This window comes from Nocardia sp. NPDC057663, assembly GCF_042799895.1.
Lineage (GTDB): Bacteria > Actinomycetota > Actinomycetes > Mycobacteriales > Mycobacteriaceae > Nocardia.
Map to the genome: position 1 here is coordinate 56,435 of NZ_JBHVHX010000017.1, position 54,465 is coordinate 110,899.

The following is a 54,465-nucleotide window of genomic DNA, read 5'->3' on the forward strand; positions in this document are numbered from 1 at the left end:
CCGCCGCACCCGTCCAGCCGCTGTGCCCGTTCACGCCGGTGACGGTGCGCGCGAATTCCTGGTTGAACTTGTAGAACGTGCCCATCAGGTTCATGCCGATATTCGCCCACGCCGTCACCGCGTCGTCGACCAGCTGCGGTTTCATCGCGGCCACCGCGGCCTGCATCTGCGCGAGCGACATGCTGTCGTAGCTGTCGGGCGTGGTGATGTGCGGCGGTTGGGTGTCGCCGCTGAAGATCGTGGAGTAGTTGCCCTGCTGCTGACGGCTGTAGATGCCGGCCCGCTCGGTGTTCCACTGCTCCTGCGCGGCGATCACCTTGCTCTTGTACTCGTCGTAGGTCATCCGGGTTCTCCCGCCGCGGTGATCTGGGCGCCGGTCGATTGGTCTTGGGCGACGAAGTTGGCAATCGCCTTGGCGACAACCTCTTTCGCGGTCTGGACTGCCTCGATGTGCTGCCGGAGGACCGTGTCCAGCGCGCGATCGCCGCCGGATGCGGTCAGTGAGAACTTCTTGGCCAGCACCTGGCTCGAGTTGAACGAGCCGAACCCGTCGATGCGCTGGACGCGGTCTACGAGCTCATAGACTTCTTCAAGGCGATCCAGATGATCGTCGCAGACCCGGTCCAAATCTCTGCCGACCTCGGGATCGAGTGCCAGCTCGCCGGCATTCGCTTGGACAAGTAGCTGATTCCATTGAGTTGGATTGATTCCGAGAACCATCTGCTGCCCCCCGTCAGCTTGCAGGAAGATACTGGACCAACGCAGTGCTCAGTCGGCGCGCTTCGCCGCACGGCTCAGCGGCTCCTACCGCGCTGACGCGATTCTGCACCTTGAAATCCACTGAGCCGGTGGGAACTTCAACGCTGACATAGCATGCCACGTCATTGGCGGAGCCGATCGGCCGGAACTCGAGTGCGTTGTGGGACCCGACCGTCAGGTCGGACCACCCGGTGTATTCGCTGGTCCGCTGCCGCGACTCAGCCAAGGTGTGCTCCGATGCCATGACGGCGAACGTGTACTTCTTCTCCGAATCCATCCAGCTGCAGACCTTCCACCCCGTGAAGTCCACGCCCGCAACATCCTTCTTCTTGCTGCCAGCATTCAACCCCACCCCACTGACCGCCGAATCCGGCAGCGAACACGGATCCCACACCGTCGCCTCGGCATCCACCGAGGTCGGGCTCGCCGCCACGCTCACACTGCTCGTCGGCGGGGAGGTCGCGCCACTGCCGGTATCCCCGCAGCCGACCACCACCATCCCCACGGCCACGACCCCGACGACCTTCACCACATTGCCTCGCACTGTCAACTCGACCATCCCCTCCTGGTGTAGACAGCCTCGCCCTCGAGCGATCACGGCTGTGCAGAGTCTAGTCCGCACCGAATCCCTCCGGCGCTGTCGTCCTATCCATGCCGCCGACCGGTGACCGTGCGATTCCGATATGCCGAGGCAGAGCCTGGGGACGCCCGTGATGCGCCAGGTCACGAGGCCATAGGACAGTGGTATGGCACCTTATGTCATGTGTATGGTTGAAAGTATGGCGAACACGAGGAAAGTGACGGTGACGATCCCCGCGGACCTGATCGATGAGATCCGGTCGGAGACGGGGGAGCGGGGTCTGTCCTCCTACGTGGCGGAAGCGTTGCGCGCCAAGCGAGATCGTGATCGTTTGGTGGAGTTGGTCGAATGGCTGCAGGCCGAGCACGGCCCAGTGACGGCCGCCGAGCAGGCCGAAGCGCTGCGGGAGTTGGAGGCGCTGGATGCAGAGCACACGCGACGCCGTGCGCAGGGCGACGTTGCATGAAGGGCAAGCCGAGTGGGTCGCGGACGAGCCCCTTGCGGACCTTCGTCTTCGACAGTGAGGCGTTGTCGCTCGCGGTGCGCGGTGACCGAAAAATGATTGCCCGGCTCGACCTTGCCGCACGTGGCGCGGCCGATGTCATCACTTCACCGATGACTCTTGTCGAGGCGTTCGACGGCAGCACGACCGAGCAACGCTGGGACTGGGTCCTCTCTCGTATGGTCGTGGCCGACATCGGCAGGGATGAGGCCCGTCGAGCGAGGCGAATGCTTGCAGCTGCCGGTCTGCATGGACACAAGTACGCCATCGATGCGGTGCTCGCCGTAGTCGCGCAAGCGCAGCGTGGCCAGGTCACGGTGTTCACCTCGGATGTCGACGACATGGAGCGGTTGCTGCCGGACACGATCGCCGTCGTCGAGGTGTGAACATCGGTCGGGTTCGTGCCGCCGAGCGATCCCGGCCGCTTACTGATCGCGCTCGGTCACTCGGCTGCGCAGGGTGAGGTAGAAGCGATCGAGAACCGCACCTCCTGCTTGTTCTGGCCGACCCGGATCCGCGACGACGAAACCGAGAAGCCGCGGGAGTCCCGGTAGTACCTGCTCACCGGGTCCTCGCCCGGATTCTGGCTCGGCACCAGGGTGAAACCACGGGCGGTCATCGCTTCGAGATTGACCATGGCGCGGTCGATGAATTCCTGGGAGGGGTTGATCACCTCGCGTTCGTATCGTGGGTGCCAGGGTGGGCCTTCGCTGCTGATGGCGGACATCTTCGTCCGGCAGCCTTTGCCCCGCAGGACGGCCTCGGGGTCTACGGACTGCTGCTCGGGCCAGACGAGTTCGAAGTTGTCGGCGACGATCGGTTTGGCGGCGGCGACGGTCAGCCCCGTGCCGCGCAGGATGTCGTCGTTCGTCGGTCCCTTTTCGGCGTCGATGCCCGCGCAGCCCGACAGGATGAGCGCCGACAGTGCGCCGGCGGCGGCGATTCTCATCGGATCTCGACCTGCGCCCCGAGGTCTGGATTGTCTGTGACCTGCGGCCCGGCATAGGGATCGATATCGAGGCCCAGGGCCCCGGCGGCCTGTTGTGCCGCGGCGGCTTTGGCAGCGTCGAAAGATTCCTTGGCGCCATTTCCATTGTCGCCCAACCCGATATCGACGTAGGAGGTTTCGATTCCGCGTTCCACATAGGCGGCAGCCGACGAGCCCTCGATGACTCCGACGATGTTGCGGAAGGCGGTCGAACCCGGATCGTCCCAGTAGCTTCCGTGGCCATCCGGTCCGAATATGATCTCCTTGGCATGCTCGGCTGCGGAATCGCTGTAGTAGCCGGTATCCAGCCGGATAACCCCGGGTACCTCGTCCGGGTCGCCACCGAGCACCTCTGACGCGTGCGGATTGCCCGGCAGCTGGATGCCGCCTGGAATGGTCAGTCCCCCTTCGGGATACGACTGCACCACGCCGATCAGGTCGCCCGGCGCCGTCATCGAATAGCGCTGCACGTTCGGGTTCGGGTTGTTCCAGCCGGTATCGAAGACGCCGGTGCCCGCCGAGGAGGCGTGCACGATGCGATCGGCGCGCAGGCCGAGCTGTTCGGCGGAGCCGACGATCGAGCCACCGTAGGAATGGCCGACGTAGGTGACCGGGGTGCCAGGGGTGGTCGCCGCGACTTCGCGATCGATCTCGCGGCCGAAATCGACGAGCTTGGGTGCCATCTCCGCAGCGAACGAAGGGCTCGGCGCGCCATCGGACAGGCTGGTCAGGCTTTGCGGGAAATCACCTTCCATGTACAGGAAGATCGGTCCGCCGGTCTGGTCGGCGAGATTCCACGCGGCGACGTGATTGGATCCGGAACCGTTCAGATTGGTCGACGTGCCCGGCACATAGACCCCGACGCCGGGCGCTCCGGTCTTCATGGTGCCGACCATTTCGATCATCCGCCCATTGCCCTCCTGGCTGAACATGACGAACTTGCGGTCCACCATGTCCAGGCGCGGAGTCGCGTTGTCGCCGGTCGCGGTCGCGACGGTGTCGCGATCACCCGCACCCTCCGGATTCGGAATCGGCGACAGCATCGCCTCGAGCTGCGCGACTCGGGACGTATCCGGATTCGGCTTTGCCTTCTCCGCGGTCAGCGCGTTACGGATATTGATCTCGTTGGCCTCGATCCGCATCACGAACGGCACACCGTTGAGATTGCCCAGCTTCTCCGGCGCGGCGATCACGAGCTGCCGCTGTGCTTCCGGGCTCAGACCGGCCAGGAAACTGGCCCGCTCGTCGGCGGACATCGACGCCAGCTGGATCGCCACGGCGTCGGGGTCCCGGAGGGTCCCGTCGGGGAGGGTGATGTCGGGCTGACCGTCGCGAATGGCGGTGAGGTCGGCGAGTGATTCCTTCAGGCGGGTGCCGAACTGGTTGTCCAGGCGTTCGATCTCGTCCAGCCCGCCGAACAGGTTGAGCTGGAAAACGCCTGCCGCGCCCTCCTTCTCGGGGTCGGGATGGGCCACCCGGCCGTCGGGTTCGACCGAGAAACCCTGTCCGACAGCCAGATTCCGCTGGTCCAGCACGTACGTCCTGGCGTGCTTCAGTCCCAGGTAGGCGTCCTCGGCGTCGTCGGCGATGCGCAGCAGCACGGTGCGCACTTCGTAGCCGTGGTCGACTTCCTCGTCGATCCGCCGGCTCGCCGCGTCCCTGGTCTGCCCGTACCAGCTGCCTGTCGCCGAGACGGCACGGGAGCAGTCGTCGACCGAGGTCGACAGCACATCGGCATCGGCGCGCGCGGTGTCGGCGGCGCGATGCAGGCCGTCGAGGTTCCAGCCGTCGAGCTGGGTGATCGTCGGGCGCATCAGCGGGTGCTCAGCTTCCCGATCTCGCCGGCGATCTCGGCATCCTTGGCCTGGATGTCTGCCGAGAATTTGTCCACCAGATCGGCCAGGGTGGTGAACCTGGTCGCGATCGAGGACATCGCCTGCTGTGCGGGATCGGCCATGGCGCGGACGGCGGCGAGGACATCGCTGCCGTCGCCGGTCGCCTCGCCCATCGCCGACCACGGGAGTGCGCCGACCTCGTCGGCCTCCTGCCGCCACGTCGTCGCCAGAGATTTCAGTTGATCGGGTTCGACACCCAGCGTGCTCACGATTCCCCCTCCTTCGGCGCCGAGCGGCCACAGGCCGTCGGTACCACCGTGCGGATCGGTCTCTTCGTGAAGGTTGGACGGGGCAGTCGGACCGGAGGTTCCGTTATGTGACGTGAGTCACATCAATTAGACCGACGCGGTCTCGTCCTTGTCCGCGTCGGCGCGATCGCGCACGCAGTCGCGGCAGGTGCCGAAGATCTCCAGGGTGTGGCTGACCTCGGTGAAACCGTGCTCGCCCGCGATCGTCTCGGCCCACGCCTCGACCGTCGGGCCCTCGACCTCGACGGTGCGGCCGCAGTGGCGGCACACCAGGTGATGGTGGTGTCCGCTCGAGCACTGGCGGTAGACGGATTCGCCGGAGTCGGTGCGCAGGACGTCGACCATGCCCGCGTCGGCGAGCGACTGCAGCGTCCGGTAGACGGTGGTCAGGCCGATGCCCTCGCCCCGTTTGCGGAGCTCGTCGTGGAGTTCCTGCGCGGAGCGGAACTCGTCGATATCGCCGAGCAGGGCCGAGATGGCGCTGCGCTGCCGGGTGCTGCGGACTCCGACCTGCTTTCCGGAGGGATTGTCTGCCAACGGATTACCCTTCCTCGGCGTGGGCGACGGCATCGACGACGATGTGCGCCAGATGGTCGTCGACGAGTTCGTAGAGCACCTCGCGGCCCGAGCGTTCCCCGTGCACGACGCCCGCCGACTTGAGAATGCGCAGGTGCTGACTGACCAGCGGCTGAGTGACCCCGAGTGCATCGACCAGCTCGTGCACACAGCGCGGCGACTCGCGCAGCTGCAGCACGATCGCGATCCGCACCGGCGCGGCGAGCGCCCGCAACAGCTCACCCGCGTCCTCGAGCACCTGGCGCGCGGGCACCGCTGCGGGGGCGGGGGAGTGATACGGATTGTGCGCGTGTGCGGCCGCGGCATCGGTGGTCATCAACCAACTCCTTAATGGAAACCGATTCCATTTTGATATGCACGGGTGCGCATGTCAAATGACGCGCCAGGCGGCACCGGTCGGCTGCTGCAATCTCACTGGACACCTCCCGATACCCTTGACCCAATACGTACGGTACGTCGATCCATTGTCGGGTACGACGTACCGAACAATTCCGACTCGCAGTGGATGGAGATATCTCGCGTGGCACCCAAGTCGAAGGTGGACACCGTTGCCAACCTCGCCAAGCGCCGGGGCCTGGTTTACCCGTGCGGTGAGATCTACGGAGGCACCAAGTCGGCGTGGGACTACGGTCCGCTGGGCGTCGAGCTGAAGGAGAACATCAAGCGGCAGTGGTGGCGCACGATGGTCACCAGCCGCGACGATGTCGTCGGCCTGGACTCCTCGGTGATTCTGCCGCGCCAGGTCTGGGAGGCCTCCGGCCACGTCGAGACCTTCTCCGACCCGCTGGTCGAGTCGCTGTACACGCACAAGCGCTACCGCGCCGACCACCTGCTCGAGGCGTACGAGGAGAAGCACGGCCGCCCGCCGGCCAACGGCCTGGCCGACATCAACGACCCCGAGACCGGTCAACCCGGCAAGTGGACCGAGCCGAAGAACTTCTCCGGCCTGCTCAAGACCTTCCTCGGCCCGGTCGACGACGAAGAGGGCCTGCACTACCTGCGCCCCGAGACCGCGCAGGGCATCTTCGTCAACTACAAGAACGTCGAGACCACCGCGCGCAAGAAGCCGCCGTTCGGCATCGCCCAGATCGGCAAGAGCTTCCGCAACGAGATCACCCCCGGCAACTTCATCTTCCGGACCCGCGAGTTCGAGCAGATGGAGATGGAGTTCTTCGTCAAGCCCGGCGAAGACGCCGAGTGGCACAAGTACTGGATCGACACCCGCCTGGCCTGGTACACCGACCTCGGCATCGATCCCGACAACCTGCGCCTCTACGACCACCCCAAGGAAAAGCTGTCGCACTACTCGGCGGGCACCACCGACATCGAGTACCGCTTCCGCTTCCAGGGCAGCGAGTGGGGCGAGCTCGAGGGCATCGCCAACCGCACCGACTACGACCTCAAGACGCACTCGGAGCACTCCGGCACCGACCTGAGCTTCTTCGATCAGGCCTCCGGCGAGCGCTACATCCCGTACTGCATCGAGCCCGCGGCCGGTCTGACCCGTTCGCTGATGGCGTTCCTGGTCGACGCCTACGCCGAGGACGAGGCCCCCAACGCCAAGGGTGGCGTCGACGTGCGCACGGTGCTGCGCCTGGACCGTCGCCTGGCGCCGGTCAAGGCCGCGGTGCTGCCGCTCTCGCGCAACGCCGACCTGACCCCCAAGGCCAAGGACCTCGCCGCCCAGCTGCGCCGCAACTGGAACGTCGACTTCGACGACGCGGGCGCCATCGGCCGCCGCTACCGTCGCCAGGACGAGATCGGCACCCCGTTCTGCATCACGGTCGACTTCGACACCCTCGACGATCAGGCCGTGACGATCCGCGAGCGCGACTCGATGGCGCAGGAACGCATCGCGCTGGACAAGGTGGAGTCCTACCTCGCCACCCACCTCATCGGCGCCTGACACGTATCACGACGAAGCCCGCGCCCCCGGTCGGCGCGGGCTTCGTCGCGTTCCGGCGTGCAGGTGATCACAGTGCGTACCTGACGGTTTGCATTGGCTGGGCTCGTGCCTCACTCTGTGCGTTGTGCTGTGGGAACCGGAAGATGTGGTGCGGGGGCTCGACCCGTCGGAACAACGATTCGTCCGGCATGCCACCTTTACCGGGCGCTCGGTGACCGTGCGCGGTGAGCTCGACGCGGCTGCCCTCGGCGCGGCGTTCGCGGCGCTGCAGCGCGCCTTCCCGATCCTGGTCTGCCGGATCGTCGAGGACGTCGAGGAGAACGGAATCCTGCTGCGCCCCGGGCACATCGAGCCCGTCGGCGCGTGGGTGAGTTTCGGTGATCCCGACGAGGTCAGGATCCCGACCGAGTCGATGGACCCCGCCGCGCAGCTGGGATATCTGGATGTGGTTCTCGCCGAAGAGGATCGGGCGCGGGTAACGCTGTTCGTGCATCACAGCGTCGCCGACGCCGGGCACTGCGTCGAACTGTTCGCGCGGCTGTGGGATTACTACACCGATCATGTCGAGACCGGCTCGATCGCGGTCGGCTCGCGGGAGTATCCGGTGTCGCTGGAATCGCTACTGGCGCAGCGGGGGACCGAGCGTGGACCGCGGTCAGGTCTGGAGACCGTGACCCGTCCGCTCGTCGTCGCCGACGCGGTGGGCGTGGTCGAGCCGTCGCCGCAGGCCACTGCCGCGCTGGCCAGGCCGGCCCGAATCCAGCTGGACCCCGCCGAGACCGCACGGGTGCTCGACCTGGCGCGGGTCCATGCGGTGAGTGTGAACGGGCTGGTCACCGCAGCGGTGCTGCGGGCGTTCACGTCGGTCTATGACGTGGCGGAGGTCGGCTGTGTCTACCCGGTCGACATGCGCAGACGACTCGACCCGCCGATCGCGGCAGCGGCGGGGACGAACATCTCCGGCCTCGCCGCCTTCGCCACCGACACCGCCGGGACCGACGACATCGTCGCCCTGGCCCGCCGGATCGGCACCAGCCTGCACGACGACCTGGCCACCGGCGTGATCGAACAGTCGGTACTGCACTTCCCCGACTTCTTCGGCCCCGCCCGCATCCACTCGACGGCCGGGCACATCGCCCTCACCAACACCGGTACGGTGCCGGCCTTCCGCGCGCCCACGGGCCTGCTCCTCGACGACTACGAGATCGTCTACCTGTCCGCGCATCCGCGTCCGTCGACGGGTGCCTCGGCGGCGGTCACCTTCCTGGTCTACACCTACCTGGGCAGGCTGACCATCGGCAGGCTCGGCGGCGGCGTGCGCGCGGCCGAACTACTGCCCGCCGTGGCCGCCGAGTTGACCTGGCAGGCCGACCACGAGGCCGCGACCGCCTGATACAGCGGGCGCTACGCCCAGCGCCTCGGCGAGGATGGCCTGTGACGTCGGCCCGCGCTCGGCGACGTGATCGGCGAACGAGTGCGCCGATCACGCCGAGTCGGGAGCAGGGGGTGCTGGGTCAGCGCGGCGCGAGCGGCTCTTGCAGTTCGGTGACCCAGCCATCGGGATCGGGCGTCCACGCCAGCGTCACCTCACGTACGGGCGCTGCGGTGCGGTAGCCGTTGTCCTCCACCCAGCGGCCCAACGCCTGCCACGCCTCGCCGATCCCGGCGACATTGCCGTGGTAGACGGTCGTCGCCACGCTCTGCTGTGCGGGCAGATCGACGATCGAGAACCCCGGCGCCGCATCGGGTTCCACATTCACCGGCACACATGCGTGCACGCCGACGGTCCCGTCGTCGCGCGCGTCGTAGTAGGCGATCGCAGGTCCGGCGACGGCGATACCGGCCTGCGCCAGCCGATCGCTGAGATCGCCGAACAGCGGCTGGATCACCGGGCCGATCGCCTGCGGCTCGAAACCCGCTGCCACCCCGGTCGATTCGGCCACCCGCACCGCGGGCACCGACTTGATCACCACATCTTGATCGGGCATGACGCCCTCCTTCTCGATGATGCGGAGTCTCGCTTCGACATCGGTCAACCGGGCGTGGTCGGCCGCGATCTGCTGTTCCAGCTCGGCCCGGCGCAGTGTCAGCATGCCGCGCAGTTCCTCCGGGGCGGGACCCGGATCGAGCATCCGGCCCACCTGCTCCAGCGTGAACCCGAGCTCCTCGAGCGCGACCACCCGGTTCAGCCTGGCCAGCTGCGCGGCCGTATAGAACCGGTAACCGGTGGCCGGGTCGACCCGTGCGGGCCGCAACAATCCCACGGCGTCGTAGTGGCGCAGCATGCGCACCGACACCTGACCGTGTCTGGCGAAATCTCCGATACTGAACATGACGCCCTCCGGTGTACGACCTCACACGGTGTGAGGGTCAAGCCGACTCAGAATCGGCCACCCCGGCTGACCCGGCGCGACCCCGACGACCCGCCGTAGGAACCCGGCCGGTACCCGCCGCCACCGCCGTATCCGCCGCCCCGCGATCCACCGCTCATCGCCCCGCGCAGAAGTCCGTCCAGCAGGATCCCGCCCAGGATCGCACCGGTCTGGGCCCCACCTGACGACACGGGCTGCCGGGTCTCCCAGGCGCGCACGCTCGCCTGTGCCTGCTGCAATGCCCGCCCGCCGAGGTCGGCCGCGGTTTGCGCGCTGGTCAATGCGCGATCGGGTGCGGTGGTGGCCAGGCTGCGCGCCTCGTCGAGAAGGCGCTGCGCCTCGGAGAGCCGGGTGCGTGCCTCGGCGTCGACACCACCACGCCGGGTGGTGATGAACGAGGACGCCGCATCGATCCGCGCCGCCGCGTCGGTGAGGGTGCGATCGAGCCTGCGCCGCAGATCCTCCACGGCGAGTTTGCGATCCGAGGCCGCCGCGATCGCCCGGTCCAGCTCGGCGTCGGCGGTCACCGCCTCGTGGAAGGTGCCGAGCGGATCGGATTCGGCGGCGGCCGCTGCGGTGTTCACCGTAGTGCCTGCCCTGGCGACCGCCGCGGCCAGTTCGGGACCGCCGAAGTCGGCCAGTCCCGAGGCTGCGATGAGATCGGCGCGTAGTTCGTCGAGAGCGGCGGGCAATCCGTCGCGTGCCTGCTGGATATTCGTCGCCGCCTGGTCGACGGCGTCGAACAAGGCGCGCGCCTGACCGATCGCGCCCTCGGCCGCGCGGATCGCCGCGACCGCCCCGCCCTGCTGTCCGACCGGCCGGGTCAGCGCCGCGCGGGCGGTGTCGATGTTCTGCTCGGCGAAGGTGATTCGCTCCGTCGCCATCCGCACGTTGTCGTGGATCGGAGTGAGGACCGAGGCCGGGTAGGCCGAATTCAGCCGGGCCAGTTCGGCTTCGGAGGCGGGCTTACGCGCGGTCAGATCGACGATGTCGCGGGTCAGCCCGTCCAGCCGGGCCGGTGCGTCGATGAGCAGATCGCGCATGGCGTCGAAATCGGCGACCTGGGCGTCGAGTTCGCGGTCGGCCTTGCCCGCGGTGGAGATGAGCTCGATCAGCATGCTGCGCTGTTGGTCGGGGGTTTCCGGGACGGCGTCGTCGAGCTGCTGTCGGATCGTGAACGCCGTGGCGGTGGCGGCACGGGCCGCGTCGAGCGCGGTGCGGAACGGGGTCACCGCGGTCTCGCCGAATTCGCCGGTGGCCAAGGCCAATTCCTCGGAACTGGTGCGCACCGCGTCGTCGATCTCGACGAGTCGTTCGCGCGAGAGCGCCTGCAAGGTCGGCAGCGACAGTTTCGCCAGCGCGGCCGAATCGGTCGGGTCGACGGCACGGGCGGTGGTGAGTTCGGCGCGATCACGGTCGCGACCGCGCTTGCGGGAGAACAGGAGCAGGCCGCCGGCCAGCAGGACGACCACCAGTCCGATACCGACGAGCCACCCCCACGGCACCGCGCCGCCGCGCATCGCCGACCCGATGCCGTCGGCGGTGTCGACGCCGGCCTGCGCCCATTTGCCGTCCCGCAGATCGGGTTCCACCGTGCCTGCCAGCAGCGAATCCAGTTCGCTGTCGCTGACATCGGCGGGCAGGATGCCGTCGAGCCAGTAGCCGCGATCGTCCACGGCCACCGCGAACAGCAGATCGTGATCGCTGAAACCGGAGAGCTCGGACGTGCGGGCCGCCCAGTCGCGCGGGGCCATCGAAGCGAAATCGCGCACGTAGATCACCCAGAGCTTGACCTGGTGATCGCGGTAGAGCCGGTCGACCGCCTCGAGCACCCTGGTCTCGTCGGCGCCGCTGAGCACGTCCGCGCTGTCGACCACCTGCGGACCCATCCGCGACGGCGGCTCGGCGGTCGCGCTCGGCGCGCAGAGCAGGCTCGAGGCGGCGAACACCGCGCAGAGCAGGCCGGCCATCGCGCGCACCGGAACCGATCGTGGGGCCGAACTCTTCCTCGACAGCGGCATGTGTCGAATCTAACGGGCGCGTGGCGACCGCGGGTGCGACGGCGCGGGGCGTGGCTTCTACGATCGGCGCATGGTCACAGTCGATCGCCTCTACACCGGACATGTCACCGCAGGCGCGGCCGCCCAGCAGCGGGACGTGCCCGGCGCTCGGATCGTGAAGATGTCCGTCGGCCCGATGGACAACAACACCTACCTCGTGCAGAGCACGGCCACCGGCGCCGCGGTTCTCCTCGATGCCGCCAACGACGCCACCCGCATCATCGATCTGATCGGCCAGGAAACCCCCGGCCAGATCGTGCTGATCGTCACCACCCACCAGCACCCCGACCACTGGCAGGCCCTCGCCGAGGTCACCACGTCACTCGACGTCCCGACCGCCGCTCACCCCCTCGACGCGGGCATCCTGCCGGTGCACCCCGAGCATCTGCTCGCCGACGGTGACACCATCCAGGTCGGCGACCTCGTTCTCGAAGTGATCCACCTGCGCGGCCACACCCCCGGCTCGGTCGCGCTGGCCCTCATCGACGGTGCGGGCCGCACCCATCTCTTCACCGGCGACTCCCTTTTCCCCGGTGGAGTGGGCAAAACGCACAGCCCGGCGGACTTCGACACCCTGCTCACCGACGTCACCACCAAGCTGTTCGACCGCTACCCCGACGACACCGCCGTCTACCCGGGCCACGGCGACGACACCACCCTCGGCGACGAGCGCCCCCACCTCGCCGAGTGGCGCGACCGGGGTTGGTGAACCGGTCGCAGCGCAATAAAGAACGGCACCAGACGCGGGCCGAGGTGCCGTTCTCCGACGGTCCGAACGCCGTCGACTCCGACGGTTGTCACACCGTCAACCCGAGGCCGGAATCAACGAGACCGATTCGGGTCACGCGACCTCCGGATGGGGAATGGAGGGCGCGAGGAGATGTAGCTGTTCGGTTGGGCACCCCCTTCGAGGAGCCGCGATAAACAACATTCGGTTTCAGATGCCGCCTGCCCCGCTGTGCAAGCGACCGTGGGTGGGGCACCCGGTTGCCCGGACCACCCAGCGTGGTGTCCTGTCGCCGCAGGTCACCACCTTCCAGTACACGCCTCGGACCAGGCGATGTCGAGTGATTCGGCTACTCGAATCGAGGTCGGTTCGGGTATGCGAGAGCGACATCATCGCGGGCGGTCAGGTTGTGGTGGATCAGCACGTGGACCCAGTCCGACGAGCGACGGGATCAGTGCAGCGCGAAGACCGGTCCGGGCCGGGGGCAACGTCCAAGACGATCCGGTCAACCCGATACCGAGCGAGTATCGTCGCAGCTCATGGACCTCCGCGTGCTCCGATACTTCACGGCGGTGGCCGAGGAACTCCACTTCGGTCGCGCCGCCGCCCGGCTGCATATGACCCAGCCGCCGCTGAGCCGGGCGATCAAACAGCTCGAGGCTGATCTCGGCTGTGCCTTGCTGCATCGCTCGCCGACCGGTGTGACGCTCACGCCCGCCGGGTCGGCACTCTACGACGAGGCGCGCGAGCTACTGGCCCGGACCGATCAGCTGCGGACCAGGGTCGCGGCGGCCGCCGGCGTGTCCACTGTCACCATCGGCACCATCGCCGAACAGGCGGGCACGCGACTCGCCGCGGCCTACCGCGCCCGGCACCCCGGCGTGCAGGTCCACATCAGAGAGGGTGACTTCGCCGACCCCACCGCGGGGTTGCGCGCCGGGCGGGTGGATATCGCCCTCACTCGCACCCCGTTCGACGAAACCGGCATCACCACCCGGGTTTTGCGAACCGACCCGGTCGGCGTCGTGCTCCGTGCCGACGATCCCCTGGCCCACCGCACGAGCCTGCACCTGCGCGAACTCACCGCCCGGCAGTGGTTCCAGCTGCCCGGTGACGCCGACCCGGTCTGGCGCGGCTACTGGTCGCACCCCACCGACCCGGACACCGGTCCCGTGGTGCGCACCGTCCATGAATGCCAGCAGACCGTCCTGTGGAACGGCACCGTCGGACTCACCCCGCTCGGCCATCCGGTGCCCGACGGCCTTGTCGTGGTCCCGCTCGTCGACAAGCCGCCGAGCAGCCTCGTGCTGGCGTGGAACAGTGCCGAGCACAGCCCGCTGGTCCGCTCGATCACCGACATCGCGGCGACGCTTTCCTGGGACAGCGTCGCCGCGGCCGACCGTTCACCGGACCGGAATCGGGTGGTGACCGCTGGCATGATCGGTCGTCGGACCGACCTGGCAGACTGATCAGGATGAAATCCGGTTTCCCGCGAACGGCCGCTCCTGCCCCGGATGCACACCGCCCGCATGGGTTCGGGTCGTCGGTCTCGCTGTGGGTCGGCCGGTTGATCGCGGGGGCAGTGCTGATGGCGTTGGTACTGGTCGCCGGGACCGCCTTCCGGGTGTGGCAGGTCGCGCGGATCGACGACTACACCAAGGCCGACGCGATCGTGGTGCTCGGCGCCGCGCAGTACTCGGGCACGCCGTCGTCGGTGTTCGAGGCGCGGCTGTACCAGGCGTGGCGGCTCTACGAGGTGGGCGTGGCGCCGCGGGTGATCACCGTCGGTGGCAAACAGGAGGGCGACCTCTATACCGAGGCCGCGTCGGGCAAGTGGTACCTCGAGGACAAGGGCGTTCCGAGCGAGGACATTCTCGCGGTGGAAACCGGATCGGACACCCTGCGCAGCGTCGAAGCGGTGGCGACCGAGATGCAGGCGCGCGGGATGTCATCGGCCGTACTCGTCAGCGATCCGTGGCATTCACTGCGGACCAGGACGATGGCTCGCGACGCCGGACTGGCCGCGTGGACCGCGCCGACCCGCACCGGCCCGGCGGTCTACACCAGGGAGTCGCAGTTCCACGGCATCGCCCGCGAGACCGGCGCGCTGCTCTGGTACCAGCTCACCCATTTCTCGGCAGATTTCTCCTACACGGCGGGACAGTGAGATTCGATGACCGACAGCTACATCCCGCACGACCGGGAACGGATGGTCCACGAGCCGGGCAAGACCGCCTGGCCGGGCGCCGCGGGCAAGGGACACCGCAGTGAGTTCTCCCGCGACCGGGCGCGCGTCCTGCATTCGGCCGCCCTGCGCCGCCTGGCCGACAAGACCCAGGTCATGGGCCCGCGCGAGGGCGACACCCCGCGCACCCGCCTCACCCATTCGCTCGAGGTCGCCCAGATCGGCCGCAGCATCGCCGACGGTCTCGGCGCCGACCCGGATCTCGTCGACCTGGCCGGCCTCGCCCACGACATCGGCCACCCGCCCTACGGCCACAACGGCGAACGCGCCCTCGACGAATTCGCCGACGAATACGGCGGTTTCGAGGGCAACGCGCAGAACCTGCGCATCCTGACCCGCCTCGAACCGAAGGTGCTCGACCCGGCCGGGGAGAGTGCCGGGCTCAACCTGACCCGCGCCGCACTGGACGCCACCCTCAAATATCCGTGGGGCAGAAGCGGTTCCGGCACCAAGTTCGGTGCCTACGAGGACGACCTCGAACGCCTGGCCTGGGTCCGCAAGGACGCGCCCGACCGCAAGCAAAGCCTGGAATGCCAGATCATGGACTGGTCCGACGACGTCGCCTACTCGGTGCACGACGTCGAGGACGGCGTGATCGTCGGCCGGATCGACCTGCGCGCCCTGGCCGACCCGAGCGAACAGGCCGCCCTCGCCGAGCAGGGCCACGGCCAGCACCCCGACCAGTCGATCGCCGCGCTCGCCGCCGCCGCCCAGCGCCTGTCCGAACTCGACGTGGTCGCCGACGCGGTGAACTACGACGGCACCTTCGCCGCCTCGGTGGCACTGAAGCGGCTCACCAGCGAGCTCGTCGGCCGGTTCGCGACGGCCGCGATCGCCGCCACCCAGGATCACCACGGGCCCGGCCCGCTGACCCGCTACGAGTCCGATCTGATCGTGCCGCCGATCGTGGCCGCCGAGGTCGCCGTCCTCAAGACGGTCGCCCTGCGCTACGTGCGTTCCGACCGCGGCCACCTGGCCCGCCAGCAGACCCAGCGCGAGCGGGTGCAGGCCGTCGCCGACCGCCTGCTCACCACCGCGCCCGCCCACCTGGACGATCAGATGCTGCCCTGGTGGAATGCCGCCACCGACGACACCGCCCGGGTGCGCGTGGTGATCGATCAGATCGCCTCCTATACCGAGAGCCGCTTCGAGCGCGTCGCCGCCTCGCTGGACTGCCGCTGAGCCGACCCGACTAGACTCACTCACCGTGGCCGGACGAATCCCAGATCGCGATATCGCGGCGATCCGTGAACGTGTCCGGATCGAAGACGTAGTGGGCGAGTACGTCGCGCTCAAGCGCGCGGGCGCCGACTCGATCAAAGGCCTGTGCCCGTTCCACGACGAGAAGTCACCGTCGTTCCACGTGCGGCCCAACCACGGCCTTTTCCACTGCTTCGGCTGTGGTGAGGGCGGTGACGTCTACAAGTTCCTGCAGCAGATCGAGCACATCGGTTTCGTTGAGGCCGTCGAGCAGATGGCCGACCGGATCGGCTACCAGATCAACTACGAGGGCGGCGGCACCTCGGTCCAGCGCGACCGCGGTACCCGCTCCCGGCTGGTCGCGGCCAATGCCGCCGCGCACGAGTTCTACATGGCGCAGCTGCGCGAACCCGAGGCCGAGACGGCCCGCAAGTACCTGACCGACCGCAACTTCGACGGCGCCGCCGCCCAGCAGTTCGGCTGCGGCTACGCACCCGGCGGCTGGGATGCGCTCACCAAACACCTGCAGCGCAAGGGTTTCGAGTTCAAGGAGCTGGAAGCGGCCGGGCTGTCCAAGCAGGGCAAGCGCGGGCCGATCGACCGGTTCCATCGCCGGCTGCTGTGGCCGATCCGCAACCTCGGTGGCGAGGTGATCGGGTTCGGCGCGCGCAAGCTCTTCGACGACGACACCATGCCCGGCAAGTACGTGAACACGCCGGAGACCTTGCTGTACAAGAAGTCTCAGGTGCTGTTCGGGCTCGACCACGCCAAGCGCGAGATCTCCAAGGGTCACCAGGCCGTCGTCGTCGAGGGCTACACCGACGTGATGGCGATGCACCTGGCCGGGGTGAAGACCGCCGTCGCCTCCTGCGGCACCGCCTTCGGTGAGGAGCACCTGCAGGTGCTGCGCAGGCTGCTGATGGACGACAACTTCTGGCGCGGCGAGATCATCTACACCTTCGACGGTGACGCCGCCGGTCAGGCCGCCGCCTTGAAAGCCTTCAGCGGTGATCAGAGACTCGCGGGCCAGACCTACATCGCCGTCGCTCCCGACGGTCAGGACCCGTGCGAGCTCCGTCAGCATTCCGGCGACGCCGCCGTCCGTGATCTGGTCGCTCGCCGAACCCCGCTCTACGAGTTCGTGATTCGCGGTCTGCTGGCCGAACACAACCTCGACGACGTCGAGGGCCGTGTCGAGGCTTTGCGCCGCACGGTGCCCGTGGTGGCCCAGATCAAGGACAACGCGACCCGCAAGGGGTACGCGACCAAACTGGCCGGCTGGGTCGGCTGGGACGACATCCAGCTCGTCGTGCGCCGGGTGGGCGAGGAAGCCAAGAAGAACCGGATGGGCAGCAACGGCGCGCCCGTTTCCGGAAAGTCCGGCGCCGCAGCGATTCCCGCGCCCCGCGTCGAGGAGGGCTCCTCGGTCCGGCCCGCCCCGAACGACCCGGTGCTGTTCGCCCAGCGTCAATCCCTCAGTGCCGCACTGCAATACCCCGGCATCGCGGGCGCGTCCTTCGACGCCATCGACACCGCCGCGTTCACCCACCCCGCCTACATCACGGTGCGGATCATGATCGCGAAGGCGGGCGGCACCGCGGCCGGGCTCAGCGGCGCCGAATGGGTGGCCGCCGTCTCCGACCACACCGACGACCTGATGATCCGCGCCCTGGTCTCCGAACTGGCCAACGAACAGCTGCCGGTGCGCTCCCAGAACGACATCCCGCGCTTCATCACCGGCATCCTCGCGCGCACCCAGGAAGCCTGGGTGGGCCGCCAGATCGCCGAGCTGAAATCGAAGCTGCAGCGCTTGTCGGCCAGCGAGGAACCCGACACCTACATGGCGCTGTTCGGTGATCTGGTGGCGCTCGAGCAGTACCGCAAGAGCCTCGCCGCCCAGGCGATGGGCAACGAGGGCTACGCGGCGGGCGCCTGAGTCAGCGGCGCAGCTGCTTGTGGCGCAGCTGGTCGTGCGGGATCAGCACCGTGGTGCGCTCGTCGATCGGCTCCATCGGCTCCAGCTTCGGCTGCGTGCTCAACTTGTCCGACAGCTTCTGCCGGCCCACCGACACCAGCTTCTTCGTCACCGGACTCCCCGTGACCGCCCGCGTCGCCGCACTGATCTGCTCGTAGCGCGCGCGCCCGGCCTTGGTGCCCAGCACATATCCGGCCGCTACGCCGATGATCAACCGCAGCATCTCCTGGAGCTCCTCCCACGTCTGTGTGCGAGTCCATCCTGCCCCAGCCGCCCCACCCCTGTCGATCCGGCCACCCATTGTCGGCACATCGTTATACGCCGCATGTCCGCAGGTAGCGGCCCGATTTGGGAACCTGCGACGCCATGCGCTAAAGTTTCATCTCGGTCAGCCCGCCAAGGCAGACCGCCTGAGTCTAACGGCTCGGGGCAATCCCCTATAGCTCAATTGGCAGAGCAGCCGACTGTTAATCGGCAGGTTTCTGGTTCGAGTCCAGATGGGGGAGCAGAAAAGGCCCCTGACCAGCACATGTGTGCGACGGTCGGGGGCCTTTCTCGTACCATCAGGCGCCAAAGTTCCGGAAAGTCTCCGAAAAGTCGCCCCGCGTCGGAATCTGGCCATCGGCCGGAACCAGGCCACCCATCACGGCATCATGGATCACAGCTGCGGCGTCATGATGCACCTTTCCACGCCGCATGTACTTGCGCTGAGTCATCGCCGGATCGGCATGCTGGAGCACATCCGCAGTCACGCGCGCCGACAACTTCGCATCGTCGAGAACCATCGCCACCAGCTTGCGGAACGCGTACGGGCTCAGGTCGTCGGGAAGGTCGAGGGCTTCGCGCACTCGCTGCCACTGGTGGGAGACGTTGACCGGATCGCGCAAGGTCCACTCCGTCGACGGAAAGATCAGATCCACGTCGTAGTCGGTCGGCGGGGGAGACTTGCGCTTGCGCTGCTCCATCTGCTCGCGGCGACGATCGAGCATGTCGACCGCATAGCCGGGAAGTGCGATCGTGCCCTGCGGATTCTTGGGGTCCTTGTCACGAACCACACGAACCAAGCCCTTGCCCTTGACCCGCACGACCTTGCCCACGGTCCGGATCTCCTTCTTCTTGCTGTCGTAGAACGGCCACGCCAGCCCGAGGACCTGGCTGGGACGTTGCCCGATCGCGCTCATCATGACGATGACGTCGGCCAGGTCGGCATCGTCGCAGTACTCGGCGACCGTGGGCGGGGTGTAGGTGCGGATGCCACGAGCCTGCTCGGCCTTGGTCAACTTGCGAGGACACGGAACCGTCGACCAGTACACCGAGGCGAGGATGAATCGCAGGTCATCGATCTCGATATAGCCCGCGCCGCCGGTCCTGCCCTTAGCCTCCACGTTCTCCGGAATCTCCGCTTCCCGAACAGGATTGACCTCCAGAGCGTTCTTGCGAACGGCGAAGCGGAACATCCCCGACATCATCGATCGGGCATTGAGCATCGAGCCCCGACCGTGCCCGGTCGCAACTATGTCCAGGAACGTCTCCGCGGTGCTCGTCTTGAACTCCTCCGGGCCGATACGGCGGTATCCGTACTCGGCGACCAACATGCCCGCCCACCGGTCGTAGAGCGCGAGTGTGCCGTCCGCACGCCCCTTCTTGACCAGATAGGCCCGATACGCCGTCCACAGCTGGGCCACCGTCGTCGCCCTGGTGATCTCGCTTTCAGAATCGGGGGCAAGCGTGGATACCGCCTCACGCACAGCCGCCTCGGCGCGACTTCCGTCCTTGTCCGGAATCCGCCGGCCACGGCTGTCCTGTCGATCCGGTGACACCCGGCTCACTCGGCGCGGTCGCCCACTTCGATCCCGGACCCACGTCTCAGCTTCCCAATGGCCCGGACGGAGCTCGGTTCGCCGGACATTGCCAGGAACGCCGACAGGTCGCGGCGGTCGACCAGTCCTAGCCATCGGTCCCGGTGTACCTCTCGTCAGTCTCCAACGCCTCCATTGCCGCATGCAGCGCATCAGCATCCCAAAAGTACTGCCGCCCACGACGTTTCGGACGTGGAAGCGCGAACGGTGCGGAGCCCTCCCGGTGCCAGCGCCGAAGCACCTCCGGATGGCAACGGACGATCCGCGCGGCCTCTCTGGTGTCAGCCCAGCGCGTCGCGGTGACGTCGGTCTGAATGCGCTCCATGGTGATCCCCTCTCAGGCTGCTTCTGATTGCTGAACGAAAGTCGGTGTGTCTGGTGGCTCGTTGGCCAGGGCCAGGCGGGCGGTGTTGTACTCGACGCGCCACCTCTGCCGGGCATTCACCAGCGCCATCACGAGGTTTTCGCGGGGCGGTGCGTCCGGGTCGCCCGGCGGGACCGGATACACGCGCAGGTGCGAGGTGTCAGGCTTTTCGATGCCCACGGCGGCGAGCTGTTGCCGAACGAATTCCTGTCGTTCGGCCTTGTGATCCGGGAGGGTCTTGCCGGTCCACAGTTTCGACACCAGCACCCGCCGACCCGGAACGCCGAGGAATTCGCGGCGGTGAGCTTTGGCCTTGCAGTAGCCGGGCTGGGTCTTCTCGCTGGCGCCCTTGGGCACGATCCCGTACCGCAACCACACACCGCACTTCGGCGAGCACGGGGTCACGCACATCTCGGCGTGTAGCCGGTCGTAGTGTTCAGCCACCCGACGCGACTCCGGTTCGAGCAGGTCACCGACGCTCTTGGTCAGGTACTTGGTCAGGTAGCGCACCCGGCGTTCCATCTTGTCGGTACCGCCGAGGATCTGAATCGGCTTGTCCTGCACCCCGAAGCGGATCACGTGGGCGGGGTCGAGGTCGTCTACCTCATCCATCACGGATAGGGCCTCATCCCAGGTGGTCAGCGGGGCACCGGTTTTCGGGTCGGTGAAAGTGCCGGCGGCGTAGTCCCAGACCGGCATGTTCTCTCCGGTGTAGACCTCACGGTCGAAGTGTGGCCACCAGATCTGGCGGTAGGTCGCCGCGGTGACCGCTTTCAGCATCTTGTTCGACACCGAGCCCCGGACAGCGATATGCAGGTGCGGAGCAGCACGGCGCTGCGGTTCGACGCTGGCGAACACCTGAACGTTCCAGCCCACCGCACGCCGCAGGTTCTGCACCCACCGGTCATAGAGGGCAGCGAAGTGGATCGCATCGCGGGCAGCGCGGGAGTAGTCGTAGGTGTCCGGGTCGACCGGCGAGCCGTCCGAGGCCATCGCGCCCTTGCCGTCTTTGCCTCCCCTGGGGTCCCACACCTTGTTGATCGCGCCATACGAGGGCAATGTGAGGGTCAGGAATGTGGAGGGCTGGTAGCCGTTGTAGACCTCGCCCACTGTGCGTTTTTCGACCTTGCGGCGGGGCAGGTCCGGCACGTCCTGACGACGGCGAGTGGACTTGGCTCTGCGTGCAGGCTTGCCGTCCAGCGACGGGAACCGGCCCTTCACTCCGAGTTCGCGCAGTTCGGCGTCGATCTCGGCGACCAGGGCGCGGATCGAGTCGGCGGTGTCGGTGTCCTCGTCGTCGCGGGCCTGGCGGAACTGGTCGAACAAGTGCGCACGAGCACTGAGGAGGTCTGTTTGTTCCTGGGTGGGCTCGACGGTCTCATCGACCGGTTCCCGATCCAGGCACCAGCCTTCACGCAGCTGGTTGGCCCGCAGGGTGCGGTAAGCCTTGGCGCACGCCGGGCAGGTCGCTTCGAAGCGGCATTTGCACGGGGCACCGATGTAGGAGATCTTGCCGGTCCGGTCGTCAACGGCGCGCATCGGAACGACACGAGCGCACACGCCTTCCTTCTCGGCGGCAGCTTCGGCGATGTCCTTGAGCGAGGGCATCGCGCGGCGCTGGGCAGCGGTCATATGGCCAAGGGAGACCGCAGCCATGGAATCGTCAGTGGTGGTGCTCGTGTCCATGGTGTGGCCTCCCTCAGCTCGATGGATGTCGGTTGTTGTGGTGGTCATGCGGCCTTGCGGGTGTGCACGGTCTTGAATCCGGCTACCGATTCGAAGTCGACGACGATCGGTTCCGCGAGTGAGTCGGCGCGGCGGAGGGTAATTTCGACCAGGGCGGGGCCGATGATCGCGGCGTGGGCGTGGCGGGTGCCGAACGCGTGGGCCAGGTGCTCGGCGCGGTTCTCCCAATCCGCCGGGGAGTGACCGGGCAGCATCTTTGTCCGCACGGTGTCCATCGATTCCCCGATCCGGACATCGACCAGGCGCGGGATGATCACGCGGTCGTTGCTGTCGGTCTTGGTGAGCTGGCAGGCGGTCATGACGGTGGCCCAGCGGCGGCGGTACCGGAACCAGGTCAGCCAGCGGGACCGGATACGACCGGTGAGCCAGCGCTCGAACATCTCTGGGCACTTCCAGCGCCAGAGCATGATCCCCGCGACTGCCACACCAGCCACCCCGACCCCGACCGGCCAGCCGAACCACCATCCAACAGCGACGGAAAGGCCGGCGGGCAGCGAGACCATCGGGAACAGCACCGCCCACCACACCAGCTGGAACCCGGTGACGACGACGCCGACCATTGCGCGGCCGATCGCGTCCATCACCACATCGGCGAAGTCGACCGGAGAATCGATCGTGACTTTCACTTTGCGAGTCATGCTGTGCCCCAATCGAATTCGAGCTGTGTCGGTACTTCTTTGCCGGATAGGAATCTGCGCCACGGCTCGCAGGGGTTGTGGCGGTAGACCACGATGGGCTTTCGTCGGCGGGCCTTCGTACCGACGATGTAGGCATCTCCGGCGCTGCGAACCTTCGGCAACGGCTCGACGTTTTCGCCGACCAACAGCCCCCAGTGCTGGGCGGTGTTCGGGTCGGTGCTCATGCCGCGTCACCCCAGTCGTCCCAGTCGCTGACGTCGCTGTAGTCGTTCCACATCGGGGCCGACCCGGTTTCGGCGAGCAGGTGCACCGCCACCGCCAGCGGGTCCAGGCCAGCGCGTTCGAGGCGGCCACGGCGATGCGCTTGCAAGTCGATCACGTTGGAGTCGCGACGAATATTGTTGATAGAAGCCATGATTCAGTCCTTCAGGTTGGTGGAGTCGAGACGGGATGTGTCGGGTTCGCAGTTGCCGCATTCCGCGCAGCGCACCAGAGGGGTGTGATACGGGTCGTCGACGCGCGAACCCGCGAAGACCATCCGTCGGCCACAGCAGAAAGCGAGGTGGCTCAGGTCCGGCATCGCAACCGGGATCAGCGGATCGACCGGGCCGTCACCGGCTTCGGCCTCGGAGATCCCGCAGCGTCGGCAGTGCTGCATTCCCGGCTTCGGGCGGGGCAGTAGCCAGATCAACCGCTGGGAAGTGAAGGCGTGGCGGCCCTCGGCGGCGCATTCGGCCAGGGTCAGGCAAGTGCCGCAGAACACGCGGTCACCGTCGTAGTGCCAGGGCGAATCGGCCAGCTGGGCGATCGCTTCGTTCATGCTGTGCGCACAGGTCGGGTCGTCGACGTATTCGCCGGTGAACCGATCCCCGCAGGTGTCGCAGTAGATGACGATGTGTGCTTCGGTGGTGATTCCGCGTTTCATGCCGCACGTCCCATGTCCTCGGTGTCGTCGTCCTCGCCCGGGATGAAGTCCGGGTCGAAATCGGAGTAATCGCCTTGCGGGCTGTAGTCCGGCGCAGCAGGGGCGTAGGCGGCCACCAGAGCGTCGATGTCGTCGTCGGTGACCATGAACGCCCGCACCCGCACGAACCCGTCCTTGCCGTCCTCGGCGACGTAGCCGACACCAGGTGTGTCAGCGGGGATTTCGTCGCAGCGAGCGCCCTTGTCCTTGGCCGAATCGCCGTGGACCATCCGGATCTGGGTGACCTCCTCCAGCCGAAGGCCGATGCGGACGTTGAACAGCTGCCTGTTCGGCATCGTCTCCTTCGACGGGTCCTGCACAGCCGCAGTCACCGAGTAGCCGACCGCACGGCCCTGGGATTGCAGCAGACCGGTGTACTGGCGGAACTGCTCCTGCTCCTCGCGGGAAGCGAACGACGACAACGCAGCGCCTTCGTCGATGACGATCCACACCAGCGGCATGTCCGGCGACGGCGTGAACTTGCGGATACGAGCAGCCTTGAGCGCCGCGGTGCGTTCCTGCATCTGGGCCACGGCGTCGGCGAGCATCGCCAGAATCCCGGCAGCAGTCCACTCGAAGCGGGTCCACAGGTCCTCACCGCGCGAGAACTCCATGCCGCCCTTGGGGTCTGCCACCCACACGTCGACGTATCCGGCCTTGATCGCGGGACCGACCCCGGCGACCAGCGACCACAGCACCGAGCCCTTACCCGACCCGGTGGCGCCAGCGAGCAAGATGTGCGTACCTAGCAACCGGACCAGCCAATCTCGGCCGTCCTCGCGCACACCCGCCGGGACCGCTCCCAGATCCACGCCGGTTGCCATGAACGCGTCGGGGTGAACGGTGACGGGGCTGGCGAGGGTGTCCCAGCACCTCAGGTCGAGTTCGACGAATCCCGAATCAGTCTCGCGGGCAAGGACTTTCGGAACACCGAGGTAAGCGGCGAGGCGGGCGCGGGTGTCCTCGTTGGTCCAGTCCGAGACCGTCTGACCGCCGAGCAACTGCACCTCGGCGACAGCACCGGAAGGAACCCGAGTCAGGGTCAAGACGTTGGGCCAGCCGCTATCCGGGCTCCCGAGTCCGAGGGCTTTCCACATGTAGGCCAGCTGGCGTGAGTCGGTCATCACCATGACCGCGACCCGCAGTTCGGCCGGAACATGCGCCAACGGGTCCTCTTCCTCGGAAGCCGCGGGCGTGACTCCGTCGAGGTGACGCCACCACAGCAGCACCCCGGCGGCCATCACCGTCGACAGCGAGACAATCGTGGTACCCATCACCGCACCGCCTTCGACGAGCAGCACGCCCAGGTGCAAGGTTCGCCAGTGCGGTCGATGAAGGGCTGTTCGATCCCGTGGGCGTCACCGATCGCGGCGGCCAACAGCTCGATCAGTTCCATCGCGTCGGCAGGGGCGAGTTCCAGCCACCGAACACACCCGGCCACGTGACCCAGGGCGATCTGGATGCCGCCGTTTCCGTGGTTGATGTCGGCGTTGTAGCGGACTCCCGGAACGCCTTGCTGTACGAATTCATGGTTGTTGATCAGCAGCAGGAACTGCGCCAAGGTCGGCTCTCTGCGCGCTTCCCAGTAGCCCTCACGCTGGTGCAGCATCACCACACCACCTGCAAGTTCGAGGTGTAGGTGTCCAGCGCGGCGGTGATCGCGTCAGCCAATGAAGCGGCATCGACCACCGACAGCGTCACCTTGTGCGCGCCGAAGGTGACATCGACCGTGTTCAAGGTCGAGTGGTAGTTCACCGTGGTGTATCCCGCGTCTGATCTGCCAGACATCCGGACGGAGATGTGATCGAACATGTCAGTTGCCTCCTGAAGGAACCGCGACCGGGCGCGGGGGCTGGAAAGGTTGAACCACCCGCACAGGCGGCGGCGGAGTGGTCGGCCGGACAACTGCCGGCGGAATCGGCGAACTCGTCGGCAGCGGTGCCGGAACAGGTTCGGGAACAACAGGTTCGGGAGAATCGGGCTCGACCGCTTCGGCCACCGGAGCCGGTTCGGCGTCTGTGGTGGGATCGGTCGAGGTGTTGCGGGAGCGCAACAGCACGGCCAGGCCGTGAGTGTCGAGCAGCAGGGCAGCCGGGGCGATCACCGCCAGAGTTGCGGCCATGATGCCGTGACCTGAGGCCAGTGCATGGGCGATGTTGCCGCCGATCGAGACCGTCGCTCCCGCGATCAATACGCGGGTGAAGAAGGTCCGCTCTGGACTGTCCGCGAGGGCCAGGACCGCGATGGTGGCTTGAATGATGGTGCCGTCCACGATCACCGGGAACAGCCACGCAAGATGGGTGGGAGTGTGGGCCATGACCGCGAGGTCACGCAGAGCCGCGAACGAGAGAACGAACGCGGCGGCCCCGATGGCCAAGACGATGAGGACGGCGGACCAGCGTGCCCACCGAATGCTCTTGGGCTGCTGATCCGCCGTACTCACGGTCACGCCGCCTGAGACTCAGCCACAGCCGCAGCGTGTTCCTTGGCTGCGTGCTCGATGGCATCGTGGGACATGAGCAGCCGCGTCAACTCCTCGGCCACCGTCCGCGCGTCCTCGATCGACAGGATCAACCCCGCCCGCGAATCCGCGTCCGGCAACACAAGATCGATCGAGAAGAAGGCCGGGACCATCGAGTCCGTCACCGAACTGGGGTGCTGTGCGAAGTACTCGACAGAGATGTCGGTGGAGTAGCCGCTACCGAATCGCATGAAGGACATCGCGATCACGCGGCCTTGCGATCGGCGGTGACGTTGCGGGCACCGGAGTTATCGCCCTTGATGCCACCGGCATAGAACTGGTAGCCCTGGTACTTGAACTCGCCCTGACCCATCACCTTCGGCTCGGCCATCAGGCCCTCCACCTCGATCATGCGCAGGCCCGTACCGGGAGCCAGCTCGTCACCCGTGACCATCGGAACGTCCTCGGCCAGGAAGATCAGCTCGAAGCTCTTGCGCTTGGCCTTGGGCTCGTGCGGATCGGTGACGTTGGCCTTCCACATCAGCAACTGAGTGCCCTCGTTGGTCTTCGGGTTGTAGTCCCGCAGCTGCTCCGGCATCGCGTTGCGGTCCGGGTTGTATTTGATCGCAGCCTCGATCTGACCGTTGAGCAGCAAGCCCATCGGGAACGCCTCGGACTGCGAGACCGGGAAGCGGAAACCGCGCTGAAGTGCCATGACATCTCCTCTGATTAGGGGACTTCCGTGAGTTCGAGTTGATCTGTCTGTGTGCCCCGTGCCACAACGGTAGCAACTGCGCCCCTTAGGGCGCAACTACTTTCTCCGAAAACATGCAGCAACCTTGAGTCCCGGCCTTTTCCCAGGTCAGGTCGTCGGTCGCAGCTGATACCATCGCTTCAGCAACTGCTACCGAAGGAGTTCCGTGCCCGCCATCGACCCCACGCCGACCGCGTCCGCTCGGATCGCTCAGGCGATCAGGAACGACATCGAGGCCGGGAGGCTTCGGGATGGCCAGCGCCTGCCCTCCACGCGTGACCTTGCAAAGGACTGGCGTGCCAGTCAGCGCACCATCACCGAGGCGATGGAACTCCTTTCCAAAGAGGGCTACATCACGTCGCTCAACAGATCCGGGCGCGTCGTCACCACCCCCACCGCGATCACTCTTGCGCTGTCTTCGCCGGTCCGACCGATTCGCCCGCGTGTGGTTTTCGTGGGGGGCTACCCAGGTTCTGGCAAGTCCGAGTTCGCCCGAACGTTGGCTCGGGCCACGAACTGGCCGATACTCGATAAGGACACCATCGCTCGTCCGCTGATCGAACCGGCACTTGAGGACCTCGGCGAGACTGTCAATGATCGCGAGTCGAACACGTACCTGACGAAGATTCGGCCACGCGAGTACGAGGCGCTTGAGGGCGTCGTGCACGACAACATCGAGGTCGGAAACTCCGCGATCGCCACCGCCCCGTACCTCCGCGAGTTCACAGACCGCGCTTGGCTTGACCGCGTGATCGCCCGAGCCGATACCTACGACGCGGACTGCACATTCGTGTGGGTTCGGTGTTCACTCGACACGATGCTGATGTACCTCCGCCGACGTGGCGCGGGTCGCGACAATGCGAAGCTCGCCAATTGGGACGAGTACAGCGCAGGGCTAGACACCGAATTTCGCCCCTTGGCGCCCCATGTCGTAGTCGACAACGACCCAGACAGCCCACCGCTCAGGACCCAGGCTCAGCAGCTCATCGAGTCATTTCGCAGGGACGCCGACCAGTGAAATCGGGTGTGATCTTGTACGGCGGGCCAGCTACCGGCAAGGATACGATCACGACCGCTCTCGCTCTGCGCGACCAGCGATTTCAGCTGTTTCACAGGCTCAAGTGCGGGCCAGGTCGTACCACTGGATACCGAATGACCGACGAAGCGGAGATCAGTCGGCTTACCGAGACCGGCCAAATGATCTGGATCAACGAGCGGTACGGCGCGCGATATGCGATCGATCGCCCTGGCCTGTCTCAACTGCTTGCTGATGGATTCATCCCGGTTGTCCACGCTGGTCAGCCAGAGGTGATCGCTGCAGTAGAGACTGCGATGCCTGAGGTGCGATGGACGGTCGTGCAGCTTGTCACTGACCTGGCGACCGCCAAAGCTCGGATCGTGGCTCGCGACACTGGCGACATTGCCGAGCGACTCGCGGCCCGAGACGCAACACCCCAAATCGTTGCCAACGCCACGTTCGACACTGCCCAACTTACGCCAGACCAGGCGGCCGAGTACATCGAAGCAGCGGTGCGTTTGCGCGCTGGCCCCGCAACGATCTGACACAGATTGAAGACGTCAGGAGCGGCGGAACCTCACACCACGTTGGGTGTGAAGTTGGGGAACTCGGGGTACCATCGAGCCATCACGCGAGTGATGTCGAGCGGGTGGACCGCCGTTGCTGCGACGGCCCACCCTGATGGGATTAGCTAGCCCGCCAAACTCGGCTGACCAGGAACAGAGCCCCGGCGATCACGGACGCTGCTACCAACAGCACACCGTAATCGACCGGGGCTTTCCGCTTGCTCCGGCGATGTTTCGCCATCTCCCACCACCTCCCTTCTCGGCACGGCACGGTGACCAGGTCCCGTACCGCCCCTGAGGTGGAGGTGTCCCCAGCGTACTCAAGCGGGTACAGACCGGAACCGTTTGCACCCCAACGCATCCACAGCCAGGCATCTGTCCACAGTCGCGAACCAGCCCTTGCGCTACCGCGACTCGCGTGCCTGCCTCACCTCCGCAGCTCCCGCACAATCACCACCCAGCCCCAGCACGTCCGAACCGGCCAGATCCCGTCAAACCTGTCTGTTCGTCGGCTTGGAACCAAGCGCAGTCGGTAAACGTCCCCGAGTTGTTGAGCGCCAACCACTTCACGAAGTGGTTGCTGAATTCGGCTATATAGAGTCAAGGGCGCCTGCGGCGGCGCAGAGCGCCGCCGCCGCGCTGCGACGCGCAGCGCGCGACAAAGGGCGAGTCGCGCGGCCCGTCGGCACGTCGGCGACGCTCAGCGCCATACCGTGGCGGCCCCACCTCTTCTGGCCGCTTTCTGCTTTCACCCGAGCAGTGCTGGGCACGACGTGAGCCGTACCCGACTGTCTCTCCCGCAGCTTCAGAACGGATCGGCCGGCATCGTGCCAGTCGACCGGTTGTGGTTGCGCCATCCCCACGCGGATAGCAGCGATGGTCACCAGGGTTCCTCTCCGCCTGGTGCGGCCTGACTCTGCGTCGACGGAATCTGCCGATGGCGTACCAGACCACACCCACCCCGGCAAAGACCAAGACGTGTCACCACCCGAGGTGGTCACCCGCGGCGACGTCCTTTCGGGCACTTCGTCTCACCTTGAGCTCTCAGCCGGGTGACCACCTCGGGTGGTGAGCCTTTGCCGGGGCGGGTGCGGCCTGGTCCGGGCGAGCCCAGATTCCACCGACACAGAGCCAGACCACCCCAACCGGAGAGGAACCCCGATCATGTCCAACACCACCGTCATCACCTGCTGGGCCTGCACCACCGCACCCTCCACCACCGTCTTCCCCGAGTACGACTTCGGCCCCTGGAAGCCGCTCTTCGCCTGCCAGCCCTGCCTGGACGACTACCGCGTCGGCGAGGAGCTCATGCGCGAGTACCACTGACCGGCCGGGGGCTTCGGCCCCCCTTCACTTCCTGGCCGCCGACAACGAGGTCGGTAGCGGGTCGCCAACGACGTCGACCCCAGGCCAGGACACCCTGCCCCCTGCGTGGCGACCTCTCCACCCACGCAGGACGGCAGGGCACCAAACCCGACTACGCAGCGGGCGGCTTCTCCTCACCGTCGAAGTGCGCCAACCACCCGGTGTCACCATCGACCGTGCGGGGGGACTGTTCCAGCGCCGGTTCGTACTGCGGCACTGGCCGAACTACTACGTGCTGTTCCTGTGTCATACCTGGTTGGACGTTGCTGAACAGAATTCGGTTCCATCGAACTTGGAGCGACCTGCGGCCGCTTGGCCCTGTGTTGGGTTGGCCTGCATTGTGATCCCGCGCCCCTCACACCTCAAGGGCGCATCCGCGTCAGCTGCGCTGATGGACATTCGTCCACCCTTGACCTGTGAGCCTCTGCGCGTGAAAGGCAGGCCTTATCGGGCAGGCGGTGAGCCAGCCCCTGTATGCGCAACCCAACCCAGCACAGGGCCAACAACCCGCCGTCTCAGTGCTCGCAGTCGTTGTGCGCGGGCGGGCTGTAGGTGGTCGCACCACAGGCCCAGCACGTGTGGACGCGGTGATGTCCGCCGATCCGACGACACGGCATCGCGGTGACGAGCGAACGTCCAGCCCCGAGCCGATGCCCGTTCGGACAGAACCGGGGCGACGGCTCGGTCCACTGCCCGGTGCGCACGTAGGGTCGCATAGAGTCGCACATACGTTCGATTATGGCGCGGCCTAGTTGACCCCGCTCGTCGGGGTGCCAGTGTCGCCGCGTTGTCACAACTAGGGCTGGGCGGGCCGGGATCGGCCGGGCTGATCCGCCTAAAAGTCTCCAGAAAGTCGCTGGTCGTCAGCGTAATGCCGGGTTGTGTCCGGTTGTAAACTGTAGCCCGGCAGTCATTATTTGCGCTGGTCAGAACGGGTTTTCGAGTCGCGATTGACTGCCTCGGGTTGTCTGTAGTAGCGTGCCCGTCTGCAACTCGGCAGGTTTCTGGTTCGAGTCCAGATGGGGGAGCAGTAGAAGAGGTTCTCACCTGCGGACGTTCACGTAGGTGGGGGCCTCTTTTGTTGTGTCCGTGCCTGTTTCAGCGTATCAAGTTGTACGGAAAAGCGGTACAGTACAAGTATCTCGTACAAGGATGGGAGTCCGATGACAGATACCGTGTCTGCCAGCGAAGCGCGGAACAAGCTGTTCCCGCTCATCGAAGAGGTCAACAACGACCGCACCGCGATCCGCATCACCAGCAAGAAGGGCAACGCCGTCTTGCTGAGTGAGGAGGAATTCAACTCGATGCAGGAAACGCTGTACCTGCTGCGTTCACCTGCCAACGCGGCCAGATTGGCGCAGGGTATCGCGCAGGCGGAGTCGGGGGATGTTGTGGAGTTCCGGCCAGAAGGGGACCGATGAGAGTCGTCTTCGTCAAGGTCGCTTGGGAAGATTACACACATTGGGTCAGTACCGACCGGAAGGTCGCAATCCGCATCAACCGCCTGATCGACGACATCGCCCGCGATCCCTTCAACGGTCTCGGCAAGCCTGAGCCGCTGCGAGGCGACAAGTCGGGTTATTGGTCACGTCGCATAGATAGTGAGCACAGGCTGGTCTATTCAGTCTCGGGGGAGACTGCCACGGTCGTGCAGGCTGGGTACCACTACTGAACTCCCGATCACCGTGCTGGCACAGGGTGCGGTCAGGGCAGCCGGTCGATCACCGTGGCGCTTGTTCGATTCGAGCCAGGGGCCGTCTGAGGTGGAGGTGTCCCGAGCCTGCTCGAGCCGTCAAAGGCCGGAACCGTTTGCGCCCTAACACTTACCCAGCCCGGCACCTGCCAGCCGAACGCTCTGATCTGCCGAGTTCGTGAGTCGCCTCGGACCTTGCTGGCTTCCTAAAACGGCGCTCTGTCAGCATGTTCGTTCGGCGGCGTGCCTTCGGCGTCGGTAAGAGCGATAGCTTTGGTTGTGCTTACAGTGATGATGAACGACCGAGCGGCGAGGGTGCTCGGTGTGCGGGGCGGATTCGACGGCCTGGATCCAGAAGGGAGCTTGGCGGCCGGCTTGCGGACGTGGGTGGATGGCGGGATCGAATGCCGCGGCGAGGTGGTGTGCTGGGGCCCGGTTCCCGCGCACGCTGACGACGCGCTGGGGCGGGCCTTCGATCTAACCGGCTGGGAATGTTCTCATACCAGCTTCCACCTCGAAGATTTTGTGCCCGTTGAGACTACGTGTGCCGAGGGACCGATCATCAGTGTCGACGCGCAGCGAACCCTGCTTCGGCAAGGGATCGCACTTGCGCGGGAGGTCGGGCGCCTGGCTGAAGACCTGGACACGCCGATTCCGCTGCGATGCATCATCGCGACCAACGAAACCAATGGCACGTTCAGGTTTCATCGGATCCGGCCCGATGAAAGCTGGCTGGTCGACGACCTCGACAGCTATGTCGGAGACCACGTAGTTGTCATCGACTTTTTCCCTCGGCCCGATCCCTCCCTTCCGCAGAACGATCACTAGCGCTACCGCGACTGATGTGCCTGCCGCTGATCCGCAGCTCCCGCACAATCACCACCCAGACTCAGCCGAACCTGTCCGTTCACGGGCTTGGAACCAAGCACAGTCGGTGAACGTCCCCGAGTTGTAGAGAGCCACTCGCCACACAAAGTGGTTGCCGAATTCGGCTATATAGAGTCAAGGGTGCTTGCGGCGGGGCATGCGCGCCCGCCGCCGCGCTGCAACGCGCAGCGCGTGACAAAGGGCGAGTCGCGCCCGTCGGCGCGTCGGTGGCACAACTGTGCCAGACCGTGGCGGCTTTCTCCTATCTGGCTGCTTTCTGCCTTCACCCGAGCAGTGCTGGGTGCGACGCGAGCCGTACCCGACTGTCTCTCCCGCGGCTTCTGACGGATCGGCCGGCATCGTGCCAGTCGACCGGCTGTGGCCGTGCCAGCCCCCTGCACCACCGCACCCTCCACAACCGTCTTCCCTGAGTACGACTTCGGCCCGCTTCACTTCCTGGCCGCCGTCAGCGAAGCTAGTAGCGGGTCGCCAACGACGTCGACCCCCCCGGCCGGGACACCCTGCCCGGCGAATTGCTGAACAGAATCCGCCGGAGCGCGCGCGTTGGGTGCCTGGGCCTAGGCTTTCTTGGTGCCCAAGATCATGTTGTCCAACCCTCACTCAGACAAGGCGCTCGTGGTCTGGGTCGAACCATGGGGGAGGGACTACTGGATGAATCCAGGAGATGAGCTCACCTTCGATTTCGACGAGGCCGACTACGCCGAGAACATGATCGGCAAGGACAACGGACACTTCCTGGTGTCGTGGCTGGACGACGGAATCGTGGTCTGGCCAGCCTCCCGCTACGGCAGCACTGTTCGCGACCAATCAGGCACCGAGCTCGATTGCGGTCACCAACGCCCAGCACACGTAGACCTTGCCTGGCGAGAAGCCGGGAACTTCGGCAAGCGCGACCAGCGCCAGTAGCGAGATGCGCCACGTGGTGAATTGCTGAACGGAATCCGCGGTGAGGTCGGTGGTATCGCGACCGGTGGCCGCGTGGCCTGGTCTGGGTTGGCCTGCATTGTGATCCCGCGCCCCTCACGCCTCAAAGGCGCTAGCGCGTCAGCTGCGCTGATGAACCTTCGTCCACCCTTGGCCTGCGAGCCTCTGCGCGAGACAGGCAGGCCTTATCGGGCAGGCGGTGAGTCGGCCCCTGCATGCGCACCCCAGCCCAGAACAGGGCCAGTCGTGGTCCGGATCGCCCTGTGCGTAAGGAGATTCAACCCACAGGCCCGTAAAGTCAGCTGTTGTGATCACTGCCTTGATAGCCATCGCTGGCACACTCCTCGGTGCGGCTGCCACCCACTATTTCCAGCGAGTCAACGCAGACAGAACCGTGCGTCAGAACTTCGCGGAGCGCCTGCGACAGGACCGGCTTACCGCATACCATGCGTTCGCGACCTCAGTCATCGAGTATCGCCATGAGCAGATCGAACGGTGGCACCGGCTCAATCGGGACCCCGACGCAGAAGCGAACATGCGGTCCGAGGCGTACGACAAGAAGGCGGCCGTCAGGTCTCAGATCCTCAGGATCAAGCTCCTAACGAGCGATGAGGCACTGATCCGACTTGCTGAGGAAGCCATAGATGCGTCAAGGGACATCCAGCGAAGTGGGACCGGCCCAGGGGCACCTGGGGAGCACGAAGGGCGCTACTTGCGGGCAACCGCCGCTATCGACGCGTTTGTTCGGCACGCCGGGAGCGGCATACAGAATCACTCAGCGGGGAATCTAACGGAATTGAGATGAGCCAGGGTCTTGGCGGAGCTCCGAGAAATCGGCTGCGGTACGTAGGGGCCTGGCATGCACCAGATGTGCGCACCCCAACTCAGAGCAGGGCTAACTGGTGCACGTAACGACCCACCCGCTACTTTCCCACGACAAAGCCAGGCGATTCAGGCATACAACGCCGTAGCCGCCATCATAAGTCTCCGAAGCGTCCTCGCGGTCTCCGAAGGAACTGTGCGGTGGGGCGGGGAGTCCGGCGACTTCGACTGGGACGCAACGGCGTCGTTGCCATCGGGTAGCTGGTGGGGCTACCTCCGGTGCCGTGCCACTTGAGGACGCGGACCGGAAGCGGTCGTTTGTCCAGGTAGGGGCACGTACCGGGATCGGCGGCGCCTGATCGGTGAGGTAAGGTAAGCCTACGCAAATTCGAGAGGCTAGTTCATGCGCATCGTGTCGTTCGGCTTTCAGACTTGGGGTCGCAAGACCCTGCAGGCACTCATCGATTCCGATCACGAGGTGGTCCTCGCGGTCACCCATCCGGCCACGGAATCCTCTTACAAGGCGATCTGGAACGATTCGGTCGAGGAACTGGCCGCCGAGCACGGTATTCCGGTGCATCTGACCGAGCGCGCGGATACCGAGACCATCGAACTGGTCAAGCATGCCGAACCCGATGTGATCGTGGTGAACAGCTGGTACACCTGGATGCCTGCCGAGCTGTACGACCTGCCGCCGCTCGGCACGTTGAATCTGCACGACTCGCTGCTGCCCAAGTTCACCGGCTTCTCCCCGGTGCTGTGGGCGCTGATCAGCGGGGCCGAGGAATTCGGCCTCACCGTTCATCGGATGGACGAACAGCTCGACACCGGCGACATCCTGATCCAGAAGCGCCTGCCGATCCCCGCCGGCGCCACCGGCACGGAACTCGTCCTCGCCGGCATGGAATTGATTCCGGGTGCGGTGCACGAGGCCCTTGCCGCACTGACCGGCGGTACCGCGGTATGGACGCCGCAGGACAAGACCGAGCGCACCTACTTCCACAAGCGCTCCGATCGTGACAGCCGGATCGACTGGTCCTGGGACGCGGTCGACCTGGAACGCTTCGTGCGGGCGCTGTCGGCGCCGTACCCGCGCGCCTATTCGCACTATCGCGGGCAGCGCATCGAGGTGCTGGAGGCGATGATCTCCGAAGCTCGCTACGGCGGCACCGCGGGGCGGGTCATCGTTCAGGAAGGCGGCGGCGCGGTCGTCTGCGGCGCGCAGCCGCACCGCGGCGGCAACCCCGCGTTGGTCATCACGCGGGTCCGGACCGCTGACGGCGCCGAACACGACGGCACCGAATTCTTCGCCCGCGGCGGCTATCTCACCGACGACCCCGCCTGAGGTCGCATCCCCCGAGGTGGCCCGCGCACGCGTGGCCGCCGGTTCGTTCGTTTCCCCAGTACCAGAGGCACCATGACGCACCCTGATCCGACCCCTGCTGTCCGACCGCTCACCGCGGCACAACGCGAGGTGTGGTTCGCTCAGCAGCTACTCGGGCCGGTGCCGTTGACCGTGGCGCAGTACGTGGATCTGAACGGGCCACTCGACCTCGAGATCTATCAGCGCGCGGCCCGCAGCGCCGCGCGCGATCTCGGCGCCTACCTGCGGTTCACCACCGTCGACGGCGAGCCTGGGCAGTTGCTCGATCCCGGTGTCGACGATCGCATCGCCGTCCGGGACTGCGCGGCCGAACCCGATCCGTGGGCCGCGGCGATGGCGTGGATGCGCGCCGATCAGTGTGCACCATTCGATCTCGCCGTCGATCCTCCCATCGTGACCACCGTGCTGCGGCTGGGCGCGCAGCGCCACCTGGTGTACACGCGGGCGCACCACGTGGCGCTCGACGGATACGGTGCAATTCGGTTGCAGCATGTGCTGGCTCGTCACTACGAGGCAGCGCTGGCCGGGGCGCCGGCGCCCTCGGTGCCGGTGGATTCGACGGCGGTACTGGCCGAGGCCGAGGCGACCTATCGGGCGTCCCGGCGGTACGCGATCGACCGGGAGTACTGGCGCGGGCGGATCGACGAGCTGCCCGCATCGGTCAGCCTGGCGGCACGGTCCGGTGATCCCGACCCGTTGCCGATCCATGCCCGCGTCGAACTCCCGGAATCGTTGGTCGCCCAGCTGCGCGACCGGGGAGGTTTCCCCGGCAACACGGTGGTGCTGGTGGCGGCGTTCGCCGCGTTCCTCGGTCGGCTCACCGATGCCGATCCGGTGACGCTGAGCCTGCCGGTCACCGGGCGTACGGTCGCCAAGCTGCGTGAATGTGGCGGCATGACCTCCAATATCGTGCCGTTGAGCTGCTCGGGTGACACCGTCGGCAGCGTCATCGCCAGTGCCGGTGCCGGGTTGAGCGGAGCGCTGCGTCATCAGCGCTACCGCGGCGCCGACATGGTGCGTGACAGCGGACGGCAGGCGCGATCGCTGAGCTTCGGACCGGCGGTCAACATCATGAACTTCCACACCGAGCAGGTGCTGGGGGAGGCGCGCGGCACGATCCACCTGCTGTCGACCGGACCGGTCGACGATCTCGCGCTCAACGTGTATCCGGTCGACGATTCCCGGTTGCGGGTCGAGTTCGAAGCCAATCGCCATCGTTACACCAGTACGGAGGTCACCGCGCACCTGGACCGCTTCGTCGGCTTCCTCACCGCGTTCGCGTCGGCGGCCGACGATGTCCCGATCGCCGAGTTGCCGGTGCTCACCGGCTCCGAATGGGAACAGCTGGTTCCGTGGCGCGGTCCGGAGGCGAGGACACCGGCGACACTGAGCGAGCTGATCGCGGCCGCCGTCGCCGAGAACCCGGACGGCACCGCTGTCGTCTACGACGAAAAGCGCTGGACCTACCGCGAATTCGACGCGTGGACCGACCGCATCGCCGATACCCTCCAAGCGGCGGGCGCCGGCCCGGAGACGTTGGTCGCGATGGTCATGGAACGGTCCGCCGCGTCGGTGGGCGCCGTGTGGGCCATCGCCAAGACCGGCGCCGGGTTCGTCCCGATCGATGCCGGATACCCCGCCGAGCGCATCGCGCACATACTGGGCGACTGCGGCGCCACGCTGGGCGTGACCACCGCCGGGCAGCGCTCGAATCTGCCGGACTCGGTGGGCTGGACGATCGTGGACGTCGCAGGGCCTGCCGACGAAGAGACCGCTGCGACCGCGCCGCGCACGCGGCCGGCGATCCGCCCCGAACATCCGGCCTACCTCATCTACACCTCCGGCTCGACCGGCGTACCCAAGGGTGTGCTGGTGACCCACGGCGGGCTGGCGAACCTCGCGGCCGAACGCCGCGATCGGTACGCGCTGCGGCCGGGCGCGCGCACGCTGCACCATGCCTCCCCCGGCTTCGACATGGCGGTCGGGGAGATCCTGTGCGGGCTGGCGGGCGCGGCGACGCTGGTCGTGGCGCCCCGCTATGTGATGGCCGGACCGGATCTGGCCCAGCTCATCCGGCGCGAACGACTGACCAACGCCATCATCACTCCGGCGGTGCTGGCCACCTTGGATCCTGAGACGCTGCCCGACCTGCGGGTACTCGGGGTCGGCGGCGAGGCGATTCGCCCCGACCTGGTCGCGGCGTGGTCGCGAACCCGGCTGATGCGCAACGGTTACGGCCCCACCGAAGCCACCGACATCGCCACCATCGCCGAGCTCGAGCCGGACCGCGCGGTCACCATCGGCGCGCCCCTGCGCGGGTTTCACGCGCTGGTGCTGGACGCCCGGTTGCGACCGGTTCCGCCCGGGGTGATCGGCGAGCTCTACATCGGCGGCCCGGCGCTCGCCCGCGGCTATCACGGCAAGCACGCGCTCACCGCGGCCCGGTTCGTCGCCGACCCGTTCGGCCTGCCCGGCGGCCGGGTTTACCGCACCGGCGACCTCGTCACCGTCACCCCGGGACCCGACCCGGAACTGATCTACCACGGCCGCAGTGATTTCCAGATCAAGGTCCGTGGGCATCGCATCGAGCCGGGTGAGATCGAGACCACGCTCACCGGACTCCCCGGCGTCGGCCGCGCGGCCGTCACCGCGCACGAGGATGGCCGCGGAACCCATCTGGTGGCCTATCTGGTGCCGGACGGGCCACTCGAGGTGGAGGTGGTGCGAGCACGGATCGCCGACAGCCTGCCCCCGTATCTGCGGCCGAGCGCCTACCTCGTCCTCGACACCTTGCCGTTGACACCCAACGGCAAGCTCGACAGCCGCCGGTTGCCCGCACCGGTGTTCGCCCACAACGGTGCCCGGGCCGCCACCACGCCCGCGGAGCAGGCCGTCGCGGCCGCCATGGCCGAGGTACTTTCGGTCGATTCGCCCGGTGCCGACGACGACTTCTTCGGGATCGGCGGCACCTCGCTCACCGCCACCGCACTCGCGGCCCAGCTCGGCGTCGATGTCCGCGCTGTCTTCGACGCGCCGACCGTCGCGGCGCTGGCCGTGCGGCTGGGCGACCCCGACCGTGCCGCCGTGCCCGCACCGGTGGCGGGCCCGCGGCCCGAACACCTCGCCCCCGCGCCCGCGCAGCTGCGGATGTGGCTGCTGAATCAGCTGTACCGGGACTCGTCGGCGTATCACCTGCCGATCGTGCTGCGCCTGTCCGGCCCGTTGGACGAGGCGGCGCTGGCTGCCGCGGCACGGGATGTGGTGCAGCGGCACGAGGTACTGCGCACGGTGTACCCCGACAGCAGTACCGGGCCGCGGCTGCGCATCCTGTCCGCCGACGACGCCCTGGCGAACACGCCGCTCGTTGCCCGTCCCCTCGTGCCGGCGGAGCTGGACGCCGAACTCGCGGTGACGATCGCCGCGCCGTTCGACGTCACCACCGAGGCACCCATCCGGCTGGCATTGTGGCGCCTGAGCGCCGATGAGCACGTGCTGGCGTTGGTCGCCCACCACATCGCCGCCGACGGCTGGTCGCACGGCCCGCTCGTCGCCGACCTGTCCGCGGCCTACACCGCGCGGGCCGCGGGTGGCCGGCCGCACTGGGACCCGCTGCCCCTGCAATACGCCGACTACGCCCTGTGGCAGCACAGCAGGCTCGGCGACCGGCGCGACCCGCAGTCGCCTGCCGCGCGTCAGCTCGCGCATTGGGTGCGGGCGCTCGGCGACGCGCCCGCCCGCCTGCCGCTGCCGACCGACCGGATCCGCGCCCGCGGTGCCGGTCGACCCGGCGGCGGCGAAGGCGGGAGGGTCGAATTCGAGATCTCAGCAGCGACCGCGGCGGCGCTGGCCGACCTGGCCCGGCACCACGACGCGACTCCGTTCATGGCCGGATATGCGGCATTCACCGTGCTCCTCGGCCACCTCGCCGGTGCGACCGACGTGACTGTCGGCACCCCGGTGGCCGGTCGCGGTCATCCGGCACTGGATCGCCTGGTCGGCATGTTCGTCAACACGCTGCCGCTGCGCCTGACCATCGACCCGCAGGAGAGCTTCACCGCCGTGCTGTCGCGCGCGCGGGAGGTCACCCTCGGCGCGCTCAGCAATGCCGATGTGCCCTTCGATCACATCGTGGAGGCGGTCAATCCACCTCGGGACGACACCGCGCACCCGCTGTTCGAGGCGGTGTTCTCCTATGAGAACCTGCCGGCGCTGCCGGCGCTGCACCTGGGCGCGGTCGAGGTGAGCGCGCTCGACATTCCTTGGCGAACAACACATTTCGATCTCTCGCTGACATTGCGTGAGCAGCCGGGAACGGGTGGCCTGGCGGCCGGCTTCCAGTACGCCACCGACCTCTACGACCTGGCCACGGTGGAGGGCTTCGCGGCGCGGTTCCACCACATCCTCGCCGCGATCGTCGCGCACCCCGAGGCCACGATCGAGCAGCTGTGCGAGGTCGTCACGTCCGGGTTCGGCACGCCCGGACGGATTGTCGAGCACACCGCGCAGCACGCGGCGCTGCCCGCGACGTCCGTCGAGCCCGCCACCGTGCGCGAGCTCGCCGTGGCCCGGGTGTTCGCCCAGGTGCTGGAACGCGACTCGATCGGGGTCGAGGAGAATTTCTTCACTCTCGGTGGCACCTCACTGCTGGTGTTCACATTGCGCGCCGAACTGCGCAGCCGGCTCGGCATCGATGCCGACCCGCGAACCCTGTTCGAGGCGCCGACGCCACGCGCGGTGACAGCGGCGGTCTCGGCGGAGTCGCTCGCGGCCACGGAGGCGCACTGGACTGCGACGCTGGCCGCCGATGCGTGCCTGGATCCGGCGATCACGGTCCCCGCGGAGTTCACGCCTGCCCCGACCGACCCCGCCGCGGTCCTGCTGACCGGTGCAACCGGTTTCGTGGGCATTCATCTCTTGCGGGAGCTGCTGGACCGCACCTCGTCGCGCATCTGGTGCCTGGTGCGCGCCGACGACGCCGATACGGTGTACCGCAGGCTCGGCGCGACGCTGGAGCGCTACGGGCTCGACCGAGACGGGCTCGAGCGGGTCGTCGCCGTGCCCGGTGACCTGGCCGCGCCGCAGTTCGGCCTCGCCGACGAGGCCTGGGCGGAACTGGCCGAGCGCATCGAGGTGATCTACCACAACGGTGCCCGCGTCAATCATCTCGAATCCTATGCGACCCTGCGGGCGGCCAATATCGCCGGAACCGTGGACATTCTGCGGCTGGCGGTGGACACCCGGGTGAAGACCCTGCACTACGTGTCCACGGTGTCGGCCGCGGTCGCCACGGGACACACCGGTGTCGTCGCCGAGGACACGGCGATCACCGTGGACCAGGTTCCGCGCAACGGGTACCTGGCCACCAAGTGGGTGGCCGAACAGCTCGTCGTGGCGGCAGCCGAACGGGGGCTGCCGGTCGCGGTGCACCGGCCTGGCCTGGTCGCCGGGGCGATCGGCAGCGGCGCGATCAGCACCGACGACGCGTTCTGGACGCTGATCCGGTCGGCGGCGCACCTGGGTGTCGCACCCGATATCGAGAATGCCGACGTCACGTTGGCCCCGGTGGACTACGTGGCACGCGCCCTGGTCGCGCTGGCGACCTCCCGGCAGCCGCGTGGGGAGGTCTATCACCTCGTCAACAGTGCGCCGACCGGAGTCGGCGACATCCTGAATACCCTGCGCCGCAGTGGGTTTCCCATCGAGACGGTGACGGTCGAGACCGCCGCCGACCGGCTGACCGGTCAGCTGTCGCGGCACCCCGACCTGATGCGTGCGGCACTGATCGCCGAGAACTATCTCAACGGTGGAGGTGATGCCCTGCTCGTCGACGACACCGGCACCAGGGCCGTCCTCGCCGAGCTGGGCGTGCAGTGTCCCCGCATCGACGACGCCGTGCTGCTGCGCTACGTGGAAGGATTCATCGCCGCCGGGCTGCTGCCTACGCCGATCGGCTGATTCCCCTGCGTGGCCTCGGTCTGGCTGGACATCGATAGGTAGTACTGCCCGGGAAATTGGGGTAGCCGTGTACTCGCGTCGGCGTGCGCACATCCTCGTACTTTGAGAGCGGCCAGAAAATCTGAGGCTGACGTGGCGTTGGGGACATCGGAAGCCGCTCGGGAATCGAGGAGCACGCATGTCCACCGCACTCACCACGCTGTCGTCGCCCAAAGGCAAACCGCTGACTTTGATCGGGGACGCGAAGGTCTCACCGAACTCGGTGTACCCGCGCGTCGAACCGCCGCGCGGCGACGAACTCGGCCCTGTCCTCGAGATCCGATGAGCACGGTCGCCTATCTCGCGCTCCCGAATGGCGGATACGCCGGGTCCGCGACGATGGTCGGGCCGTCGACCGCCGTGACCGCAGCGCACGTCGTACACAACGGATGGCCCTACGTCGTCGGCGTGCTCCGCGGTCCCACCGGCGCGCTCGGAGACGACACCAAGCCCAATTTCGGACGGCGCATGACCCGCGATGTCTTCGACTTCATCGTCGCGTATTCGGCTCTGTAGGAAGAGGAATCATCATGTCCGACATCATCTCCGCCGAGCCGGTAGCCGGCGTCGCGTTCGAATCGGTCGTACCCGTGGAGAAGCCGCTGCAGACCGATCTGTCGGTGCTGCCCGAACTGCTCGAGGTCGATCTGCTGGTGCGCGCGGCCGAGGCTCGCGCCGAGTTCAATGTCGACGGATCAGGCATGACAGTCGCCGTTCTCGATACCAGGCTCCGCACCACACGTCGCGAGGTCGGCACTGATCGAAGCAGGCATCGACCGTTCGAGGAGGTAGGCCGGAATTCGTCTTCGGAGACAAATTCACCGGATGTATTTCTTCGTTCGAGAGGAATTCGGCCGGATGGGCGTCGGGGGACTGCCGGGGGCTCGAAATGCCTATTGATCTCGGGTAACGTAAAACCTCCGGCTGATTTCGGGCAGCGACCCGAAGCGGTTTGTCAATGGTGACATGTGAGGTTCTTTATGCGTGGAGCATCGTCCCGTCCGGGGCCGTCGGGCACTTCCCTCCGGGGGAGTGCCGCACCCCAGTTCCAGGAAGCCATCGACCGGTTCGGGCGGTTGTTCGACGGTGGGCGAGGTGGGGGCGCGCTGGCGGTGTACCAGCACGGGCGGCGGGTTGTCGACGTGTGGGCAGGGTGCGCGGATGCCGCCGGGGTGGTGCCGTGGCAGGAGAACACGGCGGCGTTGTCGTACTCGACGTCCAAGGGTGTCACCTCCACGGTGCTGCATGTGCTGGCCGAGCGCGGGCTGGTGGACTATCGGGCGCCGGTCGCGGAGTACTGGCCGGAGTTCGGTGCGAACGGGAAGGCGGGCATCACCGTCGCGGAGGCGATGAGTCACCGGGCGGGGTTGTCGCGGATCGGCGTCTTCGCCCGTACCGCCGACGAACTCGCCGACCATGAGCTGATCGAGGAACGTCTCGCCGCCGCGTCGCCGGACCGATTCCGCGGTTTCCCCGCCTACCACGCGATTTCGTACGGAACCATCATCGCGGGGATCGCCAGGGCGGTGACCGGCAAGAGCATGGGCGAGCTGTACCGCACGGAACTGGCCGAACCACTGGGCGTGGACGGGCTGCACCTCGGGGCACCCGGGCCCGGCGCGCGCACCACCGTGGCGGGGACGCACGGATCGACCACTCCGCTCGGAATTCCCCAGGCCGACATGGTGATCCGGCTCGCCTCACGCACCCTGGTGCCCGGCGCTGGATTCCTGCGGTCGATCTACACCGAGGGCATCGACCGGCTGGCCCACGGCGCGGATCCCGCCATCCTGCGTGGTGAATTGCCCGGTGCGAACGGTGTTTTCACCGCGCGCGCCCTCGCCGCCGTCTACAACGCGATCGCGACCGAGTCGGCGCTGTTCTCGCGGAACAGGGTGCGCGCCATGGCGCGTCTGCAATCGGTGCTGCCCGATCGCAACCTGTGCCTGCCGATGGGCTGGCGGCTGGGCTATCACTCCATGCCGGTGACGGGCGCGCGGAATGCGTTCGGGCACATCGGCTTCGTCGGTTCCGGTGGCTGGGCCGATCCCGCGTCCGGGCTGGCCGTCGGGTTCGTGCACAACTGGGCGCCGGAGGCACTGCTGTTGCCGCGCGATCAGTTCGTCCTGTTCGGTCTGCTGGCCGCGGTGGTGCGCGGCGCAGGCGCGGAAGCGGGCGATCCGGTCGACCTGCCGGTGGCGGTCTGACAAGAGCCGGGTAGGGCCGCCGTCACGGCCCGAACGGCGATGCGGCGCGGGCCCGTGCGGAGGGCTCGGGCCCGCCCGCCTCGGCTCGCGCATCAGGCGTCCTTGACGGGGGCGTCGAGGAACGCGGGGATCATCGGCAGCAGCAGTTCCGGGCGGTGCGGTGCGGTGATGTGGGAGGTGCCGGGCAGGATCGCGAGTTGCGCGTTCGGCAGGCCCGCGGGGGTGTCGCCCATGATGCCGCCGCCGAAGAGGCGGAACATCTCGACGGAGTGTTCGGGCCGGACGATGTCGGAGTCCCCGATGACGGTCAGTGTCGGGGCCTTGATCGTGCGGGCGGCTTCCGGGGACACCGAGGGCATGCCGTTCAGGTCGTGGTCGAGGACCCTGGCCACCAGCTGGGGGAAGTCGTCCGGGCGGGGCGCGTTCTTCAGGTAGTCGTTGTGGAAGGTCGAGCCGTGCAGGTGCTCGGGCTTCAGTTCGTCCATGCTTTCCATCAGTCCGGGGTGCATGGCCTCGGCGCCGAGGCCGCCGGCGAGCAGGATCTGCTTGCGGACCAGGTCCGGGTGCCGCAGCGTGATGTCGAGCGCCACGCCGGCGCCCATGCTGTAGCCGAGGATGTCGGCGCGCCGGATGCCGAGCTGACCGAGCAGCGCGACGGTGTCGTCGGCCATCTGCGGCGTCCGCAGCGGACGGTCGATGTCGGCGGTGCGGCCGTGTGCCTGCTGTTCGACGGCGATGACCTCGCGGGTCTTGGACAGCTCCGGGATCAGCTCGCCGAAGTCGGTTCCGATGCCCGACAGCGCGCCGTGCAGCAGCACCAGCGGCGGCTGGTCGGTGGCGACACCGTGGCGTTCGTAGTACATGCGCAGGCCGTTGACCTCGGCGTAGGCGCCGGGTTCGACGGGTACGGCGGTCTTGCCGGACCCGCAGGCGGTGAGCAGCGCGGTGGCGGCGAGGGCGAAGGCGGTGAGTTTCATGTCGTTCTCCTGTGGTGTGTCGAACTCGTTGTGACCACAGTGCGCCCGGTGCCTTCCGGTTTGTTTACGGCCGGATTCCGGTGCGAGCGGAACCCGCTAGGGTGCGGTTATGCGTTTCGGTGTGCTCGGTCCGTTGACGGTGTGGACCGACGGCGGCGTGGTCGTACCGATCCCCGGCACCAAGGTCCGTGCCCTGCTGGCCGACCTGCTGCTCGCCGCAGGTCAGCCGGTGTCCGCCGACCGTCTGATCGACGACATCTGGGGCGAGGACCCGCCCGGCAACCCCGCGGGCACCCTGGCTGCCAAGGCGTCGCAGTTGCGGCGCGCGCTCGAGGACGCCGAGCAGGGCAGCCGGGATCTGGTGGTGTCCCCGCCGCCCGGATACCGCCTGGCGACCACGGCGGTCGACGCCCTGCGGTTCCGCGCGCTGCTGGCCGAGGCACGCACCCACACCGACACCGGCAAGCGCATCAAGACACTCACCGCGGCGCTCGAACTATGGCGCGGACCGGCTTTCGACGACTTTCGCGACGCGGAGTTCACCCGCTCGGCCATCGCCCAGCTGGAAGAGCTGCGCTTGGTCGCCGTCGAAGAACTCGCCGAAGCACGGCTCGCAGAGGGCGAATATGGTGAGGTCGCAGGCGATCTCACACGTTGCGTCACCGAACACCCCCTGCGGGAACGACTCCGCGCGGCACAGCTGCGTGCCCTGTACGGCGCGGGTCGCCAAGCGGAAGCGCTCGACAGCTACGAGGACCTGCGCAGGCAACTGGCCGACGAACTCGGACTGGACCCGAGCCCGGAACTGGTCGACCTGCACCGGTCGATCCTCGGCCAGGACCCCGGTCTCGTCGTGACCCGACCGCGGGCGGTCGTCCGCAGGCGGACGACGAACATCCCGGCGCAACGCACCGAATTGATCGGCCGCGCAGCCGATCTCGACGCGCTGGCCGATGCGGTCGGCGCATCGCGCCTGGTCTCCCTGATCGGGCCGGGCGGCGTCGGCAAGACCCGTCTCGCCACCACGACCGCGGCCGGCCTCACCGATCGCTTTCCACACGGAACCTGGCTCGTCGAGCTCGCCCCGCTCGCAGCCGAAACCACCGACGCCGACCGCATCGCCGACACGGTGGCGCAGGCCGTCGGCGTCCGCCTCGGCGACGGTGCGCAATCGTCGACGGTGGCGCTGGGGGAGGCGCTGGCCGAGCAGGAACTGCTGCTGGTGCTGGACAACTGCGAGCACATCGTCGAGCCCGCGGCCGACTTCACCGAACTGCTGCTGGGCGCGGTCCCCGGCCTGCGCATTCTCGCGACCAGCCGCGAGCAATTGCGCCTCGCCGGGGAGGACGTCGTCGCGGTCGCGCCGCTGACGGTCCCGCCGAGCGGTGGCGATGTGGCGGCGATCGCGCAGTCGAACGCAGTGCGGCTCTTCGTGACTCGTGCGCGAGCGGGCGCTCGGGATTTCGTGCTCGACGCCGGGAACGCCGATGCGGTCGCGACCCTGTGCCGCAGGCTCGACGGCATCCCGCTCGCCCTCGAACTGGCCGCGACCAGGGTCCGCGCGCTCGGCGTGCACGAGATGGTGGCCCGGCTCGACGACCGGTTCCGTCTGCTTGCCACCGGTCATCGCGGCGCGCCGCCACGTCAGCAGACCCTCGCGGCGATGATCAATTGGAGCTGGGGACTGCTCGACGAGGACGAACGACTGGTCCTGCGCCGGCTGGCGGTGCACGCGGGCGGCTGCACACTCGAGGCAGCTGAATCCGTCTGTGCCGCCGTAGTTCCCGACGCGGAGATCGATCCGTCCATGGTCGCCGACGTGATCGCACGGCTGGTCGACCGATCGCTGGTCCAGCAGAGCGGGCGGCGGTACCGGCTGCTCGAGTCGGTGGCGGCGTTCAGCGCGGACCGCCTGGCCGAGGCGGGGGAAGAAGCCGCGGTGCGCCGGGCGCATCACGCGTACTACCGCGCACTGGCCGAACGCGCGGCACCGGAACTATACGGCGCCGATCAGCAGCGATGGCTGCGCCGGCTCGACAGCGAAGACGCGAATCTGCATGCGGCCCTGGAGGGTAGCGTCCGCGATGGCGACGCCGAAGCGGCCCTGCGCCTCACCGGCGCGCTGGCCTGGTACTGGCTGTTGCGCGGACGGCTCGGCCCAGCCCGCCGCTGGTTCGACGCGGCACTCGCCCTCGGCGGCACGCCGCGGCACCGTGCGCTGGTAGCGGCCTGGCGACTCACGGCCACCTTCCGGCAGGGCGACTTCACCGACGTGAGTGCGCGTCGCGCTGACGTGTCGGCCGGACTGGCGGAACTGGACCCGGCTGCGCGGGTACGTGCCGAGGTCATCCTGCTGATGTCGGCCCTGGATGCAGGCGCGGACCAGGACCTGGAAACCTCTGTACGCCAGCTCCTGTCGGAATGTGAGCAGGTCGGCGACCGCTGGAGTCGCGCGACCATCCAGGTGGCGCTGGCGAAATCCGCGCACAGCCGCGCCGACGTGGACGCCCTCGCTCGCTACGCCAAGGAAGCGGCGCGACTGTTCGCCGAACTCGGCGACCGCTGGGGCAGGCTGCAAGCCGCCGAATGGCTCGGCGGCCTAGCCGAACTGACCGGCGATCTGGGTGGCTCAGCGGACATCCACCGCGAAGCCCTCGTTCTGGCACGGGAATTGGAACTGTGGGGCCAGGCCTCGGCGCACCTGTGCTGGCTCGGCTGGATTGCCATGCAGCACACCGAATTCGACGAGGCCCGCGATTTCGCCGAGCAGGCCATGGTGTTGGCGGCCGAACAGGGCGACGGTGCGGGCCGGCTGTTCGCCTCGATCGTGTTGGCCTTCACCGCCCGTCGCGACAACAGGCCGGAGGAGGCCGAACGGCTCCTGCGTGGTCTGCTCGCAGACTCGGCCGACGACGTCGAGACGCCGCTGTTCGTGCCGATGCTCCAAGTCGAACTGGGCTATCTGCTGGAACTGTGCGGCGAACCGGCTGCCGGCCTGACCGAGCATCTGCGCGCCTTCGACGGCTCGCAGCGCATCGACGCGCCCCGCGATGCCGCCTTCGCGCTGGGCGGCGCGGCCGCGGCCACCGCCGCCCTCGGCGAATTCGACACCGCCGCACGCCTGCTCGGCGCGGCGGAAGCACTGCGGACCAGCACCGGAATGCCGCTGCTGCCCGCCGAACAGCCCGACATCGACCGGGCTACCACGACGGTCCGCACCAGGCTGGGTGCCGATATCTTCGCCGCCGCCCACGCGGCGGGCCTCGACCTGACCGCCGCCGCGGCACGCGAACTCATCGACGCCGTCGCCGCATCGCCTGTGAACTAGTCTTTCGAAATCAGCGGGCATGCGCTGAGCATTCACCAAACGCTCCTATGGTCGCGATTTCGACCGATCGGCGCGATAGCGAACGTTCAGCGGTCGGCTGAGCTCACGAAGCAGCGGGCACATATCGCAGGCCGACGATCCCGCACTCGAACCGCGTCGCGGACGCGAGCTCGAACTGCTGGTTCGCGCCGGTCGCGGCGAACACCGGGAGTCCGGCGCCGATCGCGGTCGGGTTGACGAACAGGTTCAGCTCGTCGAACAGCCCCTGCGCGATCAGGCTCGACACGAGCTCGCCGCCACCGTAGGCGATGATGTCGCCGCCGGGCCGCGCCTTCAGTTCGCGGATCGTGGCGGCCGCGTCGGCGGCGACCACCGTGTTGTCCCACGGCGATTCGGTGATGGTCCGCGAGATGACGACCTTCGGGGTCTTGTTCATGGTGTCGATCGCCTCCTGGGTCTCGTGCTCGGGCTGCGCGGCCCAGTGCGGAATGAACCCTTCGGCGAGCTTGCGGCCGAGCACGATGGTGTCGACCGGCTCGGTCAGCGCACCGATGTGGGCGGCGAGGTCGTCGCTCCACGCGAACGTCAGCCAGTCCATCTCGCCGTTCGGGCCCGCCATGAAGCCGTCGATGCTGGCCTGAACCTGGAGCTTGAACTTGCGCATGATGTGCATCCCTTCGTTGTGCTGGTGTGATGCCACTGTCGCCGAACCGCCTTACGGAATGTTTACGCTCCCGCCGACCAGCCGGAGGACACTGTCCCGCAGCGCCGTCTGCGCCTGCGGCTGCGTCATCCGACCTGCCCTGACCTCGTCGCCCGCGGCATGACTGACCGCGACGATCGCGGTGACGAGCCACTGCGGTGACACATCGCCGTCGAACTCGCCCGCCCGCTGCCCTCTGGCGACGAGACGGAGCAGCCGATAGTTGATGGGGAGCTGACGATCCTCGTCGCGCTGGCGCGCGAACGCGCCGACATGGTGGGCGAGCGGGGAGACCCGGAAGAACCGCCAGCCGACGTGGAGCATCCGCACCAGGGCATCGGTGGCCGGGCCGCTGTCCAGGTCGGCCGCCCGCATGGCTTCGTCCGCCTGTCTGGTCGTGCGATCGACGACGGCGTTGACCAGATCGTCCCGAGAAGCGAAGTGCGCGTACACGGTTTGCCTGGTCACGCCTGCTTCGGCGGCGACGGCGGCCAGCCCGGCGTCCGGTTGGGTGGCGAACAGCCGGGTGGCGGCGTCGAGCACGGCCGCCCTGCTGCGGGTGGCGTCAGCGCGTCGTTTCGGTTCTCCTGATGCGGCCAAACTCTTACACCCTTGTCAAAGTTGTGTGGCTATGTCTAACCTTTACAGCACTGTAAGAATTCTATGCCTGGAGTGTCATGGACCCCGCACCGCCCCGCTCACCCGAGCAATTCATCGCCGATTTCTTCACCGAGTACACCGCCGCCGCGCTGGATGGTGCCAACGATCCGGCCGACGTCGACCGATTCCACACGCCCGACATCGTGCAGGTCGCAGACGAGCTCACCCGCACCGTTCCCGCCGCCTGATCGCCCGAGGAGATCTCTGTGCTCGTCCGAAGCGTTCGCTCGCTCGCCCTGCTCACCACCGGACTGCTCGCCGGCGCCTTCGGCTACGGCGCCGCCAACCTCGTCCCGACCTTCGATCGAGTGCCGCTGCAGATGCGCCTCGAATTCCACACCGAACTCATGCAGAACAACAGCATCAGCATGCAGGCCACGATGGCCGCCGCCGCGCTGAGCTGCCTGGCCGCCGCCATCCTGGCGACGGGTCGGCACAGGATCGTCGCCGCCGTCGCGACGGCGCTGGTGGTTGCCTCGTTCCTCATCACGCGACTGGGCAATGTGCCGATCAACCACCGGATCAACGAGTGGGCGGTCGCTGGAGCTCCGGCGGACTACGCCACGATTCTCGCCCGCTGGGATGCGTTCCACTTCCTGCGCACCGGAACCGCGCTGGCCGCCTTTGCTCTGATCATCGCCCTCGTCGTCTGGATGCGGCGCTCGGACGAACGGCTGGCGCAGGCTCAGGTGCCGGCAACCGCGTCTTCCGGCGCTGAGCGCTAGGCGGTGCGGCAGTATTTGTACAGAGGTTTCTGAATACAGAAATCTCTGTACAATAGGAACCATGGACACCGTGATGCACGGCGACGCCCTGTCCCGCTTCGGGTATGCGCTGTCGGACTCGACCCGGACGCAGATCCTGCTGAGCCTGCGAGCCGCGCCCGGGTATCCGTCGGAGCTGGCGGACAAGATCGGGGTGTCGCGGCAGATCCTGTCCAACCACCTGGCCTGTCTGCGTGGGTGTGGGCTGGTTGTCGCCGTTGCGGAAGGCCGGCGTAGCCGCTACGAGCTGGCCGATCCACGGATCGGCCGGGCGCTCGACGACCTCCTCGGCCTGGTGCTGGAAGTCGATCCGGCCTGCTGCCCGGCGGCCGCGACCGAGGAATGCTGCTGATGCCGGAAATCGGTGCGCCGCTGGTACTTCCGGATCGCCGCGAGGTGCTCGCCACCCGGATTCGCTGGCTGGTGGCCGCGACGATCAGCTACAACGTGATCGAGGCGATCATCGCGCTGACCGAGGGCACTCGGGTGTCCTCGTCGGCCTTGATCGGCTTCGGGCTCGACTCGGTGATCGAGGTGTCTTCCGCGGCCGCGGTGGCGTGGCAGTTCGCCGGCCGGGATCCGGAAGCCAGGGAGAAGGTCGCGCTGCGGATCATCGCGTTCTCGTTCTTCGCGCTGTCCGCCTACGTCACCATCGACTCGGTGCGCGCGCTGTTCGGGGTGGGGGAAGCTCGGCACTCCCCGGTCGGAATCGCCTTGGCGGCAGCGAGTCTGGTGATCATGCCGGTGCTGTCGGCGGCGCAGCGCCGAGCGGGCCGTGAACTCGGCTCGGCCTCGGCGGTCGCCGACTCGAAACAGACCTTGCTGTGTACCTACCTGTCCGCGGTACTGCTGGTCGGGCTGTTGCTCAATGCCCTGTTCGGCTGGTCGTGGGCCGACCCGATCGCCGCCCTGGTGATCGCGGTCATCGCCGTCAAAGAAGGTCGCGACGCGTGGCTGGGCGACACCTGCTGCGCGACAACGTCACTCGGCACGGTCGCGGCCTGCGACTGCTGCGACGACTGAGGAAAGGAACCGGCCATGGCTGTCTCGGCACTGGTCCTGTATGTGATCTTCGGCGCGCTCGGATTCGGTTGGCGCAGCTGGCGGCAATATCGAGCGACCGGCTCCACCGGGTTCCGCGGCATCAGCGGACGCCCCGGATCGCTGGAATGGATGGCCGGTGTCGGCTTCATCGTGGCGATCATCGTCGGGCTCGCCGCGGTGGCTCTGCAACTCGGCGGTGTCCTCACCCCGATCGACGCTCTCACCGCCGCGCCGGTCCAGACAGCCGGATTCGTCCTGGCGATCGCGGGCATCGGCGCGACCCTCTACGCGCAGAACGAGATGGGCGAATCCTGGCGCATCGGTGTCGACGCCAGTGAGACAACAACTTTGGTCCGCACCGGCGTGTTCGGCCTAGTGCGCAACCCGATCTTCACCGCCATGCTCGTCTTCGGCGCGGGGATCGCGTCGATCATCCCTAACGTCGTCGCGCTGGCGGCATTCCTGCTGCTCCTCGTGACGATCGAACTGCAGGTCAGGGTGGTCGAGGAGCCGTACCTGGCCAGGGTCCACGGCGCAGGCTATCGGGACTACTGCGCCACGACAGGCAGATTCGTGCCGGGAATAGGCCGATCGGCCGCGCAGAGCCGCGACTCCTGATTCGCGAACAAGATCACCAGGCTCGCCACCAGAGCCTGGTGATCAATTGTCCGGATCGCGGCGGCGTCAGTGGCCTCGGGCGATCCAGTCGGCGAGGGCGGGTTTCTCGGTGCCGATGGTGGTTGTGTCGCCGTGGCCGGTGTGAACGGTGGTCTCCTCGGGCAGCGCGAACAATCGGTCGCGGATCGAATCGATGATCGTGCCGAAATCGGAGAACGACCGGCCCGTGGCGCCCGGACCGCCCGCGAACAGGGTGTCACCGGTGAACAGCGCCGCGAGTTCGGGCAGGTGCAGCGAGACCGAGCCGGGGGAGTGGCCGGGGGTGTGCAGGAGGTCGATGTCGGTGCCCGCCACCGTGATCCGGGCGGTGTCGGCCAGCGAGCGGTAGGCCGCGGTGGGATGGGTCATCCGCCACAGCGGCTCGTCGCCGGGATGGAGCAGGACGGGAGCGTCGAGTCGCTCGGCGAGTTCGGGCGCGACGGTCACGTGGTCGTTGTGACCGTGCGTGCACAGGATCGCGGTGACGTGCCGGGAGCCGACCGCGGCGGCGATGGTGTCGGCATCGTGGGCGGCGTCGACGATCAGTACCTCGTCGTCGTCGCCGATCAGCCACACATTGTTGTCGACCTCCCAGGTCCCGCCGTCGAGCGCGAAAACGCCTGAGGTGACGACCTTCTCGATGCGGGCGCTCACCAGACCACCACCGAACGCAGCACCCGGCCCTCACCCATGGCGGTGAACGCCTGCTCGACCTCGTCGATAGCGATGCGCTCGGTGACGAAGCGGTCCAGCGGCAGCCTGCCCTGGCGATACAGGTCGATGAGCATCGGGAAGTCGCGTTCGGGCAGGCAGTCGCCGTACCAGGACGACTTCAGGGAGCCGCCGTGCGAGAACAGATCGATCAGCGGCATCTCGAGCTTCATGTCCGGCGTCGGGACGCCGACGAGCACTACGGTGCCCGCGAGGTCGCGACCGTAGAACGCCTGCTGCCAGGTTTCGGGCCTGCCGACCGCGTCGATCACGACATCGGCGCCGAAACCGCCGGTGAGCTCCTTGATCTGCTCGACCACGTCACCGGTGCTCGCGTCGATGGTGTGGGTCGCGCCGAAATCCTTCGCCCACTCCAGCTTTCGCGGGTCACGGTCGATCGCGATGATCGTGCCCGCCCCGGCCAGGCTGGCGCCCGCGACGGCAGCGTCGCCGACACCGCCGCAGCCGATCACCGCGACGCTGTCGCCGCGCGAGACCGCGCCGGTGTTCACGGCGGCGCCGATTCCGGCCATCACGCCGCAGCCGAGCAGGCCCGCCACCGCGGGGTCGGTCTCGGGATCGATGACGGTGCACTGCTTCTCGTGCACGAGCGTCTTGTCCGCGAACGCGCCGATGCCGAGCGCGGGGGTCAGCGGGGTGCCGTCGGTGAGCGTCATGGGGACGCTCGCGTTGTGGGTGTCGAAGCAGTACCAGGGGCGGCCGCGCCGGCATGCCCGGCATTCGCCGCAGACCGCGCGCCAGTTCAGCACCACCACATCGCCCTCGGCCACGTGGGTGACCGCGGCGCCGACGGTCTCGACGACACCGGCCGCCTCGTGACCGAGCAGGAACGGGAACTCGTCGTTGATCCCGCCCTGGCGGTAGTGCAGGTCGGTGTGGCAGACCCCGCAGGCCTGGACACGGACGATCACATCGTGCGGCCCCGGATCGGGGATCACGATGTCGACCGTTTCGACGGGGGCGTCCTGCGCGCGGGCGATGACTCCACGGACGGTCTCGGGCATGCGGAACTCCTCAGTGTCGGCGAATTCTCCGCCAACGCTAGCGGTCCCGCGGCGCGATCAGTCCGGGATGGGTGGGATCCCGCCGGTCGGCGTGCCCAGCTCTGCACGCACATGATGCTCGACGAGCAGCGGAACGAAGTCGCGGACGTGCACCTTCGCGAAGTGGTCGTAGGTGTGCCGGACGATGTCGGCGATCTCGGCGGGGGCGATCGTGGGGTAACGGATGGTCAACCGTTCGATGACCTCGTCGAGTCGCTGATCCTCGTGAGTAGTCATATCTCAGGGTTGCCCGGGGAGCCGGGTTGGTCAACCAGCTCGTCATAGACGGTGTCGATGGCGGCGATCGGCACTGCGTCCTGGACGCGGTGGGACCCGGTGGGCACGGTGGAGGAGACCTGACCAGAGGAGAAACCATGAATCCGGTTCGCCCGACAGTGCGTGGCACCAGCATGCTCGCGCTCGCGGTGCTCGCGGTGGGTATCGGCGCCTGCTCCGCCGACCCGGACGTGCCGCCCGCCGCCGAAGCCTCGGCGACCACCGAGGTATCCGCGCAGGCCGCCCCGGCGCCGCAGACCACCCGGCAGCTCGATCACCGTCTCGACGACGAACTGTTCGCCGCCGCCGCGGACAACGACGCGGCCCGGGTGCGTGACCTGATCGCGCGCGGCGCCGATCTGGAGACGCGCGGCGACAAGGGACGCACCCCGCTGGTCGCGGCGACCAAGAACCGGGCGAGTGCGGCCGCGGTGGCGTTGATCGACGCGGGCGCCGAGGTGAACGCCAAGGACGACCTGCAGGACTCCGCGTACCTGTACGCGGGCGCGGAGGGCTTCGACGAGATCCTCGAGCCGGCCCTGCGGCACGGCGCCGACCTGCGCAGTGTCAACCGGTACGGCGGCACCGCGCTCATCCCGGC

At 67.5% G+C, this 54,465-nt stretch carries 60 protein-coding genes and 1 tRNA gene (2 of these 61 only partly in view); 31 read left to right on the forward strand and 30 right to left on the reverse strand.

Features of this window, described 5'->3' with window-relative positions; translation table 11 throughout:
* The 3 genes in view from ACFVAV_RS27270 to ACFVAV_RS27280 are tightly spaced (at most 13 nt apart) and all read right to left on the reverse strand, a layout consistent with a single transcriptional unit that may run on beyond the window.
* Positions 1 to 343, reverse strand: the beginning of a protein-coding gene (locus ACFVAV_RS27270; protein ID WP_379038286.1) for a hypothetical protein. Its footprint begins 962 nt before the window's first position; the window shows 343 of its 1,305 coding nt (coding positions 1-343); the start codon lies at positions 341 to 343; its stop codon lies off the left edge, out of view.
* Positions 340 to 720, reverse strand: a complete 381-nt coding sequence (locus tag ACFVAV_RS27275) for a hypothetical protein (protein ID WP_379038288.1) — start codon at positions 718 to 720, stop codon at positions 340 to 342. The genes ACFVAV_RS27270 and ACFVAV_RS27275 overlap by 4 nt, the downstream gene beginning before the upstream one ends.
* A gap of 13 nt (positions 721 to 733) precedes the next feature.
* Entirely contained in the window at positions 734 to 1,318 is a 585-nt protein-coding gene (locus ACFVAV_RS27280) for a DUF3558 domain-containing protein (RefSeq protein ID WP_379038290.1), read from the reverse strand.
* 220 nt (positions 1,319 to 1,538) lie between these two features.
* On the opposite strand from ACFVAV_RS27280, the gene ACFVAV_RS27285 reads away from it, so the two are divergent.
* Together ACFVAV_RS27285 and ACFVAV_RS27290 are read left to right on the forward strand one after the other, a co-directional pair.
* Positions 1,539 to 1,805 carry a hypothetical protein gene (locus ACFVAV_RS27285; RefSeq protein WP_379038292.1) on the forward strand — a complete coding sequence of 89 codons (267 nt, stop codon included), beginning with the start codon at positions 1,539 to 1,541 and terminating at the stop codon, positions 1,803 to 1,805.
* On the forward strand, positions 1,802 to 2,227 hold the full coding sequence (locus ACFVAV_RS27290) for a DNA-binding protein (RefSeq protein WP_379038293.1): 426 nt from the start codon (positions 1,802 to 1,804) through the stop codon (positions 2,225 to 2,227). The genes ACFVAV_RS27285 and ACFVAV_RS27290 overlap by 4 nt, the downstream gene beginning before the upstream one ends.
* A gap of 56 nt (positions 2,228 to 2,283) precedes the next feature.
* Here the strand turns inward: ACFVAV_RS27290 and ACFVAV_RS27295 are convergent, their stop codons facing one another.
* The 5 genes from ACFVAV_RS27295 to ACFVAV_RS27315 form a co-directional block, all read right to left on the reverse strand.
* Entirely contained in the window at positions 2,284 to 2,790 is a 507-nt protein-coding gene (locus ACFVAV_RS27295) for a hypothetical protein (RefSeq protein WP_379038295.1), read from the reverse strand.
* Positions 2,787 to 4,643 (reverse strand): alpha/beta hydrolase, encoded by a 1,857-nt coding sequence (locus tag ACFVAV_RS27300; protein ID WP_379038298.1) that lies wholly within the window; start codon positions 4,641 to 4,643, stop codon positions 2,787 to 2,789. Before ACFVAV_RS27300 ends, ACFVAV_RS27295 begins: the two co-directional genes overlap by 4 nt.
* Positions 4,643 to 4,933 (reverse strand): type VII secretion target, encoded by a 291-nt coding sequence (locus ACFVAV_RS27305; protein ID WP_379038300.1) that lies wholly within the window; start codon positions 4,931 to 4,933, stop codon positions 4,643 to 4,645. The genes ACFVAV_RS27300 and ACFVAV_RS27305 overlap by 1 nt, the downstream gene beginning before the upstream one ends.
* Positions 4,934 to 5,059: 126 nt before the next feature.
* Entirely contained in the window at positions 5,060 to 5,542 is a 483-nt protein-coding gene (locus tag ACFVAV_RS27310; protein WP_379038303.1) for a Fur family transcriptional regulator, read from the reverse strand.
* Positions 5,514 to 5,864, reverse strand: a complete 351-nt coding sequence (locus tag ACFVAV_RS27315; protein WP_378855702.1) for an ArsR/SmtB family transcription factor — start codon at positions 5,862 to 5,864, stop codon at positions 5,514 to 5,516. Before ACFVAV_RS27315 ends, ACFVAV_RS27310 begins: the two co-directional genes overlap by 29 nt.
* Positions 5,865 to 6,053: 189 nt before the next feature.
* On the opposite strand from ACFVAV_RS27315, the gene ACFVAV_RS27320 reads away from it, so the two are divergent.
* Both ACFVAV_RS27320 and ACFVAV_RS27325 read left to right on the forward strand, forming a co-directional pair.
* Positions 6,054 to 7,454, forward strand: coding sequence for a glycine--tRNA ligase (locus tag ACFVAV_RS27320; RefSeq protein ID WP_379038305.1), 1,401 nt, complete (start codon positions 6,054 to 6,056; stop codon positions 7,452 to 7,454).
* Positions 7,455 to 7,578: 124 nt separating this feature from the next.
* On the forward strand, positions 7,579 to 8,847 hold the full coding sequence (locus tag ACFVAV_RS27325) for an acyltransferase (RefSeq protein ID WP_379038307.1): 1,269 nt from the start codon (positions 7,579 to 7,581) through the stop codon (positions 8,845 to 8,847).
* A 121-nt stretch (positions 8,848 to 8,968) separates the two neighbouring features.
* On the opposite strand, the gene ACFVAV_RS27330 is transcribed toward ACFVAV_RS27325, so the two are convergent.
* Entirely contained in the window at positions 8,969 to 9,787 is an 819-nt protein-coding gene (locus ACFVAV_RS27330) for a MerR family transcriptional regulator (protein ID WP_379038309.1), read from the reverse strand.
* 47 nt (positions 9,788 to 9,834) lie between these two features.
* A complete protein-coding gene (locus tag ACFVAV_RS27335; protein ID WP_379038311.1) occupies positions 9,835 to 11,847 on the reverse strand; it encodes a TPM domain-containing protein in 2,013 nt (670 codons plus the stop codon).
* Positions 11,848 to 11,917: 70 nt separating this feature from the next.
* Here ACFVAV_RS27335 and ACFVAV_RS27340 point away from each other — a divergent pair, with 70 nt between their 5' ends.
* The 5 genes from ACFVAV_RS27340 to dnaG all read left to right on the forward strand — a co-directional run bounded on the left by ACFVAV_RS27340 (position 11,918) and on the right by dnaG (position 17,994).
* Complete coding sequence (locus tag ACFVAV_RS27340) at positions 11,918 to 12,595, forward strand: MBL fold metallo-hydrolase (protein ID WP_379038313.1); 678 nt, start codon at positions 11,918 to 11,920, stop codon at positions 12,593 to 12,595.
* A gap of 557 nt (positions 12,596 to 13,152) precedes the next feature.
* Entirely contained in the window at positions 13,153 to 14,082 is a 930-nt protein-coding gene (locus ACFVAV_RS27345) for a LysR substrate-binding domain-containing protein (RefSeq protein WP_379038315.1), read from the forward strand.
* A gap of 5 nt (positions 14,083 to 14,087) precedes the next feature.
* Positions 14,088 to 14,780 (forward strand): YdcF family protein, encoded by a 693-nt coding sequence (locus ACFVAV_RS27350; protein ID WP_379038317.1) that lies wholly within the window; start codon positions 14,088 to 14,090, stop codon positions 14,778 to 14,780.
* 6 nt (positions 14,781 to 14,786) lie between these two features.
* Positions 14,787 to 16,040: a deoxyguanosinetriphosphate triphosphohydrolase gene (locus ACFVAV_RS27355; RefSeq protein ID WP_379038319.1), complete on the forward strand. Its 1,254-nt coding sequence runs from the start codon at positions 14,787 to 14,789 to the stop codon at positions 16,038 to 16,040.
* A gap of 25 nt (positions 16,041 to 16,065) precedes the next feature.
* A complete protein-coding gene (gene dnaG, locus ACFVAV_RS27360) occupies positions 16,066 to 17,994 on the forward strand; it encodes a DNA primase (protein WP_379038321.1) in 1,929 nt (642 codons plus the stop codon).
* A gap of 1 nt (position 17,995) precedes the next feature.
* Here dnaG and ACFVAV_RS27365 read toward each other — a convergent pair whose 3' ends face one another.
* Entirely contained in the window at positions 17,996 to 18,256 is a 261-nt protein-coding gene (locus ACFVAV_RS27365; protein WP_379038323.1) for a hypothetical protein, read from the reverse strand.
* 210 nt (positions 18,257 to 18,466) lie between these two features.
* On the opposite strand from ACFVAV_RS27365, the gene ACFVAV_RS27370 reads away from it, so the two are divergent.
* A tRNA-Asn gene (locus tag ACFVAV_RS27370) sits at positions 18,467 to 18,539 on the forward strand.
* Between the two features lie 57 nt (positions 18,540 to 18,596).
* Here ACFVAV_RS27370 and xerC read toward each other — a convergent pair.
* The 13 genes from xerC to ACFVAV_RS27435 form a co-directional block, all read right to left on the reverse strand.
* Positions 18,597 to 19,853, reverse strand: coding sequence for a tyrosine recombinase XerC (gene xerC, locus ACFVAV_RS27375; protein WP_379038325.1), 1,257 nt, complete (start codon positions 19,851 to 19,853; stop codon positions 18,597 to 18,599).
* A 127-nt stretch (positions 19,854 to 19,980) separates the two neighbouring features.
* Positions 19,981 to 20,217: an excisionase gene (locus ACFVAV_RS27380; protein ID WP_379038327.1), complete on the reverse strand. Its 237-nt coding sequence runs from the start codon at positions 20,215 to 20,217 to the stop codon at positions 19,981 to 19,983.
* A gap of 12 nt (positions 20,218 to 20,229) precedes the next feature.
* Positions 20,230 to 21,942, reverse strand: coding sequence for a replication initiator (locus ACFVAV_RS27385; RefSeq protein WP_379038329.1), 1,713 nt, complete (start codon positions 21,940 to 21,942; stop codon positions 20,230 to 20,232).
* Between the two features lie 44 nt (positions 21,943 to 21,986).
* Positions 21,987 to 22,640, reverse strand: a complete 654-nt coding sequence (locus ACFVAV_RS27390; RefSeq protein ID WP_379038332.1) for a hypothetical protein — start codon at positions 22,638 to 22,640, stop codon at positions 21,987 to 21,989.
* On the reverse strand, positions 22,637 to 22,864 hold the full coding sequence (locus ACFVAV_RS27395; RefSeq protein ID WP_379038335.1) for a hypothetical protein: 228 nt from the start codon (positions 22,862 to 22,864) through the stop codon (positions 22,637 to 22,639). The genes ACFVAV_RS27390 and ACFVAV_RS27395 overlap by 4 nt, the downstream gene beginning before the upstream one ends.
* Positions 22,861 to 23,055, reverse strand: a complete 195-nt coding sequence (locus ACFVAV_RS27400) for a hypothetical protein (RefSeq protein ID WP_379038337.1) — start codon at positions 23,053 to 23,055, stop codon at positions 22,861 to 22,863. The genes ACFVAV_RS27395 and ACFVAV_RS27400 overlap by 4 nt, the downstream gene beginning before the upstream one ends.
* A gap of 3 nt (positions 23,056 to 23,058) precedes the next feature.
* Positions 23,059 to 23,565, reverse strand: a complete 507-nt coding sequence (locus ACFVAV_RS27405; RefSeq protein ID WP_379038340.1) for a hypothetical protein — start codon at positions 23,563 to 23,565, stop codon at positions 23,059 to 23,061.
* The gene (locus ACFVAV_RS27410) at positions 23,562 to 24,878 is read right to left on the reverse strand and encodes a type IV secretory system conjugative DNA transfer family protein (RefSeq protein ID WP_379038342.1); all 1,317 of its coding nucleotides are present in this window, start codon (positions 24,876 to 24,878) and stop codon (positions 23,562 to 23,564) included. The genes ACFVAV_RS27405 and ACFVAV_RS27410 overlap by 4 nt, the downstream gene beginning before the upstream one ends.
* Positions 24,878 to 25,165: a hypothetical protein gene (locus ACFVAV_RS27415; RefSeq protein ID WP_379038343.1), complete on the reverse strand. Its 288-nt coding sequence runs from the start codon at positions 25,163 to 25,165 to the stop codon at positions 24,878 to 24,880. Before ACFVAV_RS27415 ends, ACFVAV_RS27410 begins: the two co-directional genes overlap by 1 nt.
* Positions 25,166 to 25,212: 47 nt before the next feature.
* Complete coding sequence (locus ACFVAV_RS27420; protein WP_379038345.1) at positions 25,213 to 25,392, reverse strand: hypothetical protein; 180 nt, start codon at positions 25,390 to 25,392, stop codon at positions 25,213 to 25,215.
* A 25-nt stretch (positions 25,393 to 25,417) separates the two neighbouring features.
* Positions 25,418 to 26,047 (reverse strand): DUF2637 domain-containing protein, encoded by a 630-nt coding sequence (locus ACFVAV_RS27425; protein WP_379038347.1) that lies wholly within the window; start codon positions 26,045 to 26,047, stop codon positions 25,418 to 25,420.
* Positions 26,048 to 26,049: 2 nt separating this feature from the next.
* Positions 26,050 to 26,316, reverse strand: a complete 267-nt coding sequence (locus tag ACFVAV_RS27430) for a hypothetical protein (RefSeq protein ID WP_379038349.1) — start codon at positions 26,314 to 26,316, stop codon at positions 26,050 to 26,052.
* A gap of 14 nt (positions 26,317 to 26,330) precedes the next feature.
* The gene (locus tag ACFVAV_RS27435; protein ID WP_379038351.1) at positions 26,331 to 26,780 is read right to left on the reverse strand and encodes a hypothetical protein; all 450 of its coding nucleotides are present in this window, start codon (positions 26,778 to 26,780) and stop codon (positions 26,331 to 26,333) included.
* Positions 26,781 to 26,985: 205 nt separating this feature from the next.
* Between ACFVAV_RS27435 and ACFVAV_RS27440 the strand changes: the two genes are divergently transcribed.
* The 14 genes from ACFVAV_RS27440 to ACFVAV_RS27505 all read left to right on the forward strand — a co-directional run bounded on the left by ACFVAV_RS27440 (position 26,986) and on the right by ACFVAV_RS27505 (position 43,680).
* Positions 26,986 to 27,837 carry an AAA family ATPase gene (locus ACFVAV_RS27440; RefSeq protein WP_379038353.1) on the forward strand — a complete coding sequence of 284 codons (852 nt, stop codon included), beginning with the start codon at positions 26,986 to 26,988 and terminating at the stop codon, positions 27,835 to 27,837.
* 134 nt (positions 27,838 to 27,971) lie between these two features.
* Positions 27,972 to 28,382, forward strand: coding sequence for a kinase (locus ACFVAV_RS27445; RefSeq protein WP_379038355.1), 411 nt, complete (start codon positions 27,972 to 27,974; stop codon positions 28,380 to 28,382).
* A 1,185-nt stretch (positions 28,383 to 29,567) separates the two neighbouring features.
* Positions 29,568 to 29,729, forward strand: a complete 162-nt coding sequence (locus ACFVAV_RS27450; RefSeq protein WP_379038357.1) for a hypothetical protein — start codon at positions 29,568 to 29,570, stop codon at positions 29,727 to 29,729.
* Positions 29,730 to 30,931: 1,202 nt separating this feature from the next.
* On the forward strand, positions 30,932 to 31,189 hold the full coding sequence (locus ACFVAV_RS27455) for a type II toxin-antitoxin system Phd/YefM family antitoxin (protein ID WP_379038359.1): 258 nt from the start codon (positions 30,932 to 30,934) through the stop codon (positions 31,187 to 31,189).
* A complete protein-coding gene (locus ACFVAV_RS27460; protein ID WP_379038361.1) occupies positions 31,186 to 31,440 on the forward strand; it encodes a Txe/YoeB family addiction module toxin in 255 nt (84 codons plus the stop codon). Before ACFVAV_RS27455 ends, ACFVAV_RS27460 begins: the two co-directional genes overlap by 4 nt.
* 315 nt (positions 31,441 to 31,755) lie before the next feature.
* A complete protein-coding gene (locus ACFVAV_RS27465; protein WP_379038363.1) occupies positions 31,756 to 32,289 on the forward strand; it encodes a hypothetical protein in 534 nt (177 codons plus the stop codon).
* A gap of 630 nt (positions 32,290 to 32,919) precedes the next feature.
* On the forward strand, positions 32,920 to 33,255 hold the full coding sequence (locus ACFVAV_RS27470; protein WP_379038365.1) for a hypothetical protein: 336 nt from the start codon (positions 32,920 to 32,922) through the stop codon (positions 33,253 to 33,255).
* A gap of 325 nt (positions 33,256 to 33,580) precedes the next feature.
* On the forward strand, positions 33,581 to 34,078 hold the full coding sequence (locus ACFVAV_RS27475) for a hypothetical protein (protein ID WP_379038367.1): 498 nt from the start codon (positions 33,581 to 33,583) through the stop codon (positions 34,076 to 34,078).
* A gap of 420 nt (positions 34,079 to 34,498) precedes the next feature.
* Positions 34,499 to 35,440, forward strand: a complete 942-nt coding sequence (locus tag ACFVAV_RS27480) for a methionyl-tRNA formyltransferase (protein ID WP_379038369.1) — start codon at positions 34,499 to 34,501, stop codon at positions 35,438 to 35,440.
* Positions 35,441 to 35,512: 72 nt separating this feature from the next.
* A complete protein-coding gene (locus ACFVAV_RS27485; RefSeq protein ID WP_379038372.1) occupies positions 35,513 to 41,434 on the forward strand; it encodes an amino acid adenylation domain-containing protein in 5,922 nt (1,973 codons plus the stop codon).
* A 178-nt stretch (positions 41,435 to 41,612) separates the two neighbouring features.
* On the forward strand, positions 41,613 to 41,759 hold the full coding sequence (locus ACFVAV_RS27490) for a hypothetical protein (protein ID WP_379038374.1): 147 nt from the start codon (positions 41,613 to 41,615) through the stop codon (positions 41,757 to 41,759).
* Complete coding sequence (locus tag ACFVAV_RS27495) at positions 41,756 to 41,989, forward strand: hypothetical protein (protein WP_379038376.1); 234 nt, start codon at positions 41,756 to 41,758, stop codon at positions 41,987 to 41,989. Before ACFVAV_RS27490 ends, ACFVAV_RS27495 begins: the two co-directional genes overlap by 4 nt.
* A gap of 14 nt (positions 41,990 to 42,003) precedes the next feature.
* Positions 42,004 to 42,438: a hypothetical protein gene (locus tag ACFVAV_RS27500; protein WP_379038378.1), complete on the forward strand. Its 435-nt coding sequence runs from the start codon at positions 42,004 to 42,006 to the stop codon at positions 42,436 to 42,438.
* 15 nt (positions 42,439 to 42,453) lie between these two features.
* Entirely contained in the window at positions 42,454 to 43,680 is a 1,227-nt protein-coding gene (locus ACFVAV_RS27505) for a serine hydrolase domain-containing protein (RefSeq protein WP_379038380.1), read from the forward strand.
* Between the two features lie 92 nt (positions 43,681 to 43,772).
* On the opposite strand, the gene ACFVAV_RS27510 is transcribed toward ACFVAV_RS27505, so the two are convergent.
* On the reverse strand, positions 43,773 to 44,657 hold the full coding sequence (locus ACFVAV_RS27510) for an alpha/beta fold hydrolase (protein WP_379038382.1): 885 nt from the start codon (positions 44,655 to 44,657) through the stop codon (positions 43,773 to 43,775).
* Between the two features lie 109 nt (positions 44,658 to 44,766).
* On the opposite strand from ACFVAV_RS27510, the gene ACFVAV_RS27515 reads away from it, so the two are divergent.
* Complete coding sequence (locus tag ACFVAV_RS27515) at positions 44,767 to 47,985, forward strand: BTAD domain-containing putative transcriptional regulator (protein WP_379038384.1); 3,219 nt, start codon at positions 44,767 to 44,769, stop codon at positions 47,983 to 47,985.
* Between the two features lie 103 nt (positions 47,986 to 48,088).
* On the opposite strand, the gene ACFVAV_RS27520 is transcribed toward ACFVAV_RS27515, so the two are convergent.
* A complete protein-coding gene (locus ACFVAV_RS27520; RefSeq protein WP_379038386.1) occupies positions 48,089 to 48,649 on the reverse strand; it encodes a dihydrofolate reductase family protein in 561 nt (186 codons plus the stop codon).
* Positions 48,650 to 48,700: 51 nt separating this feature from the next.
* Positions 48,701 to 49,288, reverse strand: a complete 588-nt coding sequence (locus ACFVAV_RS27525) for a TetR/AcrR family transcriptional regulator (RefSeq protein ID WP_379038388.1) — start codon at positions 49,286 to 49,288, stop codon at positions 48,701 to 48,703.
* Between the two features lie 77 nt (positions 49,289 to 49,365).
* Here ACFVAV_RS27525 and ACFVAV_RS27530 point away from each other — a divergent pair, with 77 nt between their 5' ends.
* The 5 genes from ACFVAV_RS27530 (at position 49,366) to ACFVAV_RS27550 (ending at position 51,774) form a co-directional block, all read left to right on the forward strand.
* Positions 49,366 to 49,536 (forward strand): hypothetical protein, encoded by a 171-nt coding sequence (locus ACFVAV_RS27530; protein ID WP_379038390.1) that lies wholly within the window; start codon positions 49,366 to 49,368, stop codon positions 49,534 to 49,536.
* 18 nt (positions 49,537 to 49,554) lie between these two features.
* Complete coding sequence (locus ACFVAV_RS27535) at positions 49,555 to 50,073, forward strand: anthrone oxygenase family protein (protein ID WP_379038392.1); 519 nt, start codon at positions 49,555 to 49,557, stop codon at positions 50,071 to 50,073.
* A gap of 61 nt (positions 50,074 to 50,134) precedes the next feature.
* Positions 50,135 to 50,464: an ArsR/SmtB family transcription factor gene (locus tag ACFVAV_RS27540; protein WP_379038394.1), complete on the forward strand. Its 330-nt coding sequence runs from the start codon at positions 50,135 to 50,137 to the stop codon at positions 50,462 to 50,464.
* Positions 50,464 to 51,135: a cation transporter gene (locus ACFVAV_RS27545; protein WP_379038396.1), complete on the forward strand. Its 672-nt coding sequence runs from the start codon at positions 50,464 to 50,466 to the stop codon at positions 51,133 to 51,135. The genes ACFVAV_RS27540 and ACFVAV_RS27545 overlap by 1 nt, the downstream gene beginning before the upstream one ends.
* Positions 51,136 to 51,150: 15 nt before the next feature.
* Entirely contained in the window at positions 51,151 to 51,774 is a 624-nt protein-coding gene (locus ACFVAV_RS27550; RefSeq protein WP_379038398.1) for a methyltransferase family protein, read from the forward strand.
* A gap of 66 nt (positions 51,775 to 51,840) precedes the next feature.
* Here the strand turns inward: ACFVAV_RS27550 and ACFVAV_RS27555 are convergent, their stop codons facing one another.
* Genes ACFVAV_RS27555 through ACFVAV_RS27565 form a run of 3 tightly spaced genes read right to left on the reverse strand, consistent with a single transcriptional unit; the run spans position 51,841 to position 53,825 of the window.
* Positions 51,841 to 52,467, reverse strand: a complete 627-nt coding sequence (locus ACFVAV_RS27555) for an MBL fold metallo-hydrolase (protein ID WP_379038401.1) — start codon at positions 52,465 to 52,467, stop codon at positions 51,841 to 51,843.
* Complete coding sequence (locus tag ACFVAV_RS27560) at positions 52,464 to 53,549, reverse strand: S-(hydroxymethyl)mycothiol dehydrogenase (protein ID WP_379038403.1); 1,086 nt, start codon at positions 53,547 to 53,549, stop codon at positions 52,464 to 52,466. The genes ACFVAV_RS27555 and ACFVAV_RS27560 overlap by 4 nt, the downstream gene beginning before the upstream one ends.
* A gap of 57 nt (positions 53,550 to 53,606) precedes the next feature.
* On the reverse strand, positions 53,607 to 53,825 hold the full coding sequence (locus ACFVAV_RS27565) for a three-helix bundle dimerization domain-containing protein (RefSeq protein ID WP_379038404.1): 219 nt from the start codon (positions 53,823 to 53,825) through the stop codon (positions 53,607 to 53,609).
* A 137-nt stretch (positions 53,826 to 53,962) separates the two neighbouring features.
* Here ACFVAV_RS27565 and ACFVAV_RS27570 point away from each other — a divergent pair, with 137 nt between their 5' ends.
* Positions 53,963 to 54,465: the 5' portion of an ankyrin repeat domain-containing protein gene (locus ACFVAV_RS27570; protein ID WP_379038406.1), read on the forward strand. The gene runs 262 nt beyond the window's last position; 503 of the gene's 765 nt are visible here — the first part of the coding sequence; its start codon is at positions 53,963 to 53,965; its stop codon lies off the right edge, out of view.

Excerpts from the sequence above, each read along its gene's own strand:
- ACFVAV_RS27450 (WP_379038357.1), top strand. The coding sequence starts at position 29,568 with ATGTCCAACACCACCGTCATCACCTGCTGGGCCTGCACCACCGCACCC.
- ACFVAV_RS27290 (WP_379038293.1), top strand. The coding sequence starts at position 1,802 with ATGAAGGGCAAGCCGAGTGGGTCGCGGACGAGCCCCTTGCGGACCTTC.
- ACFVAV_RS27560 (WP_379038403.1), bottom strand. The coding sequence starts at position 53,549 with ATGCCCGAGACCGTCCGTGGAGTCATCGCCCGCGCGCAGGACGCCCCC.
- ACFVAV_RS27435 (WP_379038351.1), bottom strand. The coding sequence starts at position 26,780 with ATGGCACTTCAGCGCGGTTTCCGCTTCCCGGTCTCGCAGTCCGAGGCG.
- ACFVAV_RS27395 (WP_379038335.1), bottom strand. The coding sequence starts at position 22,864 with ATGAGCACCGACCCGAACACCGCCCAGCACTGGGGGCTGTTGGTCGGC.
- ACFVAV_RS27350 (WP_379038317.1), top strand. The coding sequence starts at position 14,088 with ATGAAATCCGGTTTCCCGCGAACGGCCGCTCCTGCCCCGGATGCACAC.
- ACFVAV_RS27400 (WP_379038337.1), bottom strand. The coding sequence starts at position 23,055 with ATGGCTTCTATCAACAATATTCGTCGCGACTCCAACGTGATCGACTTG.
- ACFVAV_RS27430 (WP_379038349.1), bottom strand. The coding sequence starts at position 26,316 with ATGCGATTCGGTAGCGGCTACTCCACCGACATCTCTGTCGAGTACTTC.
- ACFVAV_RS27365 (WP_379038323.1), bottom strand. The coding sequence starts at position 18,256 with ATGCTGCGGTTGATCATCGGCGTAGCGGCCGGATATGTGCTGGGCACC.
- ACFVAV_RS27310 (WP_379038303.1), bottom strand. The coding sequence starts at position 5,542 with ATGCCGTCGCCCACGCCGAGGAAGGGTAATCCGTTGGCAGACAATCCC.
- ACFVAV_RS27410 (WP_379038342.1), bottom strand. The coding sequence starts at position 24,878 with ATGGGTACCACGATTGTCTCGCTGTCGACGGTGATGGCCGCCGGGGTG.
- ACFVAV_RS27340 (WP_379038313.1), top strand. The coding sequence starts at position 11,918 with ATGGTCACAGTCGATCGCCTCTACACCGGACATGTCACCGCAGGCGCG.
- ACFVAV_RS27385 (WP_379038329.1), bottom strand. The coding sequence starts at position 21,942 with ATGGACACGAGCACCACCACTGACGATTCCATGGCTGCGGTCTCCCTT.
- ACFVAV_RS27405 (WP_379038340.1), bottom strand. The coding sequence starts at position 23,565 with ATGAAACGCGGAATCACCACCGAAGCACACATCGTCATCTACTGCGAC.
- ACFVAV_RS27460 (WP_379038361.1), top strand. The coding sequence starts at position 31,186 with ATGAGAGTCGTCTTCGTCAAGGTCGCTTGGGAAGATTACACACATTGG.
- ACFVAV_RS27500 (WP_379038378.1), top strand. The coding sequence starts at position 42,004 with ATGTCCGACATCATCTCCGCCGAGCCGGTAGCCGGCGTCGCGTTCGAA.
- ACFVAV_RS27540 (WP_379038394.1), top strand. The coding sequence starts at position 50,135 with ATGGACACCGTGATGCACGGCGACGCCCTGTCCCGCTTCGGGTATGCG.
- ACFVAV_RS27355 (WP_379038319.1), top strand. The coding sequence starts at position 14,787 with ATGACCGACAGCTACATCCCGCACGACCGGGAACGGATGGTCCACGAG.
- ACFVAV_RS27550 (WP_379038398.1), top strand. The coding sequence starts at position 51,151 with ATGGCTGTCTCGGCACTGGTCCTGTATGTGATCTTCGGCGCGCTCGGA.
- ACFVAV_RS27390 (WP_379038332.1), bottom strand. The coding sequence starts at position 22,640 with ATGACTCGCAAAGTGAAAGTCACGATCGATTCTCCGGTCGACTTCGCC.
- ACFVAV_RS27280 (WP_379038290.1), bottom strand. The coding sequence starts at position 1,318 with ATGGTCGAGTTGACAGTGCGAGGCAATGTGGTGAAGGTCGTCGGGGTC.
- ACFVAV_RS27285 (WP_379038292.1), top strand. The coding sequence starts at position 1,539 with ATGGCGAACACGAGGAAAGTGACGGTGACGATCCCCGCGGACCTGATC.
- ACFVAV_RS27485 (WP_379038372.1), top strand. The coding sequence starts at position 35,513 with ATGACGCACCCTGATCCGACCCCTGCTGTCCGACCGCTCACCGCGGCA.
- ACFVAV_RS27380 (WP_379038327.1), bottom strand. The coding sequence starts at position 20,217 with ATGGAGCGCATTCAGACCGACGTCACCGCGACGCGCTGGGCTGACACC.
- ACFVAV_RS27510 (WP_379038382.1), bottom strand. The coding sequence starts at position 44,657 with ATGAAACTCACCGCCTTCGCCCTCGCCGCCACCGCGCTGCTCACCGCC.
- ACFVAV_RS27275 (WP_379038288.1), bottom strand. The coding sequence starts at position 720 with ATGGTTCTCGGAATCAATCCAACTCAATGGAATCAGCTACTTGTCCAA.
- ACFVAV_RS27420 (WP_379038345.1), bottom strand. The coding sequence starts at position 25,392 with ATGTCTGGCAGATCAGACGCGGGATACACCACGGTGAACTACCACTCG.
- ACFVAV_RS27465 (WP_379038363.1), top strand. The coding sequence starts at position 31,756 with ATGAACGACCGAGCGGCGAGGGTGCTCGGTGTGCGGGGCGGATTCGAC.
- ACFVAV_RS27300 (WP_379038298.1), bottom strand. The coding sequence starts at position 4,643 with ATGCGCCCGACGATCACCCAGCTCGACGGCTGGAACCTCGACGGCCTG.
- ACFVAV_RS27490 (WP_379038374.1), top strand. The coding sequence starts at position 41,613 with ATGTCCACCGCACTCACCACGCTGTCGTCGCCCAAAGGCAAACCGCTG.
- ACFVAV_RS27515 (WP_379038384.1), top strand. The coding sequence starts at position 44,767 with ATGCGTTTCGGTGTGCTCGGTCCGTTGACGGTGTGGACCGACGGCGGC.
- ACFVAV_RS27345 (WP_379038315.1), top strand. The coding sequence starts at position 13,153 with ATGGACCTCCGCGTGCTCCGATACTTCACGGCGGTGGCCGAGGAACTC.
- ACFVAV_RS27315 (WP_378855702.1), bottom strand. The coding sequence starts at position 5,864 with ATGACCACCGATGCCGCGGCCGCACACGCGCACAATCCGTATCACTCC.
- ACFVAV_RS27335 (WP_379038311.1), bottom strand. The coding sequence starts at position 11,847 with ATGCCGCTGTCGAGGAAGAGTTCGGCCCCACGATCGGTTCCGGTGCGC.
- ACFVAV_RS27530 (WP_379038390.1), top strand. The coding sequence starts at position 49,366 with ATGGACCCCGCACCGCCCCGCTCACCCGAGCAATTCATCGCCGATTTC.
- ACFVAV_RS27495 (WP_379038376.1), top strand. The coding sequence starts at position 41,756 with ATGAGCACGGTCGCCTATCTCGCGCTCCCGAATGGCGGATACGCCGGG.
- ACFVAV_RS27330 (WP_379038309.1), bottom strand. The coding sequence starts at position 9,787 with ATGTTCAGTATCGGAGATTTCGCCAGACACGGTCAGGTGTCGGTGCGC.
- ACFVAV_RS27480 (WP_379038369.1), top strand. The coding sequence starts at position 34,499 with ATGCGCATCGTGTCGTTCGGCTTTCAGACTTGGGGTCGCAAGACCCTG.
- ACFVAV_RS27505 (WP_379038380.1), top strand. The coding sequence starts at position 42,454 with ATGCGTGGAGCATCGTCCCGTCCGGGGCCGTCGGGCACTTCCCTCCGG.
- ACFVAV_RS27455 (WP_379038359.1), top strand. The coding sequence starts at position 30,932 with ATGACAGATACCGTGTCTGCCAGCGAAGCGCGGAACAAGCTGTTCCCG.
- ACFVAV_RS27545 (WP_379038396.1), top strand. The coding sequence starts at position 50,464 with ATGCCGGAAATCGGTGCGCCGCTGGTACTTCCGGATCGCCGCGAGGTG.
- ACFVAV_RS27445 (WP_379038355.1), top strand. The coding sequence starts at position 27,972 with ATGACCGACGAAGCGGAGATCAGTCGGCTTACCGAGACCGGCCAAATG.
- ACFVAV_RS27520 (WP_379038386.1), bottom strand. The coding sequence starts at position 48,649 with ATGCGCAAGTTCAAGCTCCAGGTTCAGGCCAGCATCGACGGCTTCATG.
- ACFVAV_RS27320 (WP_379038305.1), top strand. The coding sequence starts at position 6,054 with ATGGAGATATCTCGCGTGGCACCCAAGTCGAAGGTGGACACCGTTGCC.
- ACFVAV_RS27295 (WP_379038295.1), bottom strand. The coding sequence starts at position 2,790 with ATGAGAATCGCCGCCGCCGGCGCACTGTCGGCGCTCATCCTGTCGGGC.
- ACFVAV_RS27565 (WP_379038404.1), bottom strand. The coding sequence starts at position 53,825 with ATGACTACTCACGAGGATCAGCGACTCGACGAGGTCATCGAACGGTTG.